Genomic DNA, 57,671 nt, shown 5'->3' with positions numbered 1-57,671 from the left:
AGGAGCTTCGGGATGTCTTACTCATTTCGGCGCAGGTGAAGGGCGGTTCGATCACGCGTGCTAAGGGGTCTTAGCAGTTGCAATACGCAATGAAAGACGGTATAATTCTCTTTGGCTATTTCTACGAGGATGTTTCCGAGAACTGCTTGCTAGGTAGGAAGTACGAGGCGTTCAGAAAAGCCGTTAACGAAATACTTGGGGGCGTAGTGTAGCGGTTAACATCCCGGCCTGTCACGCCGGTGATCGCGGGTTCGAATCCCGTCGCTCCCGCCATGAAAGTCACCTTTTCGGGTGGCTTTTTCGCAGCACTGAAAATGGCAAACAGAGAATAGATTGAACGTTCTAGGGGATGAATTAAATGTGAGGGCGATGCGCCCGAACAGGCTTTTTAGATTCGGCTAATGCGAATGGAGGAATACTATGCATCATAATGAATCGTCGCCACGTGTCGGTATCCTGATGGGGAGCGACAGCGACCTCTCCGTTATGGAAAAAGCCGCTGAGACCTTGAAGGAGATGGGCGTGGCTTATGAACTCAACATCTCGTCCGCGCACCGCATGCCCGACAAGACCGCTGAGTATGCCAGGACAGCTCGCGAGCGCGGCCTTGCGGTTATCATCGCCGCCGCCGGCATGGCAGCCCACCTGGCCGGCGTGGTCGCGGCTAATACGACCTTACCGGTTATAGGGGTGCCCATAAAATCGGGGGCGCTCAAGGGCGTCGATGCCCTTTATTCGACGGTCATGATGCCGCCGGGTATTCCGGTTGCGACAGTCGCCGTCGATGGCGCGGTCAACGCGGCGCTCTTGGCTTGCCAGATAATCGCGGTCGGCGATGCCGAACTCGCGAAACGCCTAGATGACAAACGCGTATCAAACCGCGAAAAACTCGAGGAAAAATCGAAGAAGATAAAGGCCGAACTAGGTCTGGCTTAGGGAATAAGCATCAAGAGTTAACCATACCAGGGTCGAGCGATAATCCCCAGGTAGACAGGTTCGCGCCTCTCATGCAGGGCGCCAAAGAGCGTATCATTAATCGGTGGATATAATACAAGTCCGCCGATTTCGCTTGCCGGAACCCATTCCAGCGAGAGGGCGGTCGTGTGGACCGGGTTTAGCGCCGCCACGCCGCTTTTTACGCGGCCGTAGAAGACGCTGTGGAGCGTGTGTTTGACCTTGCCGGCCGGCTCCGTCTCGGCCAGGCATAGCAGGCCTTCGACCTCTATCTGCACGCCAAGCTCTTCGTCCATCTCGCGCACGAGCGCTTCGATGAGCGTTTCACCGTCGGCCACACCGCCGCCGGGTATACCCCAGACGTCGGTCTGGTCGTAACGATATCTCATCAGCAGAACTTTATCATCGGCGATTAACGCGATCGCGGGCCTAACCTTAATGATTACCACTCCTTGGCTGCTAATTCGATGCGCGTCTATTTCTCATCATACACAAAGTTTGGCTCTTCGTGAACGCCGAAAACGGCAAAGACCCGCCCAGGCGGGCCAAATAGCAGCTAACCGGTAAAACCGCTTCTAAAGCTAGTCGACTCTTCGGCGAGGCGCTGCTGCTTTTTCCACTGTCCGAACTGGAGTCCCTTGTTGGCCAGGCGGCTCAGGTAGCGGGCGAGCTCTTCATCGACCACACCGGCCGCGCTCTCGGCAAGGGGCGTTCCCGGAAGCGGTATGAATGTGTGGCTGTGGACGCGCGCGCCCATCGCGGTGAGCTCTTCAATCATCTCTATAGAGAGCCGTTTGTCGTCGTCGGTCTCGCCGGGCAGCCCGAAGATAAAGTCGACACTCGCGGTTAGCCCCGCTTCGAGGATGAGCGCGACGGCTTTGCTGACATCATCTACGGTGTGGCGCCGGTTTAAGCTGTCCAGAATACGCTGGCTTCCGCTCTGCGCTCCGATGACGACCATCTTGGTCGCTGCATAGGTCGTGATAAGCTCGAGGGCTTCTTTAGAGATGGCCTCTGGGCGCACCTCCGACGGAAACGAGCCGAAGTAGAGGTGTTCACGCCCGGTAATCGCCGAAGCGGCTCTGAGCAGCTCTTCAATCGCCTCAAAATCGACACTCCGTCCATCGGCCGAGCCGTAAGCGAGGGCGTTGGGCGAGATGAACCGGAAGTCGCGCGTGCCGTTGGCTTTGCTAAGGGCGATGTGTTTTGTTATCTCGTCGATACTGCGGTGGCGCATCCTGGTGCCGAAGATGTAGGATGTTTGGCAGAACCGGCACGCGAACGGGCAGCCGCGGCTAATCTCGATAGGGGAGAGTCGGTTGCGCGCCACCGAAAACGGGGCGAACCGGTCGAGCTCGACCGGCGGCCTCTTTGCCGTCTTTAAGACCTCGCCGTTGCGCTGAAGCGCGATTCCTTTTATCTCGTCGACAGGGTTACCCGCGGATAGCGCGGCCACCAGCTCGGGCAAGCTCTCTTCGCCCTCGCTGACGACGACGATGTCGAAACCGAGCGCTAGTGTCCCTGCGGGGTCGCCGGTGGGGTGTGGGCCGCCCGCCATGTAGACGATGCCACTTGGGTTTAAATGCATACGTAGCGCTCTCAATATTGTGTGTACGGCGACTATGCCGGTGGTGGCGAATGAAAAACAGACGAGCAGCCGCTCGTGGATCTCGGCTAAGGGCCGGATGCTCTCGCAAAGCAGCTCAAGGTTTTTTCCCGGCAAGAAATGGACGGGCACGGCGGCGGTCGAGGGCGTGCTTTCGAGCGCTCCGACTAGAGCGGCCAAGCTGTATTTATTGTTATTTCCGGTTATAAAGACGACCGCTGTTTCGGGCATAATTACATCATAGCCAATACACGGGATAATGTCAGGATTTCACAGAAAAGCTATGTAGCGCAGGCCGCCGTCACGCATTATGCAGGTGATAATGCGTGAAAATGCCATAAACCTTGATTTTTTCTATCGATTCTCGTAATCTATTAAGGTAGCTATAAGACCGGCTAAATGTCGGTCTTAATATTTGAAAAAGGCCGGGTAGCTCAGTTGGTAGAGCAGGGGACTGAAAATCCCCGTGTCGGCGGTTCAAGTCCGTCCCCGGCCACCACTTGTAACGGTATAAATATCAAAAGCCGCCAGCAAGAAGTTGGCGGCTTCTTGCTTTTACGCCAAAAAGTTGCGCCCCGAGCGATGTTATGCGAGCGCAGATGACAAGTTCTAGATATTCCGGAGAGCATATCCGCCGGGTCAGCCCGTCGCCGGCACCGCTTCCGTACCGCTAATGCTTGGAGTGTGTGATGTCGGCCTTAAAAAGTCGAACCGTGCAAGATTTACCCTCCTATGAATAAGCGGGTAAAACAGGATTTAGCGAATCGCAATACTGCCGATATAACACTAAAGGAGGCAGCATGTCGAGTAATCAATCGTCCCAAAATAGATATCAAACGGTCATCAACGGTGCGAACATAGCCGTCTTGCTCCTCGATGAGAAGGGCGTTTTGCTGGAAGCGAACAAAAAGGCGGAAGAGCTTACCGGTTATCCGGCTAAAGACCTAATAGGGATGAATGTCGAACGACTCGATTCCGGGGCGTCGTTATCCGAACATAGCGCCTCGACACGGAATCAATCGCGGCAGGGGCAAAATTTTGTCTGCGACGCGACTTTGCGCCGCAAGAACGGGACTTTGATTCCGGTTGAGATCAGGGGAAGCTCGACTGTGTATGACGCCAAGGAGGCGTGCCTGCTCATCGTCACCGACATCACTGAGCGGCGCAAGACCGAACAGGCATTTCGTGCTTCCAGGGATTGGGCCGAGCATATATTCAGGCTTGTACCGAGCGCTATCTTCACTGTGGACACAAACGGCAACATTACCAGCTTCAATAAGCAGGCCGAGGAAATCACCGGCTATCGTGCCGAGGAGGTCATGGGCAAGAATTGCACTGTCTTTGCCATGTCGCCGTGCTCGACGAAATGCGGCCTGTTCCAATGCGAACTCGTCGAGCCTATTATCGGCAAGATATGCACGATCCGCAGAAAAGACGGGGCGCTTCTTACGGCCGCGAAAAACCTCGATCTGCTCCGAGACGAGAAGGGCAATATAGTCGGCGGCGTCGAAAGCTTTGAAGATATCACCCGGCGCAAACGCGCCGAAGAGGCTCTTAAGGCAAGCGAGGAACGCTACCGGACACTGGCCGAAGCGGCGCATGACATGATCTTCATCATAAATAGAGACGGATATATCGAATATGTAAATTACTTCGTCTCTGAGCATATAGGGCTTAATCAGGACGAAGCCGTAGGCCTTTCAGTCGAAGACTTTTTCCCGCCTGAGACCGCACGGCAGCTTGGGGAGAGTCTCGGCGATGTTATGAAACACGGCAAACCGTTCTATGGCGAGAGCGCACTGCCGTTAGCGAGGGGAGAGCTTTGGATTGGAACGAGATTGACTCCTATCCGTAATGAGGCGGGAGAGATAAGCGCCGTGCTAGGTATTTCACGTGATATCACTGAGCGTAAGAGAAGCGAAAAGATCATCGAGCATATGGCTTATTATGATTCACTGACCGACCTGCCCAATCGAATGTTCTTTACCGAACAGCTCAACTCGGCGATAATGCTGGCGCAACGAAACCAGGAAATGATGGCTGTAATCTTTCTTGACCTGGATAACTTCAAAACGGTCAACGATACGCTCGGGCATTGCGTGGGGGATCAGCTATTGCAAGACGTTAGCGGCAGGCTAAAAGAATGCCTCCGCGAAAGTGATTTTATCGCCCGTTTCGGCGGCGACGAGTTTGTATTGCTCCTGACGCAGATAGATTGCGCAAAAGATGCGTCGCAAGTCGCTCAGAAAATCTTTGAAGCTATGAGGCCACCATTTGATTTAGATGGACACGAATTCCATATCACGACTAGTATCGGAATCAGTCTCTATCCAAATCATGGCCAAGACGCGCGTTTTCTTCTTAAGAACGCGGACGCAGCCCTGTATTACGCCAAAGAACAGGGCAGAAATAACCACCAGTTTTATTCCTCGACCCTGGCCGTTAAAGCTTCCTAGAAGTCAGGACGCCTACCTCAACCGTACCCGTACCAGGTCGGCGTTTGACTCCACGTTGCCGCTCTTGTCCGTCGCGCGAGCGCGTATCTCATAGACCGTGAACTTGTTGTCCGGGAGCCGCCAACCGTAAGACCAGGTTGCCTTGGAGCGGTCTTTCTCGGTTACCACCTTTGTTTTCAGCCAAACTTCCGTCGGCTGCCACTCGGAGCCGGTCCAGTAGGCGTTGTCGGATTGGCGCCTTATCGATATATCCAGGCGGGCGATACCGGAATTGTCGCGCGATACGCCGAAGATATTGAAGAGTCTTCCCGTAATCTCAGAGGCGCCGGTCGGCGCTATAATAGTGGTCGAGGGCGGTGAAGCATCGTCCTGGGCGGTCACGGTGACGGTCATCAGTTTTGTTATTTTGGCTGTTATTTGGCTGTTGACCAGGTCGATTACCGCGTTTTGCACCGGCAACCACTTCTCCCGTTCTTCATCGAAGGAGACTAGTCGCAGCTCGGTCGGATTATGGACTTCATCCTGTCTGTATTTTATTTTCAGCAGCGCCGCCGTGTTGAAAGGAAGCTCTTTGGGCGACAGCTGGTATACCGGGCTATACCTGGTCATACCCTTCATCGGGGGTACTTTCTTATCTCTCAGCTCCTCGATGGTGAGGAGTGTCTCCGCCGTCAGCGCATCGGCGGGCACTTCGAGGCTTATCGATTGGTCGCCGCCATGAATAGTGCCGCCCACGGCGCCGACCGTTTCCTTAAAAAGGGACGTGTATGAGCCGCTGGTCGTAAAGTCCCACGAAAAATTAGCGGCAAGCGAATTGCCGGCCTTATCCTTAATCAGGTCTTTAAGGTGGACAGTATAGGTCGTGCCTGAATCCAGCGGGCCGTAAGGGACGAGCTTCGCGGTCTTGGTTTTGTCGTCATATGATACCTTAGCCGCCACCCAGCGCGAACCTTGCTTGAGATAGAAGGTAGAGCCGAGTTCCGTGCCGTCGTTCCGGAAGCTCCAGGGAGCCATCTTTTCGTAGAACACCACGCCGACGCTCGAATCTGTCGAGATATTCTTGGCTTTTTGCGCGGGGAAGATATGCCTGGTCACCGGTTGCGTCGTGTCGAGGATGATGCTATCGGATATCTGGTAGCTGTTGCCGGAGTCGTCCTTGAATTGCGCGGTGACGATTTTTGTGTCGTCGCCTTCCGGCAGTGTCAGCTTCTTCGATGCCTTGTAGCTTTCCCAGGGGAACCAAGTCTTCGCGTCGTCCGCGCTGAATCGCATCTTAGTCGCGCCCTTTATATCGATATCGATCCGTACCGCTTCGGTATTTACGTACTCGGCTTCGCCTTCGACATAGATGCTGCCGGTCGGGCCGACATTGTCGACCTGGGCGATACTTTCAGCCGGTGTCAGCTCGGTGTTTGAAGTGATGTTCTCGGTGCGCGCGTAGAGCCTGTAGAGGGCGCCATCGCTCGTCGGCAACTGCCATTTATACCTCCAGGACGCGACGGTGTTTCCGCTGGAACCGGAAGACTTAGCCTCGTTCCAGAACTCGGTCGCCACCCAGCTATTTCCGTTCCAGTAGGTGTTGTCGTAGAGGCGCTCGATAGCCACCCGCACTTTCGAGACGCCGATATCGTCGTGAGCGATACCTGTGACCAGGTATGTTTTGCCGACTATCTTATCGCGGCCGGACGGCATTAAAAAAGAGGTCTTTGGTCCTTTGAGCATGCTGTTCGAGACTTCCAGGCTAACGTTGTCGAACCATGCGTAAGTGGCGGCGTTGTTGGCCTTGCCGTTCTCAAAAGACGCTCCTACTACCAGGGAATACTGCCCCTTCTGGTCGAGAAAGCGGCTGACGTCTATCGACTCGACTCGCCAGGTGTTGTCGTTGAGGAGCGTCTTGTTCGACCAAATCGACGCGACGGTTTGGTCGGGTTTTATCAGGTTGACGTAGACTTTGTGCTCTATCGGGAGGATTGCCGACCAATTCTTTTTCCATGAAAATCTTAGCAAGCCTCGGCTTCCGGACTCGATATGAACCCACTTGTTTTGGCTGGCTTGCGTCTCACCCCGCCGGCTCCGGCCTGTCGTCTTGAAAAGAGCCCCGCCATCGGCGCCGGCTCCGGCCTCATCCCACTGGAAGACGGCTCCCTTGGTCACCTCACGTACCCGCCATTCACCGAGGTCCTTCTCGAAGGAGCCGTTTACTATAACCTGGCTCGCCGCCGCCGAGCCTTGAGCGCCCGTGATGATCAAGAAGACGGCGATTAGAAGTTTTAGTGAGCGCAAGCACAACGGGCGAAGCTGTCTAATTTCCACCGGCGGTCTCCTCTAAACTCGGCGCCGGCTCGACCTGGATTTGTCCACCTAGTTTTTTTTCAAGCTCTAAAAGCGCGTCGCTCGCCGGCTCGATCTTCAAGCCGTTCGCGATAGCCTCTTTGGCGAGCGCGAATTCGCCTTGGAGTATGTGGACATTTGCGACCTCCGCGAGCGCGCTTGCCCTGGCCTTGTCGGCGGGAGGCAGGAGATTGAGGACTATCTTCCATTCTTCGATAGCTTCTCGGTAAAACTTCGCCCTGGTGTTGGCTCTGGCTAACTCGGAGTGGAAAAGAATCACATCCGGCGCTGCCTTAACCGCTTGATTGAGGTAAGTTATCGCCTCGTTGCCCCTGTCCATGTGCTGCAAGACTACGCCGATTTTATATAGGGTATCAGCATCGCCGGGTTTTGACTTGAGGATGGTCTGGTATTCCTGGACCGAGCGGGCCCCGTTGCCGCTCAAGAGATACGCCGACGCCAGAAGTTCCCGCACTTCTTGGTCGTTCGGGTTTCCTGAGAGATACTTCTCCAGGCTTGGGATGACCTCGACGAACTCGCCTTTATTGTACTTCTCTATGATTGCTTGCTTACCATCGATAATCGGCTGGTCGGCATTTTGTTGGGGGGCTAAATCGGTTGCGGGCCCTTTCGAGAAGAATCTTACGCCCACCCCTAATAGCGATATTAAAATCAGCACGGCGAGCGTTATGACGACCGCTTTACCGATACCGGGTTGTATTCGTTGCGTCCGATCCTTTCTGATTGAAGCGCGCTTGCCCAAGCTAATTCCTCCGAAAAAACTACGATTTACTATGCGGCGCCCATATTATAACGGAATGCTTACACCTTCGGGTATCCGTTTTGTGCCCTAAGCGTGCTGTGATTTTGCAGGCGTGTCCTCACGTGCGCAGTTCGGTACCGATTGGTGGTTTGCGTGAGGCGTCGTGCGTCAACAAAGGTCTAACCATAACCATTGTAGCAGACGCGGCGGGGTATTGCATGCAAGAGTCATTCGTGCTTAGTCTTAGTTGAGTTCGTGGACGTTCCCGTGGCACAAAGAATTCGTGCAGCCCGAGATGTTTGCGTCATGTCCTGGTTTTGAGGGCAGGATCAACCGGTAGCCGAAGACGATCATCGCGGTTCGTGTCGTCTCATTCGGGCGCATATGGCAGACGACGCACATCTCGTCATTTGTCGAATCGATTCGGCCGTTATCATTTGGGTCTTGCCAGCCTTGGGCGACCGCATATTCATAGAGTTTGTCGGCGAGCATCTTGTGGCTTTTCCGGTTCGACGTATGTATGTCATGGCAGAGCATACAGGGCAATTTTGTGCCGACAAAATACTTGTTGGGCGGCGCGTTCGGCGGTTTGTAACCGACGGTCTCGGTCGATTCTCGTTTGGTGCGGTGGCCAGGGTACTTGATATTGGGATTGGTCGAATTGTACTTGGATTTGATATCGATGTTCGAGCCGGTTCCGTCATGGCAGCTAAAGCAGAGGGCGTTATAGGTGTCGGACGGGTAGTAGTTGAGCACCGCGGGGCTCTCGAAATAGGGTTGCTTTAGAATCCGGCGGGTCCTGTCGCCGCCGGTAAGGTTGAACTCGGGCCCGAAATCAGGCGCGAGATGGACCGCGTGACAGGTTTGGCAAAGGTTGGTCGTCGACGAGAAGGGACTAGGGTTGGCGTCGGTCGCGTGCGCCGAGGAGACCAGCGTCAGCTCTCTCGATTGCAGGTTGGTGAAGGCCCCGACTGTGCTGTCGGCGATTATATAGGTCTGGTCGCTCAACCGCGAACCGATAGTTCGACCACCGCTGGTATTCGCCAGCTTGCTTACTTTGTAGACGATATAGAACGTCTGCGGGGTTTCGCTTAAAGCCTGCGCCGCGCCGAACGTAAAGACCGTCTCATCCGCGCCGAATGTGGGGGGCGACGCGCTGACCGTCGTGTCGGCGGTGCCGCTAAACTGCAGGTCGCCAACGCCGTTTGTCTCTTTGTAGATAGTGACCGCCTCGATTGTGGGGCTGGCGTCGCTCGTTCCGAACTCGCTCAGTTTTATAGCAGACCATTGCGCTGTGCCGGCATCGGTTCGCAGCACCAGCCGCTGCATAAGCAGCTTACCCGTGCCCGGGGTCACGCTTCCTCGCGCGGCCGGCTCGGAGCTGACCGATATCGTGCCCGCCCACACCGTAGCAGGCGACAAGAGGGCTAGGAACATTGCGCCCGCTATTAGTATGAAAACGGTTAATGGTGAGATGAAGGCGGATTTACGAAATAATCTAAGCCGAGCTGTCACCCTTACGTAGCTCCTTCTGCAATGGCCAAAAATCGACCAAAAACACTACAGGGAGGCGAAATACCTCCAACTCTAATATATCAATTATCGGCGGCTTGCTCAATATAGGTGAGGCAAGTTCGACTGGGGAGACCAAGTTCTACTCCCAAACCGAGACGCGGTTATTGGTCTTGTCCGCCACATATATCTTGCCGCTCGTCGTGTCTATGGCAATTCCGTTCGGGTAAGATAAGCCGCCATCGTCTGTTCCGAACTTGCCGTATGAATATAGAAAGCGACCCTCTTTTGTGAAGACAAAGACTTTATGTTTTAGGGTGTCGACGATATGGAGCCTTCCTTTGCCGTCTAATGCCATACCCCGCGGCAAAGCCAGCGCGTCGCCGCCGGGCTGCGCGAAGAGGCGGAGGAACTCGCCGTTCGCGGCAAAGACCTGCACGCGCGCATTGTTCGAGTCGCTTACAAATATTTTTCCGCTATTATCGGCCGCTATGCCGTTAGGGTACAAAAACTCGCCCTTGGCCGAACCGGGTCGGCCGAACCGGGTGACGAGGTCTCCTTCTAAGCTGTAGACTTTGATGTCATGGTCGACTATGTCGGTCACATATAGTTTGTCGCCATGGGCAAAGAGCGCCATCGCTTTTCCGGGTGTGATATAAGAACCGGAGTTCCCGGCGTCTTCGGGGAATCGGTAGAGGAAACGTCCGCTTCTGTCAAACACGAGGATAGTGTTGTCGGAGCCTTGCGAAACCGATACATAGAGGCGCCGTTTTTCGTCTATGGTTATCCCGAGAGGTTTAATCGCGATGTTTTCCGCCCGCAAATCAATCGTGCGTTTAAACGACCCGGTCTGTGAATATACGGCAAGGCGTAGGTTTTCGGTGTCTGTTATGAATAGCAAGCCGTCGCTATAGACAAGGTTTAGCGGACCGCTAAGTTGCGCCTCGTTTTTGCCTGCAATAGTAGAATCAAAGGTGGGCGCGTTGCTCTTGAGGGCCGGTTTCGGGTCTTCGTTGTCCGCCACGTTAGCGACGGAGTAATAGAGGATGCCGGCCGTGCCGAGCAGCGTTATCAGAAAGATGATGGTCGCGAAGAGCCGCCTGTTAATATCGTTCACTCCTTGAGGATACTTTCGGCTTAATAATAACATAATCGGGATACACAGCGTTATGGCCGCGTACAGACTTCATATTTTATCGCTAATCACGAGGTTTATCGGCGCCCGCAAACGACATATGGCGGGTTGGTCTTATAACAGAGAGGTCTTTGCCAAAAGCATGCGGCAGGCAGTCGGTTTGTGATATAATTCATATGCACGATGCCGCTGGTTTATAGCAACGCCATCCCTTACACATCGAGACCCTCGCTCTAACAAATACGGCGGTCAGCAGGTAATCTTATAATATTGGTGGTATTTAGGAAGTGGCATTGCCTACGGATATCAAGGTCTTATTGGACAGGTTTAGTGACGCTGATGTCGTAATCGTGTCGCTGGCTTTAGCCTTTGTCTTTCTTACGATCTTCTATTTTGTCGTTCGGAGCCTGCTCGACAAGTTCGGCATCGAACGCCTATACGGCTTGCCGATACCCCTTTTTCTCGCGACCATTCTGGCCGTACTCGTCATCGTATCGTCGCTTACATCTCATCCCATTGCTTGTCAGGCCTGCCACCCGATGAAAGCCGCATCCAAGGAGCTGCGGGCATCTCGGCACAATGGGATTATCTGCTCCGCGTGTCATAAGAAGGCCAGTGTCATGAGTCTGCCCATTCAAAAGCTCGAGCAGGGAAGGATGTTTTATAATTATATAAACGGCGACTTCCGCCTCTCGATGAAATCGCCCGTCGATAACAAGAACTGCCTAAGTTGCCACGATGATGTTGTGCGCGGTGTTAAGACAAAATTCAAAGTGATGGTGAGCCACCGGGAGATAATTGAAGCCGGAATTAATTGCGTTGACTGTCACGACGGAGTGGCCCACAGTCGAAAACCGGCTGCCAATAAGGTTTCGATGATGGAGAAGTGCAGTTCTTGCCATAATGACGAGGAGGCGTCCGCGCGATGTGAGACATGTCACCTCGACAGCGTCTGGCTGGGCATGAAGCCCGCCCAGACCTGGGGTATCAACCACGATGAGAATTGGCCGAAACTTCATGGCTCAAGGAGCCTTTCAATCTGCAAATCGTGCCATTTTGAAAAAGATTGCGAGCGTTGCCACTCGGCGGTCCCGCACCCGGAAGGCTGGCCCTATATTCATGGCGAAGAAGCTAAGCGCAACCCTGAAGACTGCCGGATGTGCCATAAGGAAGAGAGCCTCTGCCGCGGGTGCCACAAGGTTACGATGCCGCATAGACCATTGTGGATAAATACCCACGTCGTGCAAGAGAGATTGGTGGGCGAGAAGGTGTGCCTGTCGTGCCATTCCGCAAAAGATTGCAAATCGTGCCATGAAAAACATGTCCATCGTTGCGGCGACGCGGATAACGAGAAGGGTAAGGAATGAGCGAACCGGTCATCGGCGGCCTAATCGATCGCATGATCGACGCTGTACGCCAGCCAGAACTTCATATGAGGGAGATACCGGTCCTAATTGGCCTCGGCATCCTCGTCATCTTTATAGTCCTCGTCACAATCGCCATATTCTTCGTTCACCCGAGCGAGAAACCGTTGCGTCACGTGGAGGAGAAAAAGCTACGTCGAAGCATTCGGATTCGCTATATCGCCGGCGCGCTCGCCGGCTTGTTTACCATCGGCACGCTTGGCGCCGCGATGTTTTACTCATCGAAACAGGAGTTTTGCGCTAGCTGCCACGAGATGCAGCCCGCGTATAAGAACGCGAGCAAGACCGTCCATAAAGAAGTATCTTGTGCCGGTTGCCACCAGGAACCCGGTATTTCCGGCGTCTTCATCGAGAAGTTACAGCTGGTAGAGATGGCGATCGCAAAATCCGAGATGGTCGGCGAAGTGAGCGAAGGATCGATATCGAATGAAGCGTGCCTGCGCTGTCACAGCGACGTGCTCTTGCGGGTTCGGGCTAAACGTATCGTCAAGATGGAGCACAAAGAACCGATAGAGGCGGGTTTTAAATGCATGGACTGCCATTCATCCAAAACTCTCTTCCATGTTGAGAAGCGGAAGCTCGACAACTTCGGCATGAGCCGGTGCGTCGATTGCCACAACCAGAAGAAGGCATCGGCCGAATGCGCGACTTGCCATCTGAGTACCGGTGAGATTCCTACGAGCATCAAGAGGGATGAGTATCCGGCGGCGAGTTTGCCGGACAAGATAACCTGCGGCAATTGCCATTCGACCAAGAGATGTCTCGAATGCCATACTCTGCCGATTCCGCACCCCAACGACTGGAAGACGGGAAAACACGCCACAGAAGGTTTTGTGAGCAAGAAACTCTGCGCGGAGTGCCATCAGCCGGCGCACTGCCGGGAATGTCACGCGGATTCGCCGCACGGCACAGGTTGGGTAAAGCGGCATGGTCCCGCTTCGAAGGTATCCGCCGCATCGTGCCAAAATTGCCACCGGTCGGAGGAGTTTTGTCTCATCTGCCACAAGGAGACGACCGATTATACCCTCAAAAATCCCATTAAAAAGGCAAAACCGTTGAAGAATTAGTACTCCATCACACATACATCGACAATCCGTCATTCTGAGGGAGTTGAAAACGACCGAAGAATCGCATTACCAATCGCGGGTCCGGTTAGGGCAGGGAAGAAGTCCTATGGCATCCGACGCAGACATTGTCTAACTGCAAGGCGTTGCTTCCGGCTTTGAGCATCGATGGAGCCGCGCCGGACGAATGCGGGAATTCGTTTACGCCTGTTCTGCCGTCTGCCTTATGGCAATCGTAGCAGGTAGGGCCATTGTTTTTCCCGTCATCAAGCGTTACCCGCGGGCTTCCGTCAGGTGTAGTCGTCATGCCGTGACTCGACGACGCATGTCCGAAGACGGTCGCGGATACCGACCCCTTAAGGACCGGTTTCCCGTCGTTGCTCGCACCGAAATTAGCGTTGTGGCACGCGGAGCACCACTGGCTTACCGTCTGTGTCGTTTCACCTTCGACCGGCGTGTAGTAGCTGTAACCACCGCTCTTGGCGGGGTTCGGGTCGGCTTTGAGCAGTTTGTTCGAGCTAAGACCGGCTAGTTTTACTGTTTTGTTGTCGTGTACCGAGTGGCACTCCAGGCAACCCCACGACGAGGCGTTTTTGGTATAAGCCGGATGGGTGTCGCCGGGCGCGATTATCATGCCGGCTTGTTCGCTTGGCGAGAGCCCATGACCTTCGGCATCGAGTATGACGGTGACGCTTGCCGTGCCGCCAATACCGTGGCAGAACGCGCACGTCTCGCCGTGCGAACTCGCTCTCGTCAGTTTATAGCTGCCGGTTGCGAGATGCACCGCATGGCACTCTTTGCACTTGTTGGTCGTGTCGGCGTAGCCGCCGTGCGGGCCTTTCGGCTTGGCGGTGTATTGTTGCGGGTAGTTATACCCGCCAAACGCCAAGTCTGCCGCAGCGTAGCCTGAGAACTTCGTTATGTTGGTATAGCCGACGTCGTAATTGTCGGGATAACCGTCGTAGATGTAGGTGCCGCCGGTTACGCCTTCCCACTTGTTCGCGTCATTGAAGTGATAGATGGCGACCGATTCATCGACCGGGTTGATGCATTTCATGATTAGCGTCAATGATGGGTCGAACGGCTCTACGGCATCGGTTGCCAACTCGAAGTAGAACCTGCTTACCATCTTGACGCCCGGCGGCCTCGAGGCGCTTCGTATCGTAAACGTCTTGTTCGCGTAGCGCGTGCTTGGAGGGATGATGAGCTTGACGGACGCATCCGCGCTCTCGATGGTCGTTGTCGTGTCCGCCAAACCCAGCGTGATGGTAAGGTCAACGTTTTTGGCCGTCTCCACCGCGCTCCTGATGCTCTCGCCGCTTCGGTTGACGGCCGCGAGCCTGTACCAATAGCTGCCGGATACCGTCACCGTGTCGGTGTATTGGGTAACAGTTGTTGTGCCCACCAAGCTGAATAGGCCATCGCTTGTCGTCGAGCGGTAGACACTATAGTGTTTCACGTTTTCGCTTGCCGGGTTGCTCTTCCAACTGAGCGAGAACCGGCTGTTCGCGCCGGCGGTGATTTGCAGCCCGGTCGGGGCCGTCGGCGGTGTCGGCGCGATTGTGTGCAGCGGGCCGGCCAGAGGCTCCGCTGTCAGGGCTTTGAGGTCCGGCGGCGCTACCTCGACACTCGCGCTCGATTCTATCGAGGCGCCGATGGTGCGGTCGATGGTAGCATTCGCGGTGAGGTTATAGGTTACCAGCAAGCGCGCGGGCGTCGCCGTTGTTATCTCAGCGAGCTTTATATTATCGAAGGTTACACGACCACCGCTAAAGGTCTTTGATGTCGAGAGCTGCCAGTCCGGGTTTGAGACAGCCCCATTATTGTCTGCGTCGTACCACAGCTTAACGCCTTCCGAGGCGGTATCGCTATCGGTCGCCGTGCCTATCCTCGTCACCGAGAGCGCGGTCAACTTCGCCTTGTCTTCATTGACGGTTACCTCGAGCACCTGCATGAGCTGGTCGCCGGTGTCGACGATGACGTCGCGCGGGGAGACCGTACTCTGTCCCACAGTAAGCGTATCCGGCTTGTCCTCAATGGTTAAAGTGGCGCCAGATAGGTTGCCGTAGTTCGCAACTTTATCTGGAGCGACGACTACGATATCGCCACTCGCGTAAATAAGGTTACTTTGTATCTTCGCGCCCACACTAGCGCTTCCCGATATGTCGAATGCCACCAAGATCGTTTCGGTTGTATTAGATGAGATTGCCAGATTGATACCGGTGAAAGAGGCGACACCGCTAGCGGTCGTAGTTGAGGCGATGATGGTATCAGTGCCGACGTCGTATACTCTGTTGCCGTTGACGTCACGAATCAGCTTCAGCAAAGATATATCTGAATCCAAAGCGGTGCCGACCTGGCGAACGGTGATATTTGCGACTGTTATGCCATCACCGAGAGGTGCGTAAAGATAAAGAACGTCACCAATGACGTTCGAAGAACCTTGCAGATGCGAGGCATTAGCGGGCGGGAGGTTGCTGGCGGTCAAGGTCTCCTCGGTGGCTCCAAAAGCGCTTGCAGTGCTCGAAAAAAACAACAAAAGCAAAACAATCCCCAGAAACAGGGCTGCTTTTGTCAATGAATCGTATGATAATCTATTGCTACGCAACGAAAATTGAGACATACCACCCAAACTTCAAATGGGCGCAAAAGAAGCGTTCGTCTCTGTGCATCACTTCTGCAACGACCTAGACTACCATTAGGGAACCGCACTTGCTAAAAGCTTACTGCAACAAACACACTCGGGTACTGCTTCTTGCACACATGGTCTTGCATTTTTTGATGGGTCCATCTAGAAAAACCGGCTATTTGAGGCCGATAAGCGCTGTCGAGGCGTCCTTGTTGTTCTCGTTCAGCTCAAGGGCCTTGGTAAACATAGCTTTTGCATTTGCTCGCTGTCCCATTCTTTTGTAAATGTCGCCTTTGGCGTAGAATATGTGCGACAGGTAGATATTGTCACTGCTGCTGACGGTAATGATCTTTTCCAGCTCCGCATATGTGGCAAGGGCTTTTTCAAACTCCTTTTTCCGCACGTACGCTTCGGCTAAGTCGGCTCGAACCGCTGTGAAGTCGGCGTTCATTTTTGCCGCCGTCTCAAGCTCCACAATAGCCTTGTCAAGCTCTTTCTTTTGCACCAGAATCCTACCCATATTATAGTGAGCATCGGCGGACTTAGCGTCGAGGTTAAGTAGGGCCTCGTACTGCTGGAAGGCCTCGTCGAGCTGTCCCTTTCGTTCGTAAGTATAGGCGAGTTGCATCAGCGCGTAGAGGTCTCCGGGATTTCCCGCAACCGCTCTCTCAAACTCATCGAGTGCGCTGTCCCAGTCTCCCTTCTTATAGAAGTCGAGCCCTTTTTCGCGCGCTTTGGCGGCTTCTTCTTTTGAGACCTTGGCTTGTTCGGTACCGTTCTTGTCGTTGTTGCCGATAATCGCATATGCGCCAATGGCTATTATTACCACCAGAGCCGCCGCGATAAACAGGTACTTATGATTAGAGTTTTGTGATGCGTTCGTGGCCGGCATTTATCGAGACCTCCTGTAGCCAACACTAAAAGCCGGACGATAGCGAAATCGTAGCCGGCTTTCCGAGATATTAAGTTGCTGCGACAAATAGTTTTTGAAAGTAAGGAATTGTGCGTGGCCTAAGTTATTCGGCAAACAATCACCGCCAAAACACTATTGCTATTGCGGATCTTACTACTCCATATTATCGCAAAAACTGGAAACATAAGCAAGTTTGCTGTTTTAAATAAGGGCTGGTAGGGGTAGCAGTCAAATAATAAGTCGGGGGAAGATGACCCAGATGCCTATTGGAGCGATTTTGTGTTGTGGCAGCTGTTGCAGACACCGTCGAGTTCGGTCGACTTGCTGCCCGACTTCAGCATGTCCGGGGTACTAACCGGATCGCCGGTAGTCGAGGTGCTCTCGGATGAGTGCGGGAATTTGCCGCCGGTACCGGTTGCGGTGTGGCACTGTTTGCAGGTCGGCCCGGAGTTTATGCCGTCAAGCGGCTTGACGACGGCAAAGCCGGCGGTGTCGGTGGTATAGCCTGCGCCCGAGACATCATGGCCGTAAGCCGTTTGTGTCGTGCCGCTGATGAGAACTTGCTTAGCGTCGGTATGCATGCCGAAGTTCGCGTTATGGCAGGTTGAGCACCAGTGCGACAACGTTTGTGTCGTCTCTTTGGTCGACGTGTTAATGAGAGAGGGGTTGTAATACAGATAAGTCTTGCCCTGGTTTGGGTCTTGCTTCAATAGCTTTGTCGAGGTGTTGCCGGCGAGTTTAACGGTCTTGTTGTCATGCGGTGAGTGACATTCGACACAGCCCCATTTGCTCGTCTGAATGGTGTACGGGTTAATCGTGTCATCCGGCGCGGTAAGAGTCTCCGCGTTTTTCTGGGTCGCGGTAAGGCCGTGGCCTTCCTCGTTCAAGGCAACTTTAGTGCCGACACCCGCGCCCGCAACCCCATGGCAGAAATTACACGTTTCGGCTCTCGTATTGGCTCTCGTCAGCATGTAGGAGCCTGTCGCGAGATGAACCGCGTGACATTCCTTGCATTTATTCGAAGTCGATACGTAGCCCCCGTGCGGACCCGATGGTGTGCTGGTGGCTTGTTGTGGGACAATATAACCTTCGGCTGCGGCTATGGATGCTGTTGCTGTGATTAGGCTGAGAACTAAAGCTACGAGGACTAAACTCTTTTTACAAAATGTCATATAAAACCCGTTGTTGAAACTTGCTTACACTAAAACCGAATGTTTGAGAGTTTACGTAGTGATTAGCTACAACAATACTAACATAAAGCTTGTATAGGCTCAAGGTTTTTATGGTAATTCATACCAGAGCCTTGCAAGCAGCGAACACGCAGACCTACTCAATGGTTATTTTGACGACCTGAACCCGGTCGTTGAATTTATCCGCAATCGCGAAGACGCCGTTCTGGTCATATGCGATGCTCGAGGGCTGGTTGAACTCGCCTTCTTTGACGCCTTTTTTGCCCAAGGTCGCCAGTTGTTTCCCTTTCGCATCGATGACCTTGACCGAATTATCGAAGGCATCGATCAGGTAGAGCAGGTTTTTCTCGTCCAGCGCCATGCCGGCGGGCAGCCCGAAGGCACGGTCGGCCGCCTTGATGTCCGCGGCGGGCTTACCTTTTACCCACAGCACCTCGCCGCTTCTCGATAATGCTTGGATTCTTAGATTGAGGGTATCGGATACGTAGACCTTACCGTTTTTGTCTACCGCGATGCCGGTTGGGCAGTCGAATTCTCCCTCCTCGCGGCCGCGCTTGCCCCATTCTGTAAGGAGGCGCCCCTTGAGGTCGAAGATCATGATGTGACCGTAGGTGGTAAGATATAGCTTGCCGTTTTCCACATGCGGTTTAAACGGCACCATGACCTTGAACTCGCTCTGGAATTTACCTTTTCCGTCGTAGACGACGACCTTGCTAAGCGCTTTGTCGGCGACATAGATGCGCCCGTCCTTCGATGTGGTGACGCCGGTCGGCTCCATCAGTTCGCCCTTGCCGAACCCTTTCTTGCCGACTTTTCTTAGAAACTGACCGGACGAGCGGAAGATGAGCACGCGCGCGTGGCCGGCGTCCGCAATATAGATGTTGCCCTTGTCGTCGAAGGCGACATCGGTCGGGCGGGACAACATCTCGTCGGTCTTAGTGCCGAATCCGTAGATGCTGAAGACATGTTTCATCTGCTTGGTATCGACGGCGGTCGCGCCTAGCGGACGCGAGATGATAAAGTAGAGATAGAGCAGCAACGCCGCCATTATCATCAATATCACAAGTAGTGCTACCAGGAAACTTCTAAGACTAATTCTCTGCATAACTCCTCGACCTATCTATCTTACCTATTCTAATTGCTTCAAGGCTTTTTCAGCTTCGGGATAGCTGTCTACGTATCTCAGCGCTTCCTCATACTCCTGTTTCGCGAGCGATTTCTTGTTCGTTTTTTCATAGCATTGTCCAAGGTAGTAGTGGACATCGGCTAGGGTAGCGTTGACTTTGAGCGTTTTCTTATATGCCTGTATGGCCTGCCCGTAATCGCGTTTCTTATGGTAAAGCCTACCGAGCTGATAGAAGGAGTATTCGTTGTTGGGATCGATGGCGGACGCTTTCAAAAACTGGCTCACGGCCTCTTCGGGCTTGCCCAGAGCCTCGTACGCCATACCGAGTTCAAACCGGGCATTCCAAGAGCGAGGCTCGAGTCGTAGCGCCTTCTCCAGTTCTTTGACGGCTTTGTCGGGCCGCTCCACTTCGAGATAGACGCCGGCGAGACCGACGTAGGCTTCGGCGTTGTTGGGGTTATCCTTAATGGCGGTCTTGTGTTTGAGAAGCTCTCGTTCGACGGCCGTTCGAACGACCGGTGGTTGAAAGTATACCCTCTGGACTATTAACGCGGAGACAACAAAGACTAACAGCAGGAAGAAAATAATGGAGCCCGCAAGCCAGATACTTATCTTTTGTTCCGGTTGCTTTTGTAGGTCGGTTTCTTCGTCGATGCCGTCTCTAAAAAATTCGGAGTTTTCAGGGTCTTTAGTTATTGTCATACAATGAGCCTCAATGAAAAGATTAAAGTAAATTTGCCGATTTTACAAGCGGTCATACGCATCTTTCGCCTCGGTCATCTTTGAATTCGACTGATAGGCTTTGAGATACGCATCTTTCGCCCGGCCCTCGTCGCCTTTTTGCTCATAAGCCCAACCGAGGTTGAAATAAGCCCGGTCGTTGGCGGGGGCGATTTGAAGGGCGTCTTGCCAGGCGCCTATCGCTTCGTCGATCTCGTTTAAGTAAGCGTGTGCGACGCCGATATCGATGTAGGCGTCGACCATGACCGGGTTGAGCGCAAGCCCCAGTTCGTGCTGGGTTATCACTTGGCGCAGCAACGCATGCCTGCCGCCTCGACCTGCCTCCAGCAAGGCGGCTCCGGCCCGGAAATACACCTGCTCATCCGATGGATTGAGCTTGCGGGCCTGTTCGAATGCGGCTATTCCCCGGTTTATGTGGCGGCCGCTGTTCTTGCTTGTTCCGAGTCGGAGCATGGTTTCGCCGAGCGATACGTGGTAAGTGGGTTCGAGGCCGTTGATGCCGATAGCCGACTCGAATCGCGCCAGTGCCGGCTCCGGCTTATGTTGGGCCAACAGTTCGCGCCCTTTGGCGAATTGAATATCCGCCATGAGCGGAGCGGTGCTTAGGATCGCCAGGCTCAGGGCCGCTATCGCGAGGAGGCTCAGGGTCGCGGCTTGCGCGGGTGCCGAGATATTTAGCATAAATGTTTTGCGCGGGGCGCTCGCCTCAAAGACGCCCGCGGTCAGACCTACGGCTATCCAGAAGAAAGGGGAGACCGAGAAGTGGCTAAAATTGAACTGGAGGTGAATAGCGAAGCTGAGCGCCGCCCCCATCGCCCCGGCCGCCGGCCATGCGCCGTTGTCTTCTTCAAGCTTGCGTATTCGGACGATACCGGCCCACGCGAATGCGACGAGTACCCATAGGTAGGCCCCGAGCCCGGCAAGCCCGGTCGTCACCGCTAATTGTAAGAACTCGTTGTGCGCCTTGTCGACGAGGGGGTCGGAGATGTGCTCGACCCAACCCTCGGGCTTGTATTTCCCAAAGACATATTTGAAGGTGTCGGGGCCCGCTCCGAGAAACGGTCTCTCGGCGACGAGAGGTAGCGAAGACTCCCACATCTGAACTCGCGTCAGGGTGCTTCCTTCGATGGAGAGAATCGAGGCAAGCCGGCCGCCGACGGTATATGAGCCGGCGCTAAATTGCACGATTGTAACGCCCGCTATGACCAGGAGGAGCGCAATCGCGATCACATGCCGGCTAGCCCACAGGTGTTTCCGTTGCAAAGCGCCGGTCAAGGCGATTCCGGCGGCCGCGCCGAGCCACGCGCCTCTGCCGAATGTAAACATAAGGGAGGTCGCCACCGTGAACAGGGCCGCGTAAAGGAGCGGCTTGGGAGCGATATGCCTCTTGCTTGCAAGCAAACCCGAGGCGATTAGCGGCAGCACCATCCCGAGGTACGCGGCGAGAAACGTCGCGTTTCCGAACGAGGCCATGCTCCGCGCGGCCTCGAACTGGTTGGGTTCGCCGAATCCGGCGGCGCAGTAGACCTTCGCTACCAGCAGGTATGGGTTGGTCCAGAAGTATTCGACGAGCGCTATGAGCGAGACCACAACCGCCGAGCCTATTATTGCTAATGTGACCGGCCTGTGTTTCGCCTTGTCTTTCGCGATACCGTAGGCGGCCGCGAAGAGAATTAAATAGGTCGCGGTAGTCGTCAATCCCTCCCAGCGCCCGTATTGTCCGTTGAGCGAGGTAAGAGGATGAACCGATTGGATGCCGGAGAGAATAGTAATTGAGAAAAAAGCTAAGAGGGGGAGGGTCAAGCTCGATTTAGGCAGCTCGAAATATCCTTTGCGCGCTACTCGAACGAGCCACGCTATGGCGATGGCTGCGGCTGTCAGCTTAAGAAAGGTGAGTTTGGGTAGCCCAAAGACCGGCGATGCGAAAGGATTTGCGAGTAACGGATAGAGAGCGACAAAGCCGATGATTAGTGACTCGTTGAAATTAAAACCCCAAAAGCGCTTTGGGTCGCGCGCGAGAGTCGTTGAAATAGTTACCACCTCTTTTCAAGATAACCGGCTTTATCTTAACATATTTAAAGCATGTTATCGTAGTATCCGAAGCGTCCGGTTATATTGAAAGATCCTATAAGACCCCTGCTGTTTCGCGGCTGGGGACGTTTTAGCCCGCAAATCGCCGGCCCTCGTCATGATGGAGGATGGCGGCAAAGATTGTAAAAGTTTGTAGTCTGTGCTACAAATAAAATATAGTATAATTTAATTAGGCATGGTGAAAGAGTATGGGTTTTTTCAAGCGTCTCTTGGTGTTGGCGGTAGTAGCGGTTATCGCCGGTTTTGGATGGGCGGCTTTTGCCGGACAGTCAAAGAACTCGCCGCCGGGCTCGAACTCGGGCCAGGTCATCAAAGACCAGAAAGCGATATTCGAACGACTTTTAGTGCAGGAGCCAAACTTTTATATCGATGATTACGAGGTTGTACGTATCTACGGGTCGGTAAAGAACATCGCCAAACAGCGGTGCTCGTATGTAAAACTCGCGGTCAAAGTCCGCAACAAGCAGGGCAAGCTTTTAAAAGAACTGACTGTGTCGGTCAAGGATGTCGGACCGAACGAGATAAAGTCATACGATATCAACGGCGGCACGATATCCGAGAGTATCGGTCTCGAGAGTGCGGTCGTGGAAGCGGCATTCGTGAAGAGGTGAGGGGTTTGCTGAGACGAAACGCACAAACAACGATTCTCATCGGGACATCGCTAGTCGTACTCTTTCTTCTCCAAGGATGCGGCTCGGGCGGCGTCGATGTCGATATCAAGAACGTCACGGCTAACGCCCCGTCGAAAGACGGCCTCGAACCGCTGGAGCGGGGCAAAGTACGGCGACAGATTCTCAACGAGACCGAGGAAAATATCGCTATCTGGCTCAAGGGCGTCTCCGCCGAATACGACCAAGCTTTCTCCGAAAATCTTTTGGCGCCATACGAAAAACAACTCGCTAAACTGCGACAAGAGGGGAGAGACAAGGTGCGCATCCATGAGAATCAGGCGTTTGAGGTGACCGAACTCGCAAAAGACGCCGCGACGGTCGAGTACACTTTCATCGACAAATCTTACTTCGTATCGGCTGCGACCGGTAAAGTGGTCGTCCCCGCTAAAAACTCCGAGTCTGAGATTCTCATAAGTGTCGTCAAAGAAGATGGGCGATGGAAGATCCGGGCACTCATAGGCTCGGGCGAGGCGACTCTTTAATCCCTCCGTTTACCTTTCGACTATTCAATCGAGCGTCGGCGCGGTACGGGCCTTATATCGGCCCTCGCGATGGCAGAAATCGCAGAGCCGCACGCTATGGCAGTCGTAACAGTAGTCGTTTTCACCATCGCCGGGCTGCCTGCCGAGCGCGATCGGGCCATGGTTCGTCCGCCAGAGTTCTTGAGCGCCATGGTATTCCATAGTGCCATGGCACGGGCAGGATTGGAGCATGGCCGGTTGGAGCGGCGCCGAGGGGATATCATGGCAGCGCCAGCAGACATCTCGGTCGGTAAACGCCGGGCGCGCATGTTTTGCTTTGGCAACCCAGTCCGGCGGGTGCGGCATCGTCACGCCATGACAATTCGTGCAGCGCTTTTCTTTATGGCAGCGGTAGCAGAAGTCCCATTGGACGAAGATGCCGGCTTTGATGCGGTCGCGCTTGGGCTCTCGAATCGCGGTCCCGATATCTTTTTCATGGCAGGTAGAGCATTCCGCGGCGGCCCGCTTGCCGTCGTGGCACTTGATGCAGCCGCCCATCGACGGTTCGCGCACCGGTTTGACCGCACCGGGATGGGCGACCGTGTTATGGCAGTCAACGCAACGGGCGCCGTCTTGCAAAAAATCGCTATGGCGCACTCTTATGGAATAGCGGCTTACCGTCTTCGAGCGCACTTCGCCGTGGCAGCGCAGGCACGCGCCGTCATCGACGGAGGCGGTCGCCGGCTCTATCTTATTCGTCGTCGCGTAAACCCACAGCCACCTCGAATAATCGATTTTCTGCAACAGAGCCCCGGTGGCACCGGCGGGCTGATGGCACTGGAGGCATTCGACGCCTTTATGCGTCGAGGACCGGAGTGCTATAACCGCCGTGCTCTTGCCATGGCAATTGGCGCAAAAACTCGGCCTGGCCGTATATGAACTTAAAGCGACGAAGGTTAGCGCGACAGCGGCGACTATAAGAAAGCGCTGTCCCCAGGCGGCGTACGGGCTCTCGCTAACCGGCACTTCGAGGCGAACGCGCAAGCGCTTACGTGTGGCGAACGAGTACGCCAGGTAGCCGAGCGCAAAGAGAAGCGCGAGCGTGACCAGGAGCATTACCGCGACCAGTATCGTGAGGTTCGTGTCGTATGTGGGATTACCGAAGACGTATCTAATATCTTCGAAGATATCGTTTATGCGCTGGGAGAGGTCGAGATCGTTAATCAAGGCCGGCCTCCTCGCGCAAGAGCTTCAATTTGTTCTCGGGTATGCCCGGGTGGGTATGATACTTATGGCACCTGGCGCACGACTCTTTCAGGTGGCATTGGTAGCAGGTTTTGTCGCCGTCTTTTTTGACGAGGGCGCTATGCCGCGACAAAAAGCTCCCCGGATGCGGCATCTCGAGCGAATGACAGTTATTGCACAATGATTCGCTGTGGCACTGCTTGCAGCCCGCCGCGGCCTCGTTCGAGTTCTTTACCTCTTTACCGTGAGAGACAATCCAGGAACTCGAGTGCGGCAGCTCGGTGTTGTGACAGGTGCCGCAATAGAATTTGCTATGACACGCCTGACAGGTGTTCAAATTGTCCATGCCGTGTGTCTGGCGCCAATTCTCGCTGTGGGATATCTGCCACACGCCCCGGACGCGATGCGACGGGTCGCGTTTGGTATCATTGATGTGGCAAGAAACGCATTCGCTCGATGCGGTGGTATTATTATGGCATGTCAGGCATTTGCTGATTTCGGCGAAGTTCTGTCGCGCGGCGCTCTTGCCGTGAGCCACGGTGCTGTGGCAGTCACCGCACCCATAGCCTGCCGCCAGTATCTCCTTGTGGCTGACCCGCAGAGCCTTGCTCTCGACGACTTTAGTCGCGATAGGCTTGTGGCAGTTGATGCAGTTCTTCGCGGGAACGACCGTTGTGACGGGTCTTCGGTAGATACCGCTGAGCTGGGCCGGGATCATCCGCGCGAGCGCTAACCGCTGCGAGAGGATACCGAAGGGTTCGTTGCCCGCGTGGCATGATACGCACCCGATGTCGCTGTGTTTAGATTGCGCCAAGGACGTATGCGAAGGCGTGTGGCAAACGCCGCATACGGCGGGTATCGCCCCGAGGGCGCCGACTATATTGAAGTATACGAAGAGACCCAAGATGACGCTGAGTAGCCCGTAGTAGACCCTTTGCAGGACGCGGTCGACCTGTTCGGTTTTATCCGGCCTGACAGGTGCGTTCATCGCTTATTCCACCTTGGCCTCGTCGATAACGGCTTTCGCGAGGGGCATCGCGTGCTTCTGTAGGGTGCCGTTTTTGTCGACCGGAATGTGGTCGAGGAACGATGTCTTGATAGTTATCGCGAAATTCTCCCTGGTCCAGCCGATAAAATAGCTGCCCTCGCTCTTGTCGTACCCGGTACTTATGGCCATCGAGCCTATCAAGAGGTTTTCGTTTCTTTTGGGAAATCTCTCTTTGAACGCCTCGGAAATGGATTCCTCGGCCTCCCTCGCGGACGGGTAGAAGGTGACCTTGGCATACGAATTGACCGGCGTCGCGAGCGCGATATTCGCGTCTAATACCTCGTAAATCGCCTCGGCGGCGGGAAACTCCGACCCCGGTATCGCCTGGCGCCCCCGCGTCGCGTACTGCAGGATCGATTCGGGCAAGAGGGTGACCGGCGCGACCGGCGGTTCGACTGCTTCGCGCGGCGCTGCTACGTCGGCCGCGGTTGTCGGCCTTTCAACTCTGGATGTGCCCGAGGATTCAAGCGCGATAATTACGACCATGAGCAGGGAGGAGACGATGGCAAGGAGAAGAAGCATGCGGAAAGCGCGTCTCTCCGGCACTATATGGTTTTGCTTTTCATCGTTCCGTCTCTCTCGCACCATGTTGTTCCTACCCGGTATATCGGCTTATATTCTATCAGTTAATTTATAAATGCGTACATAAAGAGGAAGGGCCAGTGTCCCGGCCCCTCCTTTTGTGTGTGTGAAAAACAACTCTTAATGGTTCGTGCCGATACCAACGTGGCATCTCAAGCACACCCCGTCGAGGTTGTTCGAGGTGACGTTGGCAGCTGTGCCGGTCGTATCCATCCAGATGTTGGTGGTTTTCGCCGGATCTGCCTGGGTCTGCCATGGTCCGAGCAACTTGATCGTGTTGCCTTGACCGCTGTGCGGGAAGTCGGACTTGGTTCCCGCCCCATCGACGTCGTCCTTTGCGACCTTGTACGAGCCGGTTCCGAAGTGGCAACGTTCGCAACCCTTATAGAAGCCTCCAGGGTCACCATAGTGGACTGTTGCCGGTACGATCGGCAGGTCGTTCCGGTGACAGCTGTAGCACTGCGCCGGGCCGTTGTACGCGCCGGTGTACGGTGCCGGGTGCGTCCGGTCGGAGTGGCTCTTAAAGCCGAGTTCCGCGTTTGACGTGTTCTTCCAGTAGCCGATGTTCAGGTTGTGGCAGTCGGCGCACCAGGGCGAAAGGGTGTACTGGTTGACGGTCTGCGGGTCGCGCTTCGGGCCGTACTGGTGAGCAGCCTCAACACCCGTGTACGCCGTGTAGATGGTCTTGCCCGGGCCGGTGTTCGATGCCGTCATTGTGGTCTCGGGTACCTTTATCGTATTCGCGGCGTTGACGTAGACCTTGCCGGCCGCCGGATTGTACTCGGTGTACGCCTTATGCGTCTGCATACCCACATCATAATCTTCGTAATGACCTGCGATCGTAGCGGTCCCCTGAATCGATGCCGACGGCATCAGCCGCAGCAGCTTGTAACCGCCGGCTAGCTTTGCTTCGGTCTCCAGAGCGGTCGGTCGCCAAACCATGTTGACGGCGTTGTGCGGCTGGTGGCAGTTCATGCAACGAAGCGCGAGCGGGCCGATGCGCATGTAGCCGGCTCTGTTGGCTCCCGCGGCGCTCTGGCCGTGGTGCTTGGCGAAGCGGAACATCTTGTTCCGGTCGGCGCTGTAGCGACGGACGTCGACCGTCTCGCTGACGGCGGTACCGCTGGCGTCGGTCGTCGTCAGGGTAACCGGCTCCGTCCATTGTTTTACCGAGCTGTCAGGAACAGTCGCGCTCGCGCCGATCGTGTGGCCGTTCGGTGTCGATTTGCCGGCGGCGTTGAGGTCGTAGACGACCTTAGTCGAGTGTGCCGAACCTCCGATGTGGCAATAGTCGCAGGCATCGTCCTGCGTATCGGAGCGCAACATGAAGTAGGCGCCCTCCGCGCGGTGGACCGCATGGCAGACCTTGCATTTGTTGGTCGCGGTGTCGTAGCCGCCGTGCGGGTTGCTGTACATCTTGGTTGTCTGGTCGTCAAACGCCTTGTACGAACCCTCGGTCTTGGCAGCGGTATCGACCCTATCCTTGTAGGTCCACATCGATGAACCGGTGTTGGTGTCAAAAGTGGTGGGGCTGACGGCCAAGGCGGTTCCGGCCATTGTAAGCACGAATATCGCGGCGAACGCAAATAGTATCGCTTTTTTCATAATTCTCACCTCCTTTCCTTAGGAATAAGCTTAAGGGATCCGTTCAGACGTATGCGGTTATCAATGTAGGGGAAGCATGCTAAGATGCCGGCTGCGATGAGTCTTGCGGTTAAAGCATCGTTCGTCGATAGAGTGGCCCAACATTGCACTTAAATTCTCAAATACCAGCGTAAGTTTTCGATAGCTAGCCGTTCCGTGCGCACCTTTGCGGCGCATACTTTATGGAACTATTTTTAGCTATACTTTGTAGTCAAGACTATTATATATTATATAAACCGTTACTTCAAGCTAATTCGAGGTCTCTTCTTGCGATTGGTCATCCGGTGTTTGCTTACGATCTATTTTCCAGGGTTGGCCGATAAGCGATACGTCGTTCCAGAACCTATGTACATCTTTACCCGAAAGCGAACCTTTTTCTTGCCCTTCGACCGAGAATTTAACCGATTTGATCTGCTCGAACTGTTTGAGCGTCTCGATGATCGCGCCATACGCGAGGACTTTCTCTTTCTTCGAGGCTTCGAAATCGAGCACTTCGCGGCTGAAATCGACCGTTGCCGCCCCTTTGTCGTCTACGGTTACAGCGAGTATGTCGCACTCCGGTTGGACTATCGCTATGTCGGTGTTGTTTTTTGGTTGAGCGGCGAGCAACGCGATGAGAGTCGTCTTTATGACCTCTTTATCGTCGGCGATGATATGGCGCTCCTCGACCAGCGTCTTGCCGGTAGCGTAGAAGACCGATACACTCCTTGTTTTATCGGGCAAAGTCATCTCCGGCGGCGGGGCGTCCGATGAACCGGCGCAGCCTAACGCGCCGCCGACAAGGAGGAGCATGATTATGGATATGGGCAAGGCGATCGATCTTTTCATCAACATCTTTCTCCTACTTCGTCCCGTATGCGGTCGAAAACTCCGCATAGTTCATAGTCGCGATGCCTAACTCGCCGGCGGCTTTTCTGAGCAGAGGCGACTCCGTCAGCAGAAGCCGCTTGCCTTTGATGCTATGCGCGAGCGCCAGTTCGGACGCTTGTCCGTCCGTTAGCTCGGAGAGCATCGGGAGCGTTTGCAGCTCACGCTCATTGATCGCTCGCTCAGTCAGGCGCAACGCCCGCGGTATCACGTCGCTCATCCGCTCGACGGTCTGTGGCGGGACGACAAGTCTCTTAAACGCGCTTGCCAGACTCTCTCCGCTATCTCCCGCAATCGCGTTCTGGAGGAAATCCTCGGTCGCGACGACCTGCAAGCGCGAGCGTGTAAGGAGCCGGAGCAGGAGCGGTATCAAGAGTACGAGCAGGTATGGCGCCCATGCGAAGATCCGGTCGGTCGCGGATATCGCTATCGGCACCTGGAAGACCTGGACGCGGTCGTTATACTTATCCGCCAGGACGAGCTTCCCGGAGCCGGCGTAGGCGACACCGGCGGGGTAGTAGAAGAAGCCGTCGTCATGGCCGATATCGCCGATGGTATCGACGCGCTCACCCTTTGTGTCTAGCAGTGTAATTTCGCTGCTGAGGCCGTCGACGACATAGAGATGACCGTTATCGTCTAGCGCTATGCTCGCCGGCAGGCCGAACTTTCTGTCCTTGCCCTGGTAGGTGATGGCCTTATCGGGGGGGAGGGGTTGCCCGTATTGCCAGAGAGGCTCGCCCTCTTTACTCAATGCCTGCACGCGGTAGTTCAAGCTATCGGCGACGTATATGGTGTCGTCGCCGCCGATAACGATACCTCCGGGCAGCTGGAACTCTCCCGGCGCCATGCCGCGCTTGCCGAGCGTGCTTATCAGGTTGCCTTGGAGGTCGCCTATCATAATGCCGCCGATAGTAGTAACATACAGCCGTTCCTTATGGATAGTCATCGCGAGCGGCGGCTCATCGTTGGAAAATTTCATCTCGTGTATCGCCTCAAAATTGCCGTTATAGACCACGACTTTCTTCGAGGTCTTTGAAAGTACGAAGACGCGTCCGTCCTCGGAGACGGTGACCGCGATGGGGTCTTTAAACTCGTATTTGCCGGTTCCCGGGTTGCCGAACTGGGTTAAGTATGTGCCCTCCCGGTCGAAAACGACGACGCGTTGTTTGCTCGTGTCGGCGATGAATATCCGTCCCTGGACGTCGAGCGCGACGCCGCTGGGACGGCGGAGCAGGTCGCCCTCAAAACCATAGATTGAGAAGAGGTGCCTAAACTCCTCCTGCTTCTTGGCTGTCGTGGAAACAGGCGGTTTCGTCAATGCGAAGTAGAGGAATAGCAGCGTCAGGAGCGCGATGAGAAGCGCCGCTATAAACGCGATATATCTCCTCGTCGTATAATCTATCGTTACCCGTTCGGTCGCCAAAACAGTAACCTCCAACCGTAAATTTAAATCATTTAGCCGCGGGCTTTTCCGGCTTAGCCGCGGTCGCCTTCTCTTTTTTTACTTTAGCGAGCGCGTCTTGCGCTTCTTTATAGTCGGGCACAAACTGGAGTGCTTCTTCGAAATATGCCATAGCCTTGCCCTTATCGCCGCTTTGTTCGTATACGAGCCCCATCTCGTAGAGGAGCAGAGCCGATTCCGGCCCGAAGCCCAAGGCGGCATCGTATGCTTTGATTGCTTGCTTGTATTTCTCCTGCTTCAAGTAGATGCGCGCTAACTCCGACCAGCAGGTTTGATAGAACGGCGCTAGTTTACCCTCCATCTTGGCGGCTTTTTCGAGAGTTCGGGCCGCTTCAGTCAGGTTTCCCTTTTCTTTGTTGGCCAGGCCGAGAATGTAAAACGCTTCCGCGTCGTCGGGAGCGAGCTTCGTAGCGATTCGCGCTTCGCTGACCGCCGTGTTGACGCGACCGATATCCAGATAGACCGCCGCGAGTTTTATCCTGGCGCGTGAATCGTTAGGGTTGACTTTGACCGCTTGCACTGCGAGAAGAAGAGCGCGTTCGGACTCGGTCCGGGGCGTTGTGTCTTTGCTGTCGAAGGCGACGTGGCGGACGATTGCGCCTCCGGTGCCAACGACCGCCAAGACCAAGATCGCCGTAATCGCTTTTAGGAGGAAAGGAGTCCCTCTGCTCATCAATAAACCACCTTTTTATTTATAAATATGACACAGACTACGAGACTTTGTCAAGAATTGACATAGTATGAATAATATGCACTTGTGTATTTTTAGGTGGTAGGGGCAACGCGGAAGAGACAATCGCAATGCTCACCAGCGTAATCATGGTCGCTCGCGCTAAACGATTAAAGCCGGATAGACAACGATATTCCGGTAATCGGGGCGAGCAGCCGCATGACCGCCTATTGCTTCTTGGCGGGTCGCTCGGACAAGGGTTGTTTTACGCCGCGGACGTGGCACCAGGCGCAGTAGGTCGGGCCGTGGCAGTCAAAGCAAACCGCGGGGCCGGTAACGGCGACGACGTTTTTATGTATCGACACCCAGCCGCCCAATCGCTCATTGTAGCCTTTGTGGTGACACGCGTTGCAGAAATCCTTCTCGCGGTGGCATTTCCGGCAGACCTGCGGATTTTTGCTGCCTAAAGAGCCGTGCTCCGCCTTGACGAATTTTTCGGGGTGGGGGACATCGACCCCGTGGCAACCTCGACAGTATGTTTTCTTGTGACACATAAAGCATGTGGCGGTGTCTTGCTTCGCTATCTTTCCATGGTCGGGCACTCGCCATGTTCCGACTTTGTGTGAGACCGGAACGGGGTCGAATACCTTCGGGTCTTTCGGGTGGCAAGCGTCGCACCTCCCCGGTGCCAGGGCGGCTTTTGAGAGACCGTGGCAACGGAAGCACCCGTCCATGCTTATGAAGTTCTGATAACCGGGACTCGTGGGATGTCCGGCGCGATTATGACATGTCGTGCAGTTGACGCCTTTTTCGAGGTGAATATTGTGGTTCATGATTAGGGACTTACGCGGCGTGATTATTCGTTTCGGCGTGTGGCATTGGAGGCAGCCGTCGTTATCAATTTTCTTGCTCAGTTCGCTGTCGCGGTTTATCTGCGGATCATACGATTTTGTAAAATGCCGGTATGCCTCATTTATCAGGTTTGTTTTCCGCTTAAGGCTACCTGTAATACCGGAGGCGTGGCAGGTGTTGCAGGTAACCTCCGAGTGAAGCGATGTCCTCCAAGCCCTAATCGCCGGCTTCATCTCGTGGCAGCTCACGCAAAAACCCGGCTGCGACGTGTACCAGAAACCGTACCCGAACGCGACCAGAAAAAGCATGCCCGCAACCCCGGCTACGCTGACGTAAAGCCTCTTGCGAGATTGTCGTGATTCCGGCAGGTTGAGGCGTGGGAAGCGAATTCTAGATTTTATGTTTCGGAAATTTATCTTACGCATTTTGCTCGATTGTAACATTGCGGTCGTATATTAACAAGCGAGCCTCCCGGAATACATTTTTAGATGAGGCAATAAGGCGAGCGACATTATTAATGGTCGTAACTCCTTGCGTCGGAGAAGCGCTTGTTGTGGCAGAAGCCGCAGTCGTTCTTGCGTGACAGGTGGCACTCAAAGCATAGTTTGCGGTGTGGCGTGAGTTCACCGATATCGCCGACTTCGGGATGGGCCGCGCCGGGGTGGCATTTTATGCAGGCGATGTCGACTTTTGTGGTATGCATCCGGTGATTGATTTTGATATCGCCCGAGGCGGAGTTCTCCCGGTTTAGGCTATGACAACCGCTCCGTTGGCAAGAGTCGATACCGGGCACGGTAGCTCCGGCGGGCTTGAGTTCGACCCCGGCCATGCTCGCGTATATCTCGCGGTAAAAGCTGATCCGGTAAATCCAGAGGCTGACCGCGCCTTGCTTGACGTGACACCCGAAGCAGTTTTTGACCGCCACCGAATGCGACGACTTCCGCCACGACTTGTAGTATTTTTCCATACCGTGGCAGAGGGTACAGCTCTTCGGGTTGGAGGTGTAGGCGTAGGGGACGGCCAAGAAGACGATAACCAAAATGAGCAGGTATTTAAGTACCCCGCGTTTTTTGCGCTCGCTACCGCCCGGGTCGGGCCGCTCGTCGACGCCGTCTTCGGTTATGAGCTTTTCGCTGTCGGGATTATCTCTTATATCATCCATTTAAACCAACACTAAGGGGCATCCTTGACGTCATTATTGGGCAACTTCTTGACTATAGCACTCGCGCATGATGGGAGACGCCGGCGTGTGGCCCGACCCATTAATCGTGGACAAAACCCTTTGTCCCCACGTGTTTCTTGATATGGCAGAACGAGCAATCGTTCATTCGCGCGGCGTGACAGCCTTTACACATCTTCCGCGCCGGCAATAACGCGCCGGTTTTGCCGACATTGGGATGGGCCGCGCCGGGGTGGCATTTTATGCAGGAAAGGTTGGCCTTGGTGACGTGTCCGCGATGGTCGATTTTAATATCACCCGACGCCGAGCTTACCCGGTTTAGGCTATGACAACCGCTCCGTTGGCAAGAGTCGATACCGGGCACGGTGGCGCCGGCCGGTTTGAGTTCGGCGCCGACTATGCTCGCGTATATCTCGCGGTAAAAGCTGATCCGGTAAATCCAGAGGCTGACCGCGCCTTGCTCGATATGGCAGTCGAAGCAGTTTTTAGCCGCAATGGTATGTGTCGATTTTTGCCACGATTCGTAGTATTTATCCATACTGTGGCAGAGGGTACAGCTCTTCGGGTTGGAAGTATAGGCGTAGGGGATGGCTAGAAAGGTTATTAGCAGTCCGATGAAACCCAAGACGAGGTACTTCTTCAGACTCTTTTTTTCCTTGGCAGTCGGTTCTTCTTGAGGTTGACTGTTTTCTTCGGACATTAGAAACCCCTTTGGCACGATGCATCTGTTAGCATAGGTCTGTTCCGCTTATTATGTGACAACTGCTACATAGTTGCAAGACTTCATTCGCACAGCAGGGGGTTGATTTGCTTGATTCCGCTAGTCGTGGACAAAACCCTTTGTCCCCACGTGTTTCTTGATATGGCAGAACGAGCAATCGTTCATGCGCGTGGCGTGACAGCCCTTACACATCTTACGCGCCGGTATCACCGCGCCGGTTTTGCCGACATTGGGATGGGCCGCGCCCGTGTGGCATTGCGTACATGAAATATTGGCTTTTGTGACATGCCCTCGGTGGTCTATCTTTAAATCACCCGAAGCCGAACTTACCCGGTTCAGGCTGTGACACCCTTGTTTCTGACATGAATCCACACCGGGCACGGTGGCGCCGGCCGGTTTGAGTTCGGCGCCGACTATGCTCGCGTATATTTCACGATAGAAGCTAATACGGTAGACCCATATATTCAAAGTGCCGTCTTTAACATGGCATTCAAAACAATTGCTTGCGGCGGTTGCATGTGTCGATTTTTGCCACGATTCATAGTATTTGTCCATACTGTGGCAGAGGGTGCAGCTCTTGGGGTCGGACGTATAGGCATAGGGGATGGCTAGAAAGAGCGCCAGAAGGGCAACGGCAATCGCCAAAAAATACCCACGCTTGAATTTTCCCGTTTTTCCGCCCGATGTTTTCTGTGGCTCTTCCACCGTATCCGGCATAGTCCCCCCAAGCCTCAGCTAAACGATTGATGATAAAGATATCGATAATATTATGTAATAACGGTTTGTTACTTACAAGGAGATTTTAAGGAATTTGTGCTACGGAATTATCCACAAACCGCTGTAGCGCGATATCAACACGGTATTGATTAGCGCGTGACCTTGCACAATAAACCCTTGCCTTAATACTGATCCTCAAAATAAGGTCGAAGGCTCGAAGCCGCTTAGTATTACTCGGCGCTTGATTGCTCCGCGCCGAAGATGTATGATGCAATCGCAAAGCTGAATATGTAAGTGCGATCTTGTTGCCCCGAGATAGCAGTCGCATAAGCGATTCACGCCCTCTGTGTTGTCTCGGCAGAAACGGGGTTTGATGAATGAGTCGCTTCCCATCATACAAATAAACCTGGCGCTTGATGTCATCGGGCCCGCGCTTCTGGTACTCGTCATCATCGGCATGTATGTCGGTCATTTTACCGGCAACGTAATGACCGGTCGGGCCCGCAAGCGGTTCAAATTATGGCAGTGGCCCGACCATGTGGAATTACCATCGTTGGTTCGTCGTTCTATGCACTTGATGTTGGTGGGCTCGATGGTCGTGTTGATGGTGAGCGGCATATATATCCGATTTCCGTTTGAACTGCCTTTCGGTAATCGCACGACCATCAAATATCTGCACTATGTCGCGGCTTTCGCCGTCACGGCGATATTCTTCATAAGAATCGGCTATGCGTTTCTCCATAAGAGCAAGGATTACCGCGAATTCGCGCTTACCAAGAAAGACATGACGGCCTTTGTGCCGACGCTTAAATACTATGCGTTCATGGCCAAGTCGAAACCGCACGTCGCAACCTATAACCCGATGCAGAAAGCATCATACGGTCTCATGGTTCCCACGTTAATCTTCATTCAGATAGTGACCGGGCTTGCGCTGCTGTTTTCGCCGCAGCTTCTCGGTTGGCCGGCATCCTCAGTGGGAGGGCTTGCGCTGGCGCGGGTCTACGTGAGAACCGTCCATTATTTCGTGACCTGGGTCGTGAGTGCGTTTATGTGCGCGCATATCTATCTCGCGATCACCGAGGATCTACCGGCGCTGCTGTTCTTCTTTTTCGGCATAAAGCCGCATGATTTAAAAGAGCGGAGAAACAAATCGGGTGAGGAGGACCGTGCGGAAAACACGAACACCGAAGTCGCCCACGATGCGCATCACGAGGGTTAGCCGAGCCCCTCAGTAAAGAGACGTCAGCGCCTTTTCCATCCGGTCAGCGTTGAGATTATTTGGTGAGCACGACCTCGTTCGACGCCGGGTCGACCGCGACCACCGAGGCGCTCGAAAGAGCCCCCGTGGAGCCTCCGGGACTCCACACCAGGACAAAAAGCCAGACGTCGCGCCCCTGAAGGCTAGCGCGTTCGGCGTACGCGGGGAGCGCGGGTTTATCGATGGCGGCGAGCGCGGTCGACAGTGCCCGCGAGGTCGAGCCTATATCTTGGCCGGCCTGTCCAGCGGCGTCGATGATACCACTTACCATTTTACCGCGCAAAGCTACCGCATCTTCCGCGGTATATCGGTCGGCAAAGCTTAGAACGACCGACGTGAACTTCACATCATCCACATCTTCTACCGTGTAGTCCTGCTTTGAGATTGCCACTTCGGGTTGGAGCGAAAGCCCTATGCCTCCCTTAAAGCGCTCGAGGCTCTCCACTCCCGGCTCCGCACGTTTCTCTTTGAGCGGCTGCTTAAGTTTTACGGGTGGTCGCGAATTCTGATTTTCAAGGGCGCCTGGGGCGCCTGCCGATGGCGCTTGCCGGTTCTGCCAGACACCTGATTTGGTTATAGCTAAAACGCTTGCGGCGACGAGTGCCGCGTATCCTAAGCTTAGAGCCGCGCGCAGTAGGGAAGCGCGCTTCTCTATGGAGTAGCGCCTTGCTTTTGTCGAAAGCCGATGGATATTGCGTTTGCGCAGAGTCGACTCGAGTTCTTCCGCTAGCGAGCGCGGTAGCTCTACATCGGATAGCGAATAGAGCGCCTGTGATAACCGTTCTATCTTAAGGAGTTCAGCCGAGCACGATGGGCACGCGCGAATATGTGAGGAGACCTCTTCAGCGCGCTCCTGTCTTAAAATCCCATCATAATAAAAGGGGAGTAAGCGCAATGCCTTACCGCACTTCATACCAAACAGACCTCTCCACTCTCCTTGCCGGATACTCGACCGGCGTTTTTTGAATGCCATATCTCATCTCAGAAGTCCTTTCAACGCTTCGAGCCCGCTGTCGAATTGCCGCCAAACCGGACTTTTGTCTTGCTCCGCTTTCATACCATGCACCATTTTTCCATATTTGACGAACTTTAGCTCAGCTTCCGCATGGCAGGCACTACAAGTTTTCGGCAAGTTTTTTCCGGATACTCGCGATTTCGGATTGCGCGAAGGTTGAATGTCGTGGTTTCCGTGGCAGTCCCAACATGCCGGTGCGTCGGGGGCGGCCGCTTTATATGCTTTACCGTGGTAATAATCGTTGTACGATTCCCAATAGTCTTTATGGCAGTCGCCGCAAATATTTTTGGCGTGAGTTCTCATCTCGGCAAGGGTTTGCGGTTTCTTGTTCGATGCCAGCGTCGCGTGCGCATCGTGGCAGTCGCCGCAAGCCGGCGCCGGCACGCCCCCTTTACCGGTTCTTTTGCTGAGCGCCAATTGCCCGTGGATGCTCTTAGCATAAATTTCGTGCTGCTTTTTGTGGCTGTGGCATTGCGAGCAGGTACGCTTGGCGACCTCTTTCCAGCCTGCGTCCTCGAGATCTTTTGTCGAACCCTCAAAGTTAGGGTGGCATGCGATGCAGGCAAGCGATTTGTGCGGATTAATGTCACGCAACTCGACCGCCTGGCTCAATGGAGTCTGCGGCCAGGTCGCCACAATGGATGCGGTTGCAGGGTCGAACGCGAAGACCGAGATTCCGGTGAGCAGTTTACCGCTTTTCGCATCGGTGCGGTTGACGACGATAAACAAGACCTCTTTTTCGTTCAAGAAGGCTTTTTCGACGTAAGAGGGGAGGGCGAGGTCGTTTGTCGTCGCAAGAATGGTCTCCATACACCGACCCAAAACGCGCTTCTCCAGACCAAGGATAGCCGCTTGAGCTGTAATCTCAGATATGATGTTGGCTCGGTAGAGCTTTGCTTCGACGGTCCGGTATTCCTGAGAAAAAGCGACGATTATGGGCTGGATCGCGACCTGTTCCAAGGCATCCTCAGCGTAGTGTTTTCCCGACACTAAGATTTCCGGGCGCGGGAGGTAATCATAGGCTCTGGGGCCACCGCTCTCTGCTTTTAACACGAGGTCTTCAAAGCTCTGGTTCAGGGTCCTCTCAGCGGCACTCTGTCCCGGTTCGGGCGCGAGGTCACTGATGTTGAAGATATCCAGTATTGCGAACCCCTGATCGAACATGAGGGCGAAGGTGAAGGCGGCAAGAGTCACGGCTATGAAGATAGCGGCGACGCCAAGTGTAGCCGAGCGCGCAAACCGTTCCAGGCCTCGGGGCGCGATTTTGCGTCTACCCGCTGTAGCTTTAAACGTCCCGGCCGCTTTGTCGGCTAGCTGCTGATATATGGATTCCGGGACGAGAAGAGGAGGGATGTCTCGCAACGACTGGGGAAGTTCGCGTAACTTAGCCGGTATAGCAGCGCATTCGCCGCATGTTGTGAGATGCTCCTCGACGTCGCGGCGAATATCTTCACTTAGTTGGTCGTCAGTGTAGTCGGCGAGCGAACGCCTGGCATCATCGCAGTTCATCTTCGGCCTCCTGTCTCAATCTTAGGATTAAGAGAGGGATTTTACAACAGCCGCGAGTATCTTTTGTTTTGCGTAAGCGCCGGAGAGCTCTGAGTCAAACCTCGGCAAGGTCGAATTGCGGATTAATGAGCCCAACATGTTCGGGAGTTGAGATATCGAGAATCTTGCAGATAATACCGGTGCTCGCCCGGCGTTTAGATTTACCGTCTAGTCTTTAGCGGCATACTCGCTTATTAAGGTTGGACACCATGACAGCGCATGCAGAAGTCGAGCGTGTGGCAAGCGTTGCAGCCGTCCCGAGCAGCTTTCGCCGCCGAGCCATGGTTCGACCTCCAGCGCACGGCGTGCGATTCGGGTTTCTTGGTATGGCAATCCATACACCAGTCGGGTCTCCAGTTATGGCACTCGTTACATTTAATGGTCTTGGATTGCTCACCATGGACTTTGAACCAGTTCGCCTGCTGATGACTTTCAGGAGTCCCCATCTTGGTATGGCAGACATCGCATTTATCGGGCGCTTTCTTGCCGTCGTGGCACTTCATACACGTTTCCATCTTCGGCTTGCGGGCCTTATCGTCGCCGAGCCCGTGAACTACTCTCGCGTGACAAGTCGTGCACTTTAGTCCTTGTTCGATATGGAGCTTATGGGGCACGTTGAGACCGCCGCCGAACGCCATCTCCCTGTTGAGGGAGTGACAATTACCGCAGGCGTCATTGACCGGCTCTTTTTGACGTGCGACTATCTTCGGCGCGTTTGGCTTATTGTAGACCGTAAAGTGAAGGTAGACTTCCTTTAAGGCGATCACTTTGTGGGTCGCGAAGTTTACGATGCCCGGCGGCATATGGCACGAATAGCAGGTTACCTCCGAGTGGACCGAGGCTTTCCAGCTATCGAAGGCCGGGTTCATCTCATGGCAACTTTTGCAGAAGCCGGGACTTCCGGTATATTGGAGCGCTCCATAGGTGAAGACACCAAACGCCGCAATCGCGATTATGATGATATTCGCCTTGCGTTGGTTGTTATTGTAGAAATCTTTGATTTTACCCAGCAATCCCTTAGCCTCGTTGCTCACGTTTATTTACCCTTCTCAACATCTTCAAATGGATCGTGACACCTATAACAGAAGGTCTTCGCGTCATGACAGACCAGACAACCGCTCTTTCTGACTTTGGCGCGAATGCTGTGAAATGTCTTCCACTGGCTGCCGCCGTAGTGGGTCGTCGGAAGCTTGCTCTTATGGCAGTCGCTGCAGAATGTCGGCGTCCAACCATGGCAATCGTCGCATTGGCTGTCGGGATGATTCGGGTCCTTATAGAGCTGCCCGTGCATCTCGAACCAATCTTTTTCGTTATGGCTCGACGGTACGCCTTTTTCAGTATGGCAATCCTTACACTTAAGGATAGGCGCGTTCTCTCTGCCGGTATCGTGGCAACTCAAGCAGAGCTGCATTGCCGGACGCCTCGTAATCTCGTTATCCCTGTCCTCGCCGTGGACGACCGAGGAGTGGCATACGACGCATTCGATTTTGCGTTTCTCGAAGTGGAGATTGTGGGGTATGATAAGGTCGCCGCCGGGGGATACGTTTCGCCAGCTAACGTGACATTTTTGGCAGACCTTACTCTTGGTGTCGTGCTTCGCTCTAACCGGGATCTGATAGTCGCCGGTGATGTGCTTCGTAGCCTCACTGACCTTGGTGGGAATACCTACGGCAAACCCTAAATAGCCGGGTTCCTTGTGGTGGCATTCGATACAGGTTATTTTTTCATGCGATGAGGCCTGCCACGCTTTGACAGGCTCTTGCATTGCGTGGCAGAGGCTGCAGGTTTGCGGACGACTCGTCATAGCCGTTCCGGCTACCACGACAGCAATGGAAAAGACCGTGAGGGAAGCGGCTATCGTTAAGATAAGTTTTTTTGTCCTGGAAGACATCCCTTTTAAGTCTGGCATTGATGTACCGTCCCCATGGTTGTTTTTGCTTGCATTAAAGAGACATCGGCTTAAGCGCATTTGACTTTAGTTAAAACACAAAAGTTTGTAACATGATAACACATATTGATCGCAAATCATATCCGCTTATGCTTATGAGCCGAGCACTCGCTCAGCAGCATTAACTCAGCTGAGCTAGCCTAATGTATATACGGTTAGGACTTCTAGGAAGCTACGATACGGTTATTATAAATGCTACATAGAGGTCACTGTCAAGCAAATTTTACCAAAAAAAAACGTGCTGGACAGCGGGTTTAATATAATAAGAGCGATTTTAACGCCCAGAATGCTAAAATATTATCAATTTCGGCATGTCAAACGCTCAGCGCCGTTAGGTTAATTTACGGTCCGCTCCGACGAGGATTAATCGAAAAAACGAAGATATCATTGGGCGTCACAGAGGGGCGAAACCATCCGGTAACACCGGCTCGGTCGCTTGAAGACCTAGCCGGTCAGTTTCAATATATACGAGTTGACCGCCGCCATCTTATTGGTCAGTATTAAAATGCCCATTGCCAGCAGTAGTACCCCGCTTACTATATTTACCGCGCGATAATTCCTTTTTATCCAGCCGAACGCGTTGAGCGCCGTGTTGAAGAAGAGCGCCGTCGCGATAAACGGAATACCCAGGCCGAGGGCGTAGACGCTCAAGAGTACCGCTCCCTGACTAACGTTGTCGCCGGTCGCGGCCACCATGAATATCGAGCCGAGCACCGGGCCGACACACGGTGTCCAGGCGAAACCAAAGGCCATGCCCAGCGGCAGCGCCCCCCATAGACTCCGTTGGCGCGTGGTCTTTGATTGAAAACGCTTGGTGTTGTAGAGCTGCGGTATTTTAATGATATCCATTGTGAACAAGGCGAACAGGATAATGGTGATACCGGCCACTTTTGTCATAATCGATTGATAGTTCGTCAAGGAAACGCCTACCAGGCCGGCCGATACGCCCAGACCGACGAATATCGTCGCAAAGCCGGCCACAAACAAGAGGGTGGCGAATAGGATTTTGAACCGTTCCCGGCCGCTCGATTCGCCGAGGCGGTCGACGGAGATTCCCGATATAAAGGAGAGGTACCCTGGGATGAGCGGCAAAATACAGGGTGATAAGAACGATATAATGCCCGCTGTAAACGCTATAAGTATTCCAATGTCGGGACTGCCGCCCATATATACCCCCTACCGGTATCTGTGTTCCGCAATCATTTTATCACAAGAATATCGGAAGTGAAGAGATTTTTCATACAAAAGGTGTGTTTAATATTGGCAAACTGACAAATAAAGGATATACTACAAAGCATAGTAAATCGTTTTACGTTTTCTTGAGAGGCTTTTATGAAGCGGTTCAAGCTGGGAAGTTTTCGACCGGCCGAGTCGGGTGTGAGAAAGATGCTCGGTGACCTTGAGGCCGACATAATGGAGCTTGTATGGGAGAAAGACCCGGCAAGCGTAAGGGAGATCCACGGTATCCTTGAGAGAGACCGCGAAATAGCTTATACGACCGTAATGACGGTAATGAGCCGCTTGGCCGAGAAAAACATCCTATTTCAAGAGCGCAACGGAAAGCAATATCTCTATAGGGCGCTCCTTAGCAAAGAAGAGTTCAACCAGACCATGTTCGCCTCGGTATTCAACGGTTTCCATGAAGACCTCGGAAAGCAAGCTTTAAGTTTTTTTGTCGAGAACATCACCGAAGACACAGCGACCCTCGACGAGCTTGAGCGCCTGATTAAGCAGAAGAGAAGTCGGATAGAGGAATGACCAAGACGCCCTCGCGAAATACGCGCATCAGTATAATCGGCCTTCTCGTATTGGGGTTTGCGGCTATTGGGGCAATCGGCTACAACATCGACCGGTGGCTCGCGAACGGCGTTGCCGTCAAGCGTATCGCCGAGACGTGCGCGGGTTTCGGGACAGAATGCAAAGACGCGTATATATCCATCGCTCAAATTATAGGAAGCCCGCGGAACCTTTTGGTAAGTTTGGCTATCGTGGCGCTCGGCGCGGCGCTGGTAAAAGCTGTGCTTGTGCTCGCTTCAGCCCGAAGGATGGCGGCGCGTTATGAGCGCAACGGAGAGGAATCGCCGCGTCTTAAGCGTCTCCTATTAGGGCTGAACGCCGAAGAGATGAGGGTTCGGATAGCCGACGACGAGTCTGTGGCGGCGTTTACGCACGGTCTGCTGGCCCCTTCTATATGTATCTCTAAAGGGCTTATCGACAAATTAAGAGATGATGAGCTGACGGCGCTGCTCGCCCACGAAATCGGCCACGTTCGGCGTCGCGATAACCTCGCGATCTTCGCCGCGATCTTCATCCGTGATTTTCTCTGGCCTCTCCCGATAAGCCACTACTTGCTCGGCCTGTTCGTTCGCGAGAAGGAATACGCCGCCGACGACTTCGCGGTCGAGCTTACCGCAAAACCGGTCGAGCTGGCCGAGGCTATCGTCTCTGTGGCCAGGGTTACCCGCGGCGTGACGTTCTCGCCGGCGTACGCGACGTTTTTCTCCGGGAGAGCGTCGGCTAAAGACCGTGTTCAACGTCTTCTCGACCCGAAGATAAAAGCGCGCCCCTCTATCTCCGGGTTGATGCTGAGCATCGTCGCAAGCGCAACCATTGTGCTGATCGTTGCGGGCTTTGCATATGCGCAGCCGGCGATAGACGCAAATGCGGTCGGTGGTTGCTGTAAGGGACCGGACTGCGTGGCTAAGAACCACGGATGTTGCAAGTAGTGAAAATTTTTTATGTTTAACTACTATGGGCCGTAGTAGATGTGTTAAGATAGACTTGCTCGTGTGCCCGGTTTATTTTTGACGCGGACATGGGTATCAGGCCAAGGCATTGCCGGCCGATTAGATATAAAAAGATTTAGAGAGGTGATTAGTTGTGGATAAGAAGAACGCTAATGAGAGGCTTAAAGGCAAGCGCGCACACTTTGTCGAGCCGAAGAATAAGAAACCGGCGCTTCTATACGTCGTGCTGAGCGTCGCGGTTGTAGCTATCGTGGGTTTCATAGTCGCCTATGCAAACTCGGGCAAGACGCCGGGTTCGGTGCAACCGACAGCCGCCGAGGCAAAATATATCGGCAGGTATTTGCCGTCCGATTTTAAACCGGAGAAACTGACCGAGCCGGTCGTTTACGACCGCCGGATAGACATGGTTCCGGTTATTCCCGAGGTTAAGGACGGCAAAGTAATAATCAAAGCGGGAGACGTCATCGTCGACCGCATCGTATCTTTTGAGTATCTTCGGCCGAAGGACGGCCAATCAATCTCGATGATGGCTTACATCAAGCCCTCGGGCGAACTCTTTACCGGAGTAAGTTATTGCCCGCCTTGTCAGGCCAAGTATCATCATTTTGAGGCCGACGGGACGCTGACGTGTAATGCTTGCGGCACCAAACGCGACCCTGAGACCGAAGCCGGCATCTCCGGCTCATGTAAGCTATATCCGGCCGATGCGATTGCGCACGAACTTGTCGGTAAAAACATCGAGCTGGCCGAGGCCGACCTGGCCGACTGGGAGCCGCAGCCGCTCGACAGGCCGGTCGGCGATGAATAATAGTCTATCGCGAATCGGTCTTACGGCATAAAAAAGTGACGATGGAATTAGCGGAGTTTATGTATGCCAACGCGTAAGGAGGCCCCTATGGACGAGAGCAGGATCGAAGAGGCAAAGAGCGAAGCGGACGAGGTGAGCCCCAGGCAAGACACCAAGAGCCGGGCCCTCAAGTATGTGGTGATTTGGGTCGCGGTTGTCGCGCTCTTTCTCGTGTTCAACAATGTCATAAAATCGGTTGCTTCGAACCAGGCAGCCGCGTTCGAACCGGGCTCTTGCGGCGGCGGTAGCTGTGGCGATAGTTGCGGTTCTTCGGCCGCACAGGTTGCCCCCGGCGGTTCGCAGGCCGCCTCGACGGAGCTTGCCGCGATAGAGAAGGCCGCTATGGATTACTATGCCGAGAGAACGGGCGACCGTGAGGTCACCGCCGAGGCCGAAAGCTTAGGATGTCATTACGAGATTACGATTAAGAAGGACGGCAAAGCAGTCACCGAACTTTCTTTTAGAAACGGCGAGTTCTCAGAGACGTTGTTTCCAGTGCGTCCTAAGTAATCGTCGCCCGCCCGAGGGGCGCGCGCTCGCGCTATCGGAAGCACTTGTGGTGCGCCCGCCCGAGGGGCGCGTTGCAAGCGGGCAATAAACGGGGCGTGGGGCTCAAAACCCCGGCGTCAACGATGAGTGTTTAAGATAAAGATTAAGAGTTAATGTAAAGGTGAATTTTGTGAGGCTCTACCACATAACGTGGAAGAATATAAAGACGCACCCCGCGAAGGTCGCGCTTTTGGTGGCCGGGCTCGCGGTCGGCGTAGCGGTCATCGTCGGATTATACACGGTCTCCAGAGCCATGCATATGGACCTGCAGGACAAAATCGACGAGTACGGAGCGAATATGGTCATTACGCCCAAGAGCGAGAGCTTGCCCCTCACATACGCGGGTGTGACCGTCGGCGGCTTGCAGTACGGCTCGCACTCGCTCACCGAGAAAGACCTCGAAAAGATCCGCACCATAGAGGAGAGCGCCAACGTAAAGGTCGTCTCGCCGAAACTCCTCGGCATAGTCGAGGTAAACGGGTCGAAGACGATGCTCGCCGGGGTTCGCTTCAAAGATGAGTTCGATCTTAAGAAGTGGTGGGAGATAAAGCAGGGCGTTCGTCCCGCCAACGACCGCGAGATCTTACTCGGCGGTAAAGCGGCGCGCAGACTCGGGGCAGGCGCCGGGGATAGCTTAAACATCTCCGGCGAAGAGTTTCGGGTCGCCGGTGTACTCGGACAGGTCGGCACGGAAGAAGACGAACTAATATTTATAGGCATGAAGCAGGCCCAGGCTATCCTTGAGCGGCCGGGCGAGGTCAGCTTCGCGGAGGTCTCGGCGTGGTGCAAAGATTGTCCCATTGATGACATAGTCGAGCAGGTAAGGGAGAAATTGCCGGGAGCCAAAGTCGCGGCGGTGCGCCAAGCCGCCGAGACGCGCGATGCCGTCATCGGCCAATTCAGCCTCTTCAGCCTGATACTCTCGGTGACGATGGGTATCGTTGCCGCGCTCGTAGTCTTTACGAACACGTTGAGCGCGGTTCGGGAGCGGCGCCGGGAAATAGGGGTCTTTCGCGCGGTCGGCTACCGCCGGTCTCACATCGCCCTCATAGTGCTCTTAGAATCGGCCATAGTCGGACTGGTCGCCGGAGTCGGCGGGTATCTCGCCGGTTTTTCGGCGTCGGGCTATATCGCGCCGATCGCCACCGGTATGGACGTCGGTGTCGTCTTCGACCCTATCGTCCCGGCTATTGCCATCGGCGGCGTAGTCGTTCTATCGTTGTTGGCAGGCGTGTATCCGGCGACAGTCGCCGCCCGCCTCGACCCGTCCGAGGCGTTAAACTCTATAACATAGGATGTTCTGATGAGATTACATACGATTGCTTTTAAGAATCTCGCGCGACGAAAAGGGAAGGCGACGCTGGTCGTCGTCGGGTTGGCCGTCGGTATCGCGACGATGGTCTCTATCGTCACCTTGATGCTCGCTTTCGAAAAGAGCATCGACACCCAGCTCGACGCGTACGGCTTCAATATCGTGGTTTACCCCGCCTCTTCGAGCCTCTCGCTAAATTACGGCGGCATGAATATCTCGGGCGTCGACACGTTCGAGGTCGAAACCTTGACCGAAGCGGACCTCGGGAAAGCGCGCCGGATTCGGAGTGCGGATCATATTATGGCCATATCGCCCAAGGTCTTACAGGCGATCGAGGTCAAGAATAAGAAGGCGCTCCTTGTCGGGGTCGATTTCGACGAGGAGTTTCAGGTTAAGAAGTGGTGGAAGGTCACGGGGCACAAACCTTCGTCGAAAGACCAGGTCATTCTCGGTTCGGATGCCGCAAAGAGCCTCCGCCTAAAAGTGGGCGATTCGGTGAAAATCGGCTCACAGACCTTTAAGGTGGCGGGTATTTTACATGAGACCGGAAGCCAAGATGACGGCCTGGTCTTTAGCGATATCGAATTGGCGCAGTCGCTCTTTGGCCGCGGTCAAGAGTTGAGCCTCATTGAAATATCGGCGCGGCGAAGCGACCAAATCGACACCGTCGTGGCCGAGTTGGAGAAGGCGCTTCCGGGTGCCGAGGTCTCCTCAATCAAGCAGGCGGTCAAATATCGGGAAGAGGCGATGGGCTCACTCGTCAGATTCGGGTTGATGGTGACGGCGATTATCATAATGATAAGCGGGTTTATAGTCTTTGTGACGATGACCTCATCGGTAAACGAACGCAAGCAAGAGATAGGCGTATTTCGGGCGATGGGGTACCGGAAGTCGAGCGTTGCCCGGATAATTCTAACCGAGGCGCTGGCGGTCAGCGTTGTCGGCGGTATTGTCGGCTATATTGTCGGTTTCGGCGCCACATACGCGTTGCCGCGGTTCGTGCGAGGTATCGAACTGCGGGTCGAGGCCGGTTCGTCGGTCTTTTTATTGGCGCTCGCGATAGCGGTCTTCGTCGGACTCGTCTCGAGCGCGATGCCGGCGCGCCGCGCGGCGAACATGGATCCGTCCGACGCGCTCAAAAGTCTTTAGGGGTAGATTTCTTTCATAGGAGGTTTTATTAATGTCGCTGGTGATAGCGAACGGGGTCTGCAAGTATTATGGGAACGATGAGGAGACGAGAGTCCATGCGTTGCGGCACGTCGATTTTACAATCGAGCCGGGCGAGTATATCGCGGTCATGGGCCCATCGGGGAGCGGAAAGAGCACGTTGCTGGCGATCTTGGGTGCGATGAACCCGCCGAGTGAGGGCGCGCTCCTCGTCGACGGTATCGACGTCTACGCGCTATCGCAGGAGAAACGGGCCGATTTCAGGCGCGAATACTTGGGATTCGTCTTTCAGCAGCCACAGCTCATACCGTATCTTACGGCGCTCGAAAACGTGATGCTGCCGTTGGTCGTGTCCGACGTCAAGGACAAGAAAGGGCGGGCGGCTCGGATGCTCGAAAAAGTCGGCCTCGGGGACAAAGCAAGACGGTTGCCGTCGGAGCTTTCCGGAGGCGAGCAAAGCCGTGTCGCCATCGCGCGCGCTATCGTAAACGACCCGCCTATGCTCCTCGCCGACGAGCCGACGGGCAGTCTCGACAGCAAGACCGGTTCCGAGATTCTCGACCTCTTTCAAGCCTTGCACGCGGACGGCCAAACCATAATAATGGTCACGCACAATCCCGACTCGATTCGCGATACCGGTCGTTTGATAGAGTTGAGAGATGGTGTCATAGTGAGTGACGCGGCGACCGGGGCGGTGTTGCGCGCTCCAAGCGGAGTCGGCACAGGCGACCGCGACGCAGTTTAGCTCACAATCGGCGCCCATGTGGTATAGAGACCGGCCCGCTGCCGGCCGTTCGGTAGAGTTGACGAGGGTGCCGAAGCGGTTAGGTCTTTACAAAACGCTGGATTACATCCATCAGTTCCTGTATGGCCGAGTCTTCGTCCTCGCTCGACATGGCCTCTCGCACACAGCCTTTGATGTGGTCGTCAAGGATGATTAGTCCTACTCGCTGAGTCGCGCCGAGAACCGACGATATCTGGACCAGAATGTCGACGCAATACTTTTCGTCGTTTACCATCCGCTGGATACCGCGGAGTTGCCCCTCAATACGCTTAAGTCTTGATAAAATCTTTTCTTTGTCGGCTGTATATGAAGTCATTTCTCCACCTCATTCGACCTCGCCTAGATACGTATACCCCTATTATCTTAGGATGTTGTGAAAGTGTCAACAATCCATATAAATCCACCTCGCTATATGGCTGACGATTTGACTTGGCAAGTTCGCAAATGATAACTTTGTACATATAGGGGGCAAGGGTATATGTCGCCGGTTTTTTTTCGATGAGCGCTCTCATCGATTGGATGCGTATCATAAGAGGAATATCGATTCGGCGCGTAGAAACACGCTCTATCTTAGATAAGAATAGAAGATAAGAATAGAAGGTGAAGTCGTGGAGACGATAAAAGTGATTCTTCCCGTCACGGGCATGACCTGAGCGTCGTGCGTGCGCCGCGTGGAAACGGCGCTCCGGAAAGTAGACGGTGTAATAGGTGTAAACGTCAGCCTGGCGAGCCGGAAGGCGACTGTCGAGATCGATAAGGACAAAGTCTCGGTCGGCGACCTTTTGGCGGCAATCAAAGAAGCGGGCTATGAAGTCGAAGCCGAAGAGACGGCCATCCCCATCGGTTTGATGACGTGCGCTTCGTGCGTGCGCCGCGTGGAGCAAGCGCTCCTCGCGGTAGAGGGAGTATTGTCCGCCAATGTCAACCTGGCTACCGAAAAGGGAACCGTCGCGTATATTCCGTCGGTCGCGACCCCGCGGCAACTCAGGAAGGCGATAATCGATGCGGGCTATGAGGTGCGGGAGACGGACGACGCGGCGGAGGCGCTTAAGCCGCGGAGTGAAGCCGAAGAGATAAAGCCTCGCTTGACCATCGCAGCGGCGCTCACCGTTATAGTGATGATAGGCAGCATGCACGACCTTATCCCCGCGCTGATGATGGTCCCGGACAAAACGAGATTTTTGATACTTTTAGCTCTGGCAACTCCGGTACAGTTCTGGGCGGGCCGGCGTTTCTACCGCGGGGCGTACCTTACGGCCAAACACGGCGCCACCGACATGAACACGCTTGTCGCGGTCGGAACGACCGCCGCGTACCTCTACAGTGTCGCGGTAACGTTTACCCCCGGGCTTTTCGAGGCCCAGGGGATCATGCCCGCGGTCTACTTCGATACCTCCACAACGATTATCACCCTCATCCTCTTCGGACGCTATCTTGAGGCAAGAGCAAAGGGAAGGGCTTCGGACGCTATAAAGAAACTCCTCGGGCTCCAGGCGAAAACCGGCCGCGTAGTCCGGGATGGCCGGGAGGTCGATATAGCCATCGACGCAATCGTCGCCGGCGATATCGTGCTGGTTCGACCCGGAGAGAAAATCCCGGTCGACGGTATCGTGGTCGACGGCTATTCGTCGATAGACGAGTCGATGATAACCGGTGAGAGTATCCCGGTCGAAAAGCGCGCCGGCGATGAGGTGATAGGCGCGACCATAAACAGGACCGGGGCATTCAAATTCAAGGCGACCAAAGTCGGCAGCGAGACCGCCTTGGCGCAAATAGTAAAACTCGTCGAGGAAGCGCAGGGCTCCAAAGCCCCCATCCAGCGTCTCGCCGACATCGTAGCGAGTTATTTTGTGCCGACGGTCATTACTATCGCGGTGCTGACGTTTGTCGTCTGGTACGTCTTTGGCCCGAAACCGGCCTTTACGTTAGCTTTACTAAACTTTGTCGCCGTGTTGATTATAGCTTGCCCGTGCGCGCTGGGGCTGGCCACGCCGACGGCCATCATGGTCGGCACCGGCCAGGGCGCGCAGAACGGCATCCTTATCCGTGACGCGCAGGCGCTTGAGAACGCGCACAAGATAAACGCTATCGTTCTGGATAAAACAGGCACTTTGACGCAGGGCAAACCGGTCTTAACCGATATTGTCGCGGCGGTCGGCTTTAGCGACGAAGATATTTTACGGTTTGCCGCATCCGCGGAGCGCGGTTCCGAACACCCGCTCGGTGAAGCGATAGTCGCCCGCGCCAAAGAACGAGCGCTCACCCTGGGAGAGCCGCAAGATTTCGAGTCGTTCACCGGCCGAGGCATCGGCGCTACCATCGACGGGCGCCGTGTGATGTTGGGCAACGCCCGCCTAATGGACGAGCGCGATATCGCGCTCAACGACTTGGACGGGGTCGCCGCGACGCTTTCCACCGAGGGCAAGACGCCCATGTATATCTCGGTCGACACGGAGGCGGTCGGCATAGTCGCCGTCGCCGACGTTTTAAAGGGGAACTCGAAGGCCGCCGTTGGGCGACTTAAGGACATGGGGCTCGAAGTAATTATGATAACCGGCGACAATGAGCGGACAGCCAAGGCTATCGCGAGCCAAGTCGGCATCGCCCGCGTCTTCGCGGAGGTGCTCCCGGCCGACAAAGCTCGTCAGATAAAGCGTCTCCAGGATGAGGGGCGGGTCGTTGCTATGGTGGGCGACGGCATCAACGACGCGCCGGCGCTCGCGCAGGCGAACATCGGTATCGCGATAGGTACCGGCACCGACGTCGCAATCGAAGCATCCGATATCACGCTGATCAGCGGCGACCTCCAAGGCCTGGTGACCTCGATCGCGCTCAGCCGGAAAACGCTCAAGACCATCTACCAGAACCTGTTCTGGGCGTTCTTCTATAATATAATGCTGATACCCGTGGCGGCCGGTGTTCTCTACCCGTTCTTCGGGATTAGCCTAAATCCGATGTATGCGGCCGCGGCGATGGCTTTAAGCTCGGTCTCGGTGGTATCGAATTCGTTGAGGCTGCGCAGGTTCAAGGCGCCGCAGCTCACAGCCTCGATTTAAGTAGCCGGGTGTAAAAGAGCCTCAAAAAGGTTATCATTTAGCCAGGAGAGATTTTGGGTCGCGGTTGTCGGGCCTTGCCGGCAATCGGGCGGGGTTAATGTATGGGTATAGAGCTATTTAGAATCGCACAGATATCGGACCTCCATTGCGGCGACAGCCGCTTTGAGGAGAGCCTCATGCTCAGTGCTGTCCAGGAGATAAACGAGGTCGAGCCGAATGTCGTGGTCGTCTGTGGCGACCTGACGACCGCGGGCTATTTGGACGAGTTCGAGCGGGCGCAAAATTATATCGACATGCTGCGCTGCCCCGTCAAGATAATCGTCGCCGGCAATCACGACCACCGCAATCTCGGTTACCTCCACTTCGAAAACATCTTCGGCACCCGCTACAAGACCTACGACCTCCAATTCGGGATGGCGTCGCAGGATGGTTTAGACGAACGGATAAAGTTCGTCGCCGTCGATTCATGCAAGCCCGACCTCAACGACGGCGAGATAGGCCGCGAGCATTACGATTGGCTTAAGGAGGAATTCGCCGTCGAGAGCACTTTTAAGGTCTTCATCCTCCATCACCACCTGGTAAGCGTGCCCGGAACCGGTCGCGAGCGAAATATCGTATGGGATGCCGGCGATGTTCTGGCGCGCCTGCGCGGCGCCGGCGTAAACCTGGTCTTTTGCGGTCACAAGCACGTGCCGTACGTGTGGTCGGTATCGAACATGCTTCTTATAAACAGCGGCACCGCCTCGACCTATCGAACCCGCGGCTTTACGGAACCCTCCTATAATATCGTCGAGATATTCTCCGGCGATGTGGTGGTCAAGACAAAAGTCCCCGGTGAGGATTTTACCCAGGAATGGAGTTTTCCGCGATACCCCGTCTTTTAACGAAGGAACCGCGGGCCGGTTGGAGAACTTAACATTTAACTCTAACAGCGTGATTGAAAAGGGTGGTGTTTGTATGCGCTCGCGAACCGCGGCAATCGGAGTCGATATCGGCGGCACAAAGATCGCCGCGGCGACCGTCGACCGGCGGGGAAAGATCGTCTTATCGCGCACGATCCCCACGCCACTCCAATCGAGCGAAGTCGCGATCGATGCGATTACCCGGCTCATAGAGACCGTCAAGACAGCTTCGTCCGGGAGAGTCGAACCGGTGGGCATCGGCATCGCCGCGGCGGGTACCGTCGACTGGGCGCGCGGGGCTATCGTGCAATCGCCGAACCTTCCTTTTAGCGACATAAAGCTTCGCGCGATAATCGAAAAGAGCTGCGGGCTGCCGACAGTCCTCGACAACGACGCGAATCTCGCGACCTTTGGCGAGAAGCACTATGGGACGGCGCGTGACGCCAACCATATCGTCGGCCTGACACTCGGCACCGGCATCGGCTCGGGCATTATCTGCGATGGGCGTCTCTACCGGGGGGCGACCGGCAGCGCCGCTGAGCTGGGGCACATGGTAATCTCTGCGTCAGGTCCCAGATGCACTTGCGGCTCGTACGGGTGTTTCGAGGAGATGGCGTCCGGAAGAGCGCTCGTTCGCTTTGCAAGAGCGCGGCTCGTGCTCGACGGGGGCGGTCTCATCGGCGAGATGGCCGGCGGTGACCCGGCGCGGGTAACCGGCCCGATGGTGACCGAGGCGGCCCGCCAGGGCGACGTCGCGGCCAACGAGGTCTTCGCCGAGGTCGGTTTCTGGCTCGGAATCGGCATCAACAATATTATCAACATCTTCAACCCGGAAATCGTAGTCATCGACGGCGGCATGGCCGAAGTCGGCGAGCTGGTGCTCGCACCGGCTAGAGCCGTAGTGGCCGAACGAACCCTTAGCCCGAATAAGTATGTCGCCAAAATCGTCCGGGGCCAACTCGGAAACCAGGCCGGGATGCTCGGTGCGGCCGCCCTCGTATTCGAGACCTTCGATGCCGGGTAGCCCTAATCAGAAGCTCAGGCCTTCTCTTTGCGCTTAATGGCAGATCAACCGTTCGCACAAATAGTCACAAATCCCTTATTAAGCGGGCATTTCTAGTTTTCCGACGGCCCGAAGCGGGTAAATCATCGTTATAGTGGCGAAAGGGGATAAAATGGGTTCAAAGACGGTCAAAAAAACAACGGGTAAGCCGGCCGAAGTGCCTGTCGAAGGCCTTCGACAGGTCTGCGACGCGAGTATCTTTAAGTTTAGCTCTACCGACGAGGTCGAGCCGCTCGAGGGAACGGTCGGGCAAGCGAGAGCGCTCGAAGCGATAGAGTTCGGCTTAGGCATCAAGACAAAAGGTTTTAACCTTTATGCCTCGGGCCCCCTCGGGGTGGGCAAGACCTCGACTATCAAAGCGTATATTCAAAAGCGGGCCAAGGAGGAGCCCGTCCCCGACGACTGGTGTTATGTCAACAATTTTGTCGACCCCGACCGCCCGTTGGCGATATCGCTTCCCGCCGGTCACAGCAGGGAATTCGCCAAACATATGGATGAGCTTATCGAGAGCGCGCGGGAAGAGATTCCCAAAGCCTTCGAGGGCAAAGAGTATGAGGAGCGCAAATCGCGCATCTCGAATGATTTCGAAGCCGCAAAGGAGAAAGGCTTCGGCGAGATAGAGAAGAAAGCGGAGGAGCGCGGATTCGCGGTCGACATAACTCCCTCGGGCATCGCCACGCTTCCGTTGAGAAAAGGGAGACCTTTGCGGAGAGAAGAGTTCGGTCTCCTCCCCGAGGAGGAGCGAAAAGAGATTCAAACGGCGGCGGAGGGGTTACAATCCGAGATTAACGAGGTCTTAGGTCGCATACGGCGCACCGAAAAGGAAGCCAAGCAGAGAGTCCAGGAGTTGGATAAAGAAACTTCGCTCTTTGCGATAGGCCACTTGCTCCAGGATTTGCGCGATAACTATAAAGACCACGCCAAAGTCATCGCTTATTTGGAGCAGATAGAGAAGGATATCATCGATAACCTTAACGATTTTCGCGTCACCGAAAAACCGTTGGCGGTTATGCCCGGCCTCGAGGCGTTCCAGAAGCAGCCGACCTTCGACCGGTACAAAGTAAATGTCGTCGTCGACAACGGCGAACTCGAGGGCGCACCGGTCGATTTCGAGCTTAACCCTTCTTACTATAATCTGACCGGTAAAACCGAGTATAAGGCGACCTTTGGCGCGATGAGCACCGACTTTACATTGATAAAAGCGGGCGCGTTTCACCGGGCGAACGGCGGTTATTTGCTCGTGAACATACTGGACCTGCTGATGAGCCCGCTCGCCTGGGATATGCTAAAACGCGCGCTCCACAGCGAGGAGATACGAATCGAGCTTATGGGCGAACAGTTTAGGGCGATTCCGGCTTCGACCATCAAGCCGGAGCCTATTCCTCTCAATGTCAAAGTGGTCTTGGTCGGCAGCCCGCGCATATATATGCTCCTCTACCAGATGGATGAGGATTTCCGGGAACTCTTCAAGGTAAAAGCCGACTTCAATATAGAGATGGACCGCACCGACGAGCACATGCTCAGTTACGCGAGCTTTGTCGGCAGCAGGGTTCGGGAGGCGAAGCTCAAGCCGTTCGACCCGTCGGGGGTCGCGAAAATCGTCGAATACGGCTCTTGGCTCGCGGGCGACCAGAAGAAGCTCTCGACCCGTTTTATGGACATCGGCGATATCGCCAGCGAGGCGAGTTATTGGGCGACAGCGGACAACGGCTCGGCGGTCGTCAACGCCGGGCATGTGGACAGGGCGGTCGAGCATAAGCGGTTCCGGTCAAATATGATAGAGGCGAAGACGCAGGAGCTGATCGATAGGGATATCGTGATGATTAAGACCGAGGGTGAAGTCGTCGGGCAGATCAACGCGCTCTCCATCATAAGTCTGGGCGATTACTATTTCGGTCGGCCCTCCCGGATTACCGGTAAGGTCCATCTAGGCAAACGCGGCGTCGTCGATATCGAGCGCGAGATATCGATGAGCGGGCCGAGCCACAGCAAGGGCGTTCTCATTCTCGCGAACTATCTCGCCGGCATGTACGCGACGGACAAACCGCTGTCGATGTCGGCGAGTATCACGTTCGAGCAGAGCTACGAAGGCGTCGACGGCGACAGCGCGTCGAGCACCGAACTCTACACGATTCTTTCGGCGCTCTCCGGCCTGCCCATCAAGCAGAACATGGCGGTTACGGGCTCGGTCAATCAGCACGGGGAAATTCAACCGATCGGCGGGGTCAACCGCAAGATAGAAGGGTTCTTCGATGTCTGCCGGGCGCGTGGGCTCACGGGGGAGCAGGGCGTCCTCATACCCGTGCAAAATCTCGACAACCTTATGCTCAAGAACGAGGTCTTGGAGGCGGTGGAGGCGGGACGGTTTCATATTTACCCGGTGCGCACGATAGACGAGGGAATCGAGATCCTTACCGGGGTCGAGGCCGGCCTGAGAGCCGAAGGCGGCGCCTTTCCCGAAGGCACCGTCCACTACCTGGCGAACGAGCGACTAAAAGAGATGGCCGAAAAACTGAAAGCCTATGAGTTCGGCGCGGCGCATACGGCGGGCGAAGCTGCGAGCGGACAGGAAGCCGCCGAGGCGGTCGGCAAAGATTGAGCTAAGGCCGAGTATCTCGGCACGGTTGGCGACGATGACATTGTTGTGCAATAATCGTTCACATAATAAGCCTTTGCTTGTGTAGTTATCGAGCAGCCTTCACTGTATCGTCGTCGATTTAATAATTTGAGGTGGTCTATGTCGAAAGTATATTTGAGCCGATTTTCCGGGAAGCATAAGAGTTGGCTTACCAAGACCGAGGAACTCTTCGAGCGGGCCGGTTTCGCGTCGCTTATTTCACCCGGCGAGATCGTCGCCGTCAAGGTCCATTTTGGAGAGCGAGGCAACACGGCTTTTCTGTCGCCGCTATATGTCAGGCGCATCGTCGACAAGGTCAAAGCGGCGGGCGGCAAACCGTTTATCACAGACGCCAATACGTTGTATGTGGGCACGCGTTCTAACGCGGTCGACCATCTTACGACCGCGTTAGAAAACGGTTTTAGCTATGCGACGGTCGGCGCGCCGCTTGTCATAGCCGACGGCCTCAATGGAAAGGACTATGCCGCCGTTGAAATCGACGGCAAACATTTCAAAGAAGCCAAGTTGGGGAGCGCGGTCGTCCACGCGGACGCCATGATCGTGCTGACTCACTTTAAAGGGCATGAGTTGACCGGCTTCGGCGGAGCGCTCAAGAATGTCGGAATGGGGTTAGGCTGTCGCAGCGCGAAACAGATGATGCACTCCGATGTTTTGCCCAAGGTCGACGAGGAGACTTGCACCGCGTGCGGGGATTGCGTCGAGTGGTGCCCCACCGGAGCCATCGCCGTAACCGACACGGCAAAGATAGATTCGGCGATGTGTATCGGTTGCGGGGAATGTACGGTGACCTGCTCGTTTGGAGCAATCATGGTCAACTGGAAGACCGAGCCGCGTACCATTCAAGAGAAGATCGTCGAGTACGTCTGGGCGGCGGTAAAAGATAAACCCGGTAAAGTCGGATACGTTAATTTTGTTATGGATGTGAGCCCGGATTGCGACTGCTGGGGCTGGAACGACACACCGATAGTCCCCGATATCGGCGTCGCGGCGTCGCTCGACCCTATCGCGATAGACCAAGCCTGCGCCGACCTGGTCAACGATACGTTGGGAATCGCGGGCCGGCTCACGCGCGCCGACGACCCCGACAAATTCGGGCGTATCAGCGGTATTGATTGGCGTCCGCAGCTTGCGTATGGCGAGGAAATCGGGCTCGGCACGCGCGCCTACGAGCTGGTAACGCTAGAGTAAAATGCCTGCTAGGCAGCGAATATAATAAAGTTAAGCGTATTACTAAAGTATTAAGGAGACGCACCTCCGGCCGGCGCCAAGGAGGGGATAGGCTCAGGCTTGACCAATATCCACTGCAGTCATCGCGTTTAAGGGGTTGAAGAGAGTGGAGTACGGAAAGCTTCTGTCACGCGCCGCCGGATTGGTCCGGCGTAACAAGACAATATGGTTGTTCGGTGTTTTTCTGAGCCTCTCCGGCGGTGCCGGCAACTTCGTCAACTTTACCGCCGATGAGCGGGATATCGAGCTGGTTCAAGAGCGTATCGATTCTTTTGCGGGCAGCCTGACCGCGGAGACGCTCATCATGCTTTTCGCCGGATTGGTCGCTCTCATAGTCTTTAGCGTCGCCGTCTATATAATCGTCACCGGCGCGCTCATCGGGCTGGCGGGGGACGCGGCGGCGGGAAAGCGAGCGCGTTTCGGCCGCGGTCTCGGCGTCGGCATCCGCAAGGCTATCCCGGTTCTCGGCGCCGCGCTGCTCCTTTGGGTTCCTTTTATGCTTATACTTACGATAGTCGCCATAGCCGATATCTACCTCTTCATGACCGTAACGCAAAATACCGCCGCCTCCACCACCACAGTCGTTATTTTGGTCTTCGCCACCGCATTAGCCATACTTATCTTCATCGCTTTGGGAATCGCACTCGCCATCATAGGCCGCTTCGCCAACCGCTTCATCGTAATCGATGGGACGCGGGCTTTTGCCGCGGTCAAGCAAGCGTCGTCGCTCTTCAGGCGCGAACTGGGCTCGGCGATTTTGACTTGGCTCATCATCTTCGGCCTCACGGTCGTCTTTATCGCCTTTGCGGGAGGACTGGGCGCGCTTATAATACTCGCGGTCAAGGCGCTTTTCGGGACGAGCCTCGTCGTCGCCCTGTCGGTCGCCGCGGTCCTTTTCTTGGCGGCTCTAATCCCATACGGCTTTTTCGAAGCCTTTGGGAGCACCTTCTGGACGCTGGCGTTCCTTGCGTTGCGTGGGCGGATAAGCGATAATCTGGGAACGGACGAGGCAGCGGCAGCGGCGTCGGATAATGCGCCTTAGAGTGCGTCGCCTATGAAGGAGTTATGGTGTCTGGGGAGAATGGAAAGCTCTATATCTGCGCAACACCCATAGGAAACCTCGAAGATATCACCCTCCGCGCGCTTCGCATTCTTAAGGAGGCCGACTACATCGCCGCCGAGGATACGCGGCACACACGCAAGCTCCTCAGCTACTATGACATACATACCAAATTGACCAGCTACCACGAGCACAACGAGGCGGCCAAAGCCGGCGCGCTCGTCGCTTTGATCGAGTCGGGCGCAACGGTCGCGCTCGTCTCGGATGCCGGCATGCCGGGCATTTCAGACCCCGGACACAAGCTTATCAAGCGTTGTATCGACAGAGGGATTGCGGTGGAGGCGGTTCCGGGCGCGTCCTCGCTTATCACCGCGCTCGTCATTTCGGGCCTACCTACCGATAGCTTTGTTTTTCAGGGGTTCATGCCGCGCAAAAAAGGGGAGCGCACCGCGCTCTTGGCCGAGCTGGCGGGGCAGAAGCGCACCGTGGTACTCT

The 57,671-nt window shown here is 54.9% G+C and carries 49 protein-coding genes, 2 tRNA genes and 1 pseudogene (1 of these 52 only partly in view); 23 read left to right on the top strand and 29 right to left on the bottom strand.

Annotated features, from left to right (window positions below):
* Positions 1–197: 197 nt before the first annotated feature.
* Positions 198–273, top strand: a tRNA-Asp gene (locus tag KGZ93_09225).
* A gap of 147 nt (positions 274–420) precedes the next feature.
* Positions 421–936, top strand: coding sequence for a 5-(carboxyamino)imidazole ribonucleotide mutase (gene purE / locus KGZ93_09220; GenBank protein ID MBS3909787.1), 516 nt, complete (start codon positions 421–423; stop codon positions 934–936).
* Between the two features lie 17 nt (positions 937–953).
* Here purE and KGZ93_09215 read toward each other — a convergent pair whose 3' ends face one another.
* Both KGZ93_09215 and KGZ93_09210 read right to left on the bottom strand, forming a co-directional pair.
* Positions 954–1,403: an NUDIX domain-containing protein gene (locus KGZ93_09215; GenBank protein ID MBS3909786.1), complete on the bottom strand. Its 450-nt coding sequence runs from the start codon at positions 1,401–1,403 to the stop codon at positions 954–956.
* A 107-nt stretch (positions 1,404–1,510) separates the two neighbouring features.
* The gene (locus tag KGZ93_09210; protein ID MBS3909785.1) at positions 1,511–2,791 is read right to left on the bottom strand and encodes a TIGR04013 family B12-binding domain/radical SAM domain-containing protein; all 1,281 of its coding nucleotides are present in this window, start codon (positions 2,789–2,791) and stop codon (positions 1,511–1,513) included.
* Between the two features lie 192 nt (positions 2,792–2,983).
* On the opposite strand from KGZ93_09210, the gene KGZ93_09205 reads away from it, so the two are divergent.
* Positions 2,984–3,059 (top strand) — tRNA-Phe (locus tag KGZ93_09205).
* 301 nt (positions 3,060–3,360) lie between these two features.
* Positions 3,361–5,016: a PAS domain S-box protein gene (locus KGZ93_09200; GenBank protein ID MBS3909784.1), complete on the top strand. Its 1,656-nt coding sequence runs from the start codon at positions 3,361–3,363 to the stop codon at positions 5,014–5,016.
* A gap of 12 nt (positions 5,017–5,028) precedes the next feature.
* Here KGZ93_09200 and KGZ93_09195 read toward each other — a convergent pair whose 3' ends face one another.
* The 4 genes from KGZ93_09195 to KGZ93_09180 form a co-directional block, all read right to left on the bottom strand.
* Positions 5,029–7,329, bottom strand: a complete 2,301-nt coding sequence (locus KGZ93_09195; protein ID MBS3909783.1) for an Ig-like domain-containing protein — start codon at positions 7,327–7,329, stop codon at positions 5,029–5,031.
* Positions 7,319–8,110 (bottom strand): hypothetical protein, encoded by a 792-nt coding sequence (locus tag KGZ93_09190; GenBank protein MBS3909782.1) that lies wholly within the window; start codon positions 8,108–8,110, stop codon positions 7,319–7,321. Before KGZ93_09190 ends, KGZ93_09195 begins: the two co-directional genes overlap by 11 nt.
* Before the next feature lie 243 nt (positions 8,111–8,353).
* Positions 8,354–9,547 carry a hypothetical protein gene (locus tag KGZ93_09185; GenBank protein ID MBS3909781.1) on the bottom strand — a complete coding sequence of 398 codons (1,194 nt, stop codon included), beginning with the start codon at positions 9,545–9,547 and terminating at the stop codon, positions 8,354–8,356.
* A 217-nt stretch (positions 9,548–9,764) separates the two neighbouring features.
* Positions 9,765–10,739: a hypothetical protein gene (locus tag KGZ93_09180; GenBank protein ID MBS3909780.1), complete on the bottom strand. Its 975-nt coding sequence runs from the start codon at positions 10,737–10,739 to the stop codon at positions 9,765–9,767.
* A 305-nt stretch (positions 10,740–11,044) separates the two neighbouring features.
* Here KGZ93_09180 and KGZ93_09175 point away from each other — a divergent pair, with 305 nt between their 5' ends.
* Both KGZ93_09175 and KGZ93_09170 read left to right on the top strand, forming a co-directional pair.
* Positions 11,045–12,124 (top strand): NapC/NirT family cytochrome c, encoded by a 1,080-nt coding sequence (locus KGZ93_09175; GenBank protein MBS3909779.1) that lies wholly within the window; start codon positions 11,045–11,047, stop codon positions 12,122–12,124.
* Positions 12,121–13,248 (top strand): NapC/NirT family cytochrome c, encoded by a 1,128-nt coding sequence (locus KGZ93_09170; protein MBS3909778.1) that lies wholly within the window; start codon positions 12,121–12,123, stop codon positions 13,246–13,248. The genes KGZ93_09175 and KGZ93_09170 overlap by 4 nt, the downstream gene beginning before the upstream one ends.
* Positions 13,249–13,333: 85 nt before the next feature.
* On the opposite strand, the gene KGZ93_09165 is transcribed toward KGZ93_09170, so the two are convergent.
* From KGZ93_09165 to KGZ93_09140, 6 genes are all read right to left on the bottom strand, one after another.
* Complete coding sequence (locus KGZ93_09165) at positions 13,334–15,790, bottom strand: hypothetical protein (GenBank protein MBS3909777.1); 2,457 nt, start codon at positions 15,788–15,790, stop codon at positions 13,334–13,336.
* A gap of 259 nt (positions 15,791–16,049) precedes the next feature.
* Positions 16,050–16,766: a tetratricopeptide repeat protein gene (locus KGZ93_09160; GenBank protein ID MBS3909776.1), complete on the bottom strand. Its 717-nt coding sequence runs from the start codon at positions 16,764–16,766 to the stop codon at positions 16,050–16,052.
* A 284-nt stretch (positions 16,767–17,050) separates the two neighbouring features.
* Complete coding sequence (locus KGZ93_09155) at positions 17,051–17,959, bottom strand: hypothetical protein (protein MBS3909775.1); 909 nt, start codon at positions 17,957–17,959, stop codon at positions 17,051–17,053.
* 154 nt (positions 17,960–18,113) lie between these two features.
* Positions 18,114–19,082, bottom strand: coding sequence for a 6-bladed beta-propeller (locus KGZ93_09150; GenBank protein MBS3909774.1), 969 nt, complete (start codon positions 19,080–19,082; stop codon positions 18,114–18,116).
* Positions 19,083–19,106: 24 nt separating this feature from the next.
* Positions 19,107–19,805 (bottom strand): tetratricopeptide repeat protein, encoded by a 699-nt coding sequence (locus KGZ93_09145; GenBank protein ID MBS3909773.1) that lies wholly within the window; start codon positions 19,803–19,805, stop codon positions 19,107–19,109.
* Between the two features lie 42 nt (positions 19,806–19,847).
* Positions 19,848–21,884, bottom strand: a complete 2,037-nt coding sequence (locus KGZ93_09140; GenBank protein ID MBS3909772.1) for an O-antigen ligase family protein — start codon at positions 21,882–21,884, stop codon at positions 19,848–19,850.
* 239 nt (positions 21,885–22,123) lie between these two features.
* Between KGZ93_09140 and KGZ93_09135 the strand changes: the two genes are divergently transcribed.
* The gene (locus KGZ93_09135) at positions 22,124–22,546 is read left to right on the top strand and encodes an FxLYD domain-containing protein (GenBank protein MBS3909771.1); all 423 of its coding nucleotides are present in this window, start codon (positions 22,124–22,126) and stop codon (positions 22,544–22,546) included.
* A gap of 5 nt (positions 22,547–22,551) precedes the next feature.
* Positions 22,552–23,088, top strand: a complete 537-nt coding sequence (locus tag KGZ93_09130; GenBank protein ID MBS3909770.1) for a hypothetical protein — start codon at positions 22,552–22,554, stop codon at positions 23,086–23,088.
* 24 nt (positions 23,089–23,112) lie between these two features.
* On the opposite strand, the gene KGZ93_09125 is transcribed toward KGZ93_09130, so the two are convergent.
* From KGZ93_09125 to KGZ93_09075, 11 genes are all read right to left on the bottom strand, one after another.
* Positions 23,113–24,294, bottom strand: coding sequence for a NapC/NirT family cytochrome c (locus KGZ93_09125; GenBank protein ID MBS3909769.1), 1,182 nt, complete (start codon positions 24,292–24,294; stop codon positions 23,113–23,115).
* Positions 24,287–25,300 (bottom strand): hypothetical protein, encoded by a 1,014-nt coding sequence (locus KGZ93_09120; GenBank protein ID MBS3909768.1) that lies wholly within the window; start codon positions 25,298–25,300, stop codon positions 24,287–24,289. Before KGZ93_09120 ends, KGZ93_09125 begins: the two co-directional genes overlap by 8 nt.
* A 3-nt stretch (positions 25,301–25,303) precedes the next feature.
* Positions 25,304–25,948 carry a hypothetical protein gene (locus KGZ93_09115; protein ID MBS3909767.1) on the bottom strand — a complete coding sequence of 215 codons (645 nt, stop codon included), beginning with the start codon at positions 25,946–25,948 and terminating at the stop codon, positions 25,304–25,306.
* A gap of 114 nt (positions 25,949–26,062) precedes the next feature.
* Positions 26,063–27,547 carry a hypothetical protein gene (locus KGZ93_09110; protein MBS3909766.1) on the bottom strand — a complete coding sequence of 495 codons (1,485 nt, stop codon included), beginning with the start codon at positions 27,545–27,547 and terminating at the stop codon, positions 26,063–26,065.
* A gap of 288 nt (positions 27,548–27,835) precedes the next feature.
* Positions 27,836–28,414 (bottom strand): GerMN domain-containing protein, encoded by a 579-nt coding sequence (locus KGZ93_09105; GenBank protein ID MBS3909765.1) that lies wholly within the window; start codon positions 28,412–28,414, stop codon positions 27,836–27,838.
* A 13-nt stretch (positions 28,415–28,427) separates the two neighbouring features.
* Positions 28,428–29,876 carry a 6-bladed beta-propeller gene (locus tag KGZ93_09100; protein MBS3909764.1) on the bottom strand — a complete coding sequence of 483 codons (1,449 nt, stop codon included), beginning with the start codon at positions 29,874–29,876 and terminating at the stop codon, positions 28,428–28,430.
* 28 nt (positions 29,877–29,904) lie between these two features.
* Positions 29,905–30,588, bottom strand: coding sequence for a tetratricopeptide repeat protein (locus KGZ93_09095; protein ID MBS3909763.1), 684 nt, complete (start codon positions 30,586–30,588; stop codon positions 29,905–29,907).
* A 224-nt stretch (positions 30,589–30,812) separates the two neighbouring features.
* Positions 30,813–31,745 carry a NapC/NirT family cytochrome c gene (locus KGZ93_09090; protein ID MBS3909762.1) on the bottom strand — a complete coding sequence of 311 codons (933 nt, stop codon included), beginning with the start codon at positions 31,743–31,745 and terminating at the stop codon, positions 30,813–30,815.
* A gap of 206 nt (positions 31,746–31,951) precedes the next feature.
* Positions 31,952–32,599, bottom strand: coding sequence for a NapC/NirT family cytochrome c (locus KGZ93_09085; GenBank protein MBS3909761.1), 648 nt, complete (start codon positions 32,597–32,599; stop codon positions 31,952–31,954).
* A gap of 100 nt (positions 32,600–32,699) precedes the next feature.
* Complete coding sequence (locus KGZ93_09080) at positions 32,700–33,317, bottom strand: NapC/NirT family cytochrome c (GenBank protein MBS3909760.1); 618 nt, start codon at positions 33,315–33,317, stop codon at positions 32,700–32,702.
* Positions 33,318–33,437: 120 nt separating this feature from the next.
* Positions 33,438–34,055, bottom strand: coding sequence for a NapC/NirT family cytochrome c (locus KGZ93_09075; GenBank protein MBS3909759.1), 618 nt, complete (start codon positions 34,053–34,055; stop codon positions 33,438–33,440).
* A gap of 373 nt (positions 34,056–34,428) precedes the next feature.
* On the opposite strand from KGZ93_09075, the gene KGZ93_09070 reads away from it, so the two are divergent.
* Complete coding sequence (locus tag KGZ93_09070; protein MBS3909758.1) at positions 34,429–35,274, top strand: cytochrome b/b6 domain-containing protein; 846 nt, start codon at positions 34,429–34,431, stop codon at positions 35,272–35,274.
* A gap of 55 nt (positions 35,275–35,329) precedes the next feature.
* Here KGZ93_09070 and KGZ93_09065 read toward each other — a convergent pair whose 3' ends face one another.
* The 5 genes from KGZ93_09065 to KGZ93_09045 form a co-directional block, all read right to left on the bottom strand.
* The gene (locus KGZ93_09065) at positions 35,330–36,226 is read right to left on the bottom strand and encodes a zf-HC2 domain-containing protein (GenBank protein ID MBS3909757.1); all 897 of its coding nucleotides are present in this window, start codon (positions 36,224–36,226) and stop codon (positions 35,330–35,332) included.
* A gap of 63 nt (positions 36,227–36,289) precedes the next feature.
* Positions 36,290–37,837, bottom strand: coding sequence for a zf-HC2 domain-containing protein (locus KGZ93_09060; protein MBS3909756.1), 1,548 nt, complete (start codon positions 37,835–37,837; stop codon positions 36,290–36,292).
* Positions 37,838–38,070: 233 nt separating this feature from the next.
* A complete protein-coding gene (locus tag KGZ93_09055) occupies positions 38,071–38,910 on the bottom strand; it encodes a NapC/NirT family cytochrome c (protein ID MBS3909755.1) in 840 nt (279 codons plus the stop codon).
* Between the two features lie 2 nt (positions 38,911–38,912).
* The gene (locus tag KGZ93_09050; protein MBS3909754.1) at positions 38,913–39,785 is read right to left on the bottom strand and encodes a NapC/NirT family cytochrome c; all 873 of its coding nucleotides are present in this window, start codon (positions 39,783–39,785) and stop codon (positions 38,913–38,915) included.
* Positions 39,786–40,268: 483 nt separating this feature from the next.
* Positions 40,269–40,991 (bottom strand): sulfite exporter TauE/SafE family protein, encoded by a 723-nt coding sequence (locus KGZ93_09045; GenBank protein MBS3909753.1) that lies wholly within the window; start codon positions 40,989–40,991, stop codon positions 40,269–40,271.
* A gap of 165 nt (positions 40,992–41,156) precedes the next feature.
* Between KGZ93_09045 and KGZ93_09040 the strand changes: the two genes are divergently transcribed.
* The 7 genes from KGZ93_09040 to KGZ93_09010 all read left to right on the top strand — a co-directional run bounded on the left by KGZ93_09040 (position 41,157) and on the right by KGZ93_09010 (position 47,191).
* Positions 41,157–41,582, top strand: a complete 426-nt coding sequence (locus KGZ93_09040; protein ID MBS3909752.1) for a BlaI/MecI/CopY family transcriptional regulator — start codon at positions 41,157–41,159, stop codon at positions 41,580–41,582.
* Positions 41,579–42,550: a M56 family metallopeptidase gene (locus tag KGZ93_09035; protein ID MBS3909751.1), complete on the top strand. Its 972-nt coding sequence runs from the start codon at positions 41,579–41,581 to the stop codon at positions 42,548–42,550. The genes KGZ93_09040 and KGZ93_09035 overlap by 4 nt, the downstream gene beginning before the upstream one ends.
* A gap of 154 nt (positions 42,551–42,704) precedes the next feature.
* Entirely contained in the window at positions 42,705–43,379 is a 675-nt protein-coding gene (locus tag KGZ93_09030; protein ID MBS3909750.1) for a DUF2318 domain-containing protein, read from the top strand.
* 87 nt (positions 43,380–43,466) lie between these two features.
* Positions 43,467–43,928, top strand: a complete 462-nt coding sequence (locus KGZ93_09025; GenBank protein ID MBS3909749.1) for a hypothetical protein — start codon at positions 43,467–43,469, stop codon at positions 43,926–43,928.
* Between the two features lie 160 nt (positions 43,929–44,088).
* Positions 44,089–45,261 (top strand): ABC transporter permease, encoded by a 1,173-nt coding sequence (locus KGZ93_09020; GenBank protein MBS3909748.1) that lies wholly within the window; start codon positions 44,089–44,091, stop codon positions 45,259–45,261.
* A gap of 9 nt (positions 45,262–45,270) precedes the next feature.
* Positions 45,271–46,428, top strand: a complete 1,158-nt coding sequence (locus KGZ93_09015) for an ABC transporter permease (GenBank protein ID MBS3909747.1) — start codon at positions 45,271–45,273, stop codon at positions 46,426–46,428.
* 31 nt (positions 46,429–46,459) lie between these two features.
* Entirely contained in the window at positions 46,460–47,191 is a 732-nt protein-coding gene (locus KGZ93_09010; protein MBS3909746.1) for an ABC transporter ATP-binding protein, read from the top strand.
* A gap of 79 nt (positions 47,192–47,270) precedes the next feature.
* Here the strand turns inward: KGZ93_09010 and KGZ93_09005 are convergent, their stop codons facing one another.
* Positions 47,271–47,546, bottom strand: a complete 276-nt coding sequence (locus tag KGZ93_09005; protein ID MBS3909745.1) for a metal-sensitive transcriptional regulator — start codon at positions 47,544–47,546, stop codon at positions 47,271–47,273.
* A gap of 328 nt (positions 47,547–47,874) precedes the next feature.
* Here KGZ93_09005 and KGZ93_09000 point away from each other — a divergent pair.
* The 7 genes and pseudogenes from KGZ93_09000 to rsmI all read left to right on the top strand — a co-directional run.
* Positions 47,875–50,286: pseudogene (locus KGZ93_09000) on the top strand (heavy metal translocating P-type ATPase).
* A 101-nt stretch (positions 50,287–50,387) separates the two neighbouring features.
* A complete protein-coding gene (locus tag KGZ93_08995; protein ID MBS3909744.1) occupies positions 50,388–51,170 on the top strand; it encodes a metallophosphoesterase in 783 nt (260 codons plus the stop codon).
* A gap of 73 nt (positions 51,171–51,243) precedes the next feature.
* Entirely contained in the window at positions 51,244–52,212 is a 969-nt protein-coding gene (locus KGZ93_08990) for an ROK family protein (GenBank protein MBS3909743.1), read from the top strand.
* A 151-nt stretch (positions 52,213–52,363) separates the two neighbouring features.
* Positions 52,364–54,850 (top strand): AAA family ATPase, encoded by a 2,487-nt coding sequence (locus KGZ93_08985; protein ID MBS3909742.1) that lies wholly within the window; start codon positions 52,364–52,366, stop codon positions 54,848–54,850.
* Between the two features lie 138 nt (positions 54,851–54,988).
* Positions 54,989–56,077, top strand: a complete 1,089-nt coding sequence (locus tag KGZ93_08980) for a DUF362 domain-containing protein (protein ID MBS3909741.1) — start codon at positions 54,989–54,991, stop codon at positions 56,075–56,077.
* A 145-nt stretch (positions 56,078–56,222) separates the two neighbouring features.
* On the top strand, positions 56,223–57,158 hold the full coding sequence (locus KGZ93_08975) for a hypothetical protein (protein MBS3909740.1): 936 nt from the start codon (positions 56,223–56,225) through the stop codon (positions 57,156–57,158).
* A 23-nt stretch (positions 57,159–57,181) separates the two neighbouring features.
* A protein-coding gene (gene rsmI, locus KGZ93_08970) for a 16S rRNA (cytidine(1402)-2'-O)-methyltransferase (protein MBS3909739.1) crosses the window boundary here: on the top strand, positions 57,182–57,671 show its 5' portion. 356 nt of this gene lie beyond the right edge of the window; the window shows 490 of its 846 coding nt (coding positions 1–490); it begins with the start codon at positions 57,182–57,184; the stop codon falls past the right edge of the window.

This window comes from Actinomycetota bacterium (assembly GCA_018333515.1).
Taxonomy (GTDB): Bacteria; Actinomycetota; Aquicultoria; order Aquicultorales; family Aquicultoraceae; genus Aquicultor.
The sequence above is the reverse complement of the archived record's forward strand: the minus strand, read 5'-3'. Positions and strand labels throughout refer to the sequence as shown.

Excerpts from the sequence above, each read along its gene's own strand:
- KGZ93_09050 (MBS3909754.1), bottom strand. The coding sequence starts at position 39,785 with ATGCCAGACTTAAAAGGGATGTCTTCCAGGACAAAAAAACTTATCTTA.
- KGZ93_09095 (MBS3909763.1), bottom strand. The coding sequence starts at position 30,588 with ATGAGCAGAGGGACTCCTTTCCTCCTAAAAGCGATTACGGCGATCTTG.
- KGZ93_09060 (MBS3909756.1), bottom strand. The coding sequence starts at position 37,837 with ATGAACTGCGATGATGCCAGGCGTTCGCTCGCCGACTACACTGACGAC.
- KGZ93_08990 (MBS3909743.1), top strand. The coding sequence starts at position 51,244 with ATGCGCTCGCGAACCGCGGCAATCGGAGTCGATATCGGCGGCACAAAG.
- KGZ93_09075 (MBS3909759.1), bottom strand. The coding sequence starts at position 34,055 with ATGCCGGATACGGTGGAAGAGCCACAGAAAACATCGGGCGGAAAAACG.
- KGZ93_09115 (MBS3909767.1), bottom strand. The coding sequence starts at position 25,948 with ATGGTGCGAGAGAGACGGAACGATGAAAAGCAAAACCATATAGTGCCG.
- KGZ93_09025 (MBS3909749.1), top strand. The coding sequence starts at position 43,467 with ATGGACGAGAGCAGGATCGAAGAGGCAAAGAGCGAAGCGGACGAGGTG.
- KGZ93_09170 (MBS3909778.1), top strand. The coding sequence starts at position 12,121 with ATGAGCGAACCGGTCATCGGCGGCCTAATCGATCGCATGATCGACGCT.
- KGZ93_09085 (MBS3909761.1), bottom strand. The coding sequence starts at position 32,599 with ATGGATGATATAAGAGATAATCCCGACAGCGAAAAGCTCATAACCGAA.
- KGZ93_08980 (MBS3909741.1), top strand. The coding sequence starts at position 54,989 with ATGTCGAAAGTATATTTGAGCCGATTTTCCGGGAAGCATAAGAGTTGG.
- KGZ93_09200 (MBS3909784.1), top strand. The coding sequence starts at position 3,361 with ATGTCGAGTAATCAATCGTCCCAAAATAGATATCAAACGGTCATCAAC.
- KGZ93_09160 (MBS3909776.1), bottom strand. The coding sequence starts at position 16,766 with ATGCCGGCCACGAACGCATCACAAAACTCTAATCATAAGTACCTGTTT.
- KGZ93_09005 (MBS3909745.1), bottom strand. The coding sequence starts at position 47,546 with ATGACTTCATATACAGCCGACAAAGAAAAGATTTTATCAAGACTTAAG.
- KGZ93_09010 (MBS3909746.1), top strand. The coding sequence starts at position 46,460 with ATGTCGCTGGTGATAGCGAACGGGGTCTGCAAGTATTATGGGAACGAT.
- KGZ93_09145 (MBS3909773.1), bottom strand. The coding sequence starts at position 19,805 with ATGACAATAACTAAAGACCCTGAAAACTCCGAATTTTTTAGAGACGGC.
- KGZ93_09210 (MBS3909785.1), bottom strand. The coding sequence starts at position 2,791 with ATGCCCGAAACAGCGGTCGTCTTTATAACCGGAAATAACAATAAATAC.
- KGZ93_09065 (MBS3909757.1), bottom strand. The coding sequence starts at position 36,226 with ATGAAGTGCGGTAAGGCATTGCGCTTACTCCCCTTTTATTATGATGGG.
- KGZ93_09090 (MBS3909762.1), bottom strand. The coding sequence starts at position 31,745 with ATGCTTTTTCTGGTCGCGTTCGGGTACGGTTTCTGGTACACGTCGCAG.
- KGZ93_08985 (MBS3909742.1), top strand. The coding sequence starts at position 52,364 with ATGGGTTCAAAGACGGTCAAAAAAACAACGGGTAAGCCGGCCGAAGTG.
- KGZ93_09035 (MBS3909751.1), top strand. The coding sequence starts at position 41,579 with ATGACCAAGACGCCCTCGCGAAATACGCGCATCAGTATAATCGGCCTT.
- KGZ93_09105 (MBS3909765.1), bottom strand. The coding sequence starts at position 28,414 with ATGAAAAGATCGATCGCCTTGCCCATATCCATAATCATGCTCCTCCTT.
- KGZ93_09040 (MBS3909752.1), top strand. The coding sequence starts at position 41,157 with ATGAAGCGGTTCAAGCTGGGAAGTTTTCGACCGGCCGAGTCGGGTGTG.
- KGZ93_09015 (MBS3909747.1), top strand. The coding sequence starts at position 45,271 with ATGAGATTACATACGATTGCTTTTAAGAATCTCGCGCGACGAAAAGGG.
- KGZ93_09045 (MBS3909753.1), bottom strand. The coding sequence starts at position 40,991 with ATGGGCGGCAGTCCCGACATTGGAATACTTATAGCGTTTACAGCGGGC.
- KGZ93_09135 (MBS3909771.1), top strand. The coding sequence starts at position 22,124 with ATGGGTTTTTTCAAGCGTCTCTTGGTGTTGGCGGTAGTAGCGGTTATC.
- KGZ93_09110 (MBS3909766.1), bottom strand. The coding sequence starts at position 27,547 with ATGAAAAAAGCGATACTATTTGCGTTCGCCGCGATATTCGTGCTTACA.
- KGZ93_09080 (MBS3909760.1), bottom strand. The coding sequence starts at position 33,317 with ATGTCCGAAGAAAACAGTCAACCTCAAGAAGAACCGACTGCCAAGGAA.
- KGZ93_09150 (MBS3909774.1), bottom strand. The coding sequence starts at position 19,082 with ATGCAGAGAATTAGTCTTAGAAGTTTCCTGGTAGCACTACTTGTGATA.
- KGZ93_09155 (MBS3909775.1), bottom strand. The coding sequence starts at position 17,959 with ATGACATTTTGTAAAAAGAGTTTAGTCCTCGTAGCTTTAGTTCTCAGC.
- KGZ93_09120 (MBS3909768.1), bottom strand. The coding sequence starts at position 25,300 with ATGAACGCACCTGTCAGGCCGGATAAAACCGAACAGGTCGACCGCGTC.
- KGZ93_09185 (MBS3909781.1), bottom strand. The coding sequence starts at position 9,547 with ATGTTCCTAGCCCTCTTGTCGCCTGCTACGGTGTGGGCGGGCACGATA.
- purE (MBS3909787.1), top strand. The coding sequence starts at position 421 with ATGCATCATAATGAATCGTCGCCACGTGTCGGTATCCTGATGGGGAGC.
- KGZ93_08995 (MBS3909744.1), top strand. The coding sequence starts at position 50,388 with ATGGGTATAGAGCTATTTAGAATCGCACAGATATCGGACCTCCATTGC.
- KGZ93_09070 (MBS3909758.1), top strand. The coding sequence starts at position 34,429 with ATGAATGAGTCGCTTCCCATCATACAAATAAACCTGGCGCTTGATGTC.